The organism is Pseudoalteromonas sp. SCQQ13 (assembly GCF_015864415.1).
Lineage (GTDB): Bacteria > Pseudomonadota > Gammaproteobacteria > Enterobacterales > Alteromonadaceae > Pseudoalteromonas > Pseudoalteromonas nigrifaciens.
Window position 1 is genome coordinate 57,672 of the sequence record NZ_JADYXG010000007.1, and the last position, 57,671, is coordinate 115,342.

Here is a 57,671-nt window from a genome sequence, read left to right on the forward strand (position 1 = left end):
TGCGGCACTTCTCTAAAGTTGCAATCGGTAAGTGGGCAAATTTCGTCATAATCATAAAATACTACCCGCCCCCAGCGCGTAACACCAAAGTTTTTCATCAGCATATCCCCAGGGAAAATATTAGCACCGGCTAAGTCTTTAATTGCTCTGCCGTAATCTAGCATCACTTGTGCAAGTGCTTTGCTGTCGCAATCATTTATATATAAATTAAGCGGGGTCATTTTTCGCTCAACATAAACATGTTTTAAAATAAGCGCCTTGCCCGAAATAATTAAACTGGACCCAATGTGCTCTTTCATTTGTTGCAGCAACTGCTCGCTAAAGCGGCTCAAATCAAACGCTAAATACCTAAACTCATGCGTATCTACCAGTCGCCCTACTCTATCGGCTTGTTTTACAAAGTTGTATTTTTCTTTTACTTGCGCTTTAGTGGCGGTTTTTGGTGCGCTAAATTTATCTTTAATTACTTTATAAACATGGTCTGAGCCAGCAATAGTAAACACTAGCATTACCATACCCGGTGTACCTGGCGCAGCCACATACTTAAAGCTCGCGGGGCTATTTTTAGTGGTATCTACTTTATAACGATAAAACTCTGTTTTGGCATGTTTTATAAAGCCAATCGCATTAAATAGCTCAAAGCGCTGTTTATGCGGCATAAGTACACTTAAGTAATCTACATAACGCGCTGGTTGGTCGGTATCGACCATAAAATACGTGCGCGCAAATCCAAATAGTAAACTTAGTTGGTCGGCGCCCATCATTACCGCATCAATTTTAAGCCCCTTGGGGGTATTTAAAATGGCAATAGCAAAGGGCATATTATCGCCATTTTTAGCAATGCATCGGCCTATTAAGTAACAGGCTTTGTTTCTATAAAAATGTGAATATGCATATTCTATATAGCCGTCGTTTAAGTTTATTAACTCATAAACTTGTCGACATTGTTGCTTAGCACCTTGCGTTAAAGTAGCCTGCAGGGTGGCAACATCTTGGTTTAAATTACTAAATGGCACTCTAAAAACCTGATTAGTGATCAGCGTTTTTATTGCGCTATTAAAGCCATGCTGCAATGAAATACGTTTAACTAAGCTGTCGTATGGTCGAGGTTGAGTACGATATTTAGCTTTTAATACAAATAAATGCACAGTACGTATTTTTTTATCGTCCCAAATAGCACCAAAGGTAGAATTAAAAAAAGTATGCGCTATTGGCTCGTTTTCATGATTTTTTACCATGTTGCCATAAATATTTTTAGCTAATTGCCAGGTCTGTGGACAACTTAACTCCGCGTAGGCAATAACCTTTACCGCTTCACTTACACTTTTAACTTGGCGCTCATACACTTGTAAACGCTCGCGCATAGCACTTTGTACCTCGTGATATTGTCGCTGTTCAAAGCGGCTTTGTGCGCCTAAGGTTATATTTAAAAAGGTGGCAAACATAGCTTCAAACCCAGCAAAAACGGCGCGCGCTAACTTAGTCGCAATCACATCTTGCACTGTACTATTTTGCAGTTTATTCGTTATTGTATCTGGCATATTTACTAGGCTTATTACGGCTATTATTTTTTAGTTGTTTACACCTTAGCAAGCAGGCTTTAATTTAGATAATTAATACAGTAAATAAATAAGATTGATTAAATGAATATAAGAAATGTCGATCTCAACTTGCTTGTGTACCTAAACGTACTAATAGACGAAAAAAGTGTTTCTAAAGCGGCTAATAAACTCGCACTTACCCAACCTGCTATGAGTAATGCGTTAAAGCGGCTGCGTGACTTATTTGACGACCCGCTTTTGGTGCGGGCTTCAGGCTCTATGGCGCCCACAGCAAAAGCGCTGGCACTAAAGCCCGAAATAGAGTTATTACTTAAAATGGCTGAAGAAATTACTCAGCCCACTGAGCTATTCGATCCGACAAGTGCCAAAGTAACGTTTAGAATTATGGCAAACGATTATTTAGAGTCGACGTTAATCGCCCCTTTTATAACTGAGCAGTTGAGTAAAAACCCAGGAATAAACTTTGATATACTCAGCCCAAGTGATGTAAATCTGCAAGATATGGAAAAAGGCACCATAGATTTAGCAATTAACCGCTTTAATGGCCTACCACGCTCGTTTCACCAAGCTACGGTTTGGCGCGATAACTATTGTTGTTTAACGCACCCCAATAATCAATTTTTACAACAGTCGAGCCTAGAAGATTACTTAAAAAGCGAACATATTTGGGTAAACCGTGCAGGTTGGGGGCCTGAGCCCGCTGTTACTAATAAATCTGGTAAGCAAAAGTTAGGATGGGTAGACGAAGCACTGTGGCAATTAGAACAAACTCGAAAAATACGCGTTTTTACACGCCATTATATGATTGCCAGTTTACTGTGCCAGTCAGATAAGTTAATTGCAACATTACCACGTCGCCAAGCTAAGCTGTTAACTACGCATACTAACTTGGTCATCAGCCCAGTACCTTTTCAAATTGTACCTATTGAGGTAAAAATGATCTGGAGCCCATTGTTGCATCATGCATCGGCGCACCAATGGTTACGCAGAGAATTACTGGAATTTGCAAAAACAATTGCCGACAGGTAGTAATACTAGTGCAAAGGTATATAAAATTTACAACGAGTAACTTGCACAGTAGATGTTGCAAATTACTCGTTAAATTCGCCTAAATTTAGGCTTTAATGCGTATTAATAAGGCTTATAGCGCTGTACATGTTTCAATTGCATCACCCGTGCTACCATCTTGCATATGGCTAAACAGCGTGCCTTCAGAGCCAGTACCTGATGCTTTAGTCCAAAACTCGTACTTGTCATTCATATAGCGCGCACCACTAGCCGACACAGCAATCTTCATTTCGTATTCTGTACCTAAATAGTCAACTGTTGCAGTGTCTGTAGAGGGGTAAGTTACCGCCATTGTATTACCACTTTCACACTGATAGTTATGCACTATTACCGCTGTTTGTGCCGTGTTTTTTACGTCGGTGTGGCTGTTGTCTTGTGGCTCATTACCACAAGCCGAAAGCATTAATGTGGTGATAATAATAGCAGGAGCAAAAATTTTCATAGCAGTCTCTTTATTGTTAGTTAGTGGTTAAACCATTGCCTGTGTAACAAGGTTATTGTTAAATGTTATCTGTTAACTTACTAATAATAGATACTTATACCAGTGTGGTTAAGCCTCTGTATTTAGTTTGTAAAATTAACAACTGTGGCTACTGTAAGCTAATTAGGCTTAATGTAACCTTGCTAAACACACTAAAATTCGTCGTAATTTAACAGTATTGATATAATCAATATCAGTTATTGAAAACAACAATTTTATTAATACTAGAGTTAGCGCTAGAGTGAAGTTAAGCCAACTAACTAAGAGTAATAATTATGCAAACTTCATCAAGCTTCACCCAACAAGACGGATTGTTTATTAATAGCCATTTTCATCAATTTATTGAGCAGCAGTTAGCACCAAAAGCGGCGATGCTAAGCGATGATATTTATCAGGTACTTGCCACTTTAGTAGATGAATTTGGCTGTACTTGTCGTAAAACTAAACATAATGCGGATGATGTTTTAGATGTGCAAACATTGCTTAATGCTTATCAGCATAATAACCACCCTTATTGCAATGTAGACTCGCAAACAACAGAAGCTGTTCTGGATGAGCATTGCTGCCAAGTTCCGGCCATTATTGTAGTTGCGTTAATGGATACGCTTAGCGGCACATTTAATACCGACCAAGATGCACATGCTATTTATCATCGTGCTGCGCAGTTAACTAATCGTGCATGTACGCATCGCGTAAACCTTGTTAACGTATCTGCAGCCTAATAATGGTGTTGTTTAAAAGTGCTCGATGACCCTAAGTGCAAAGTCTGTACAGCTTAAGGGCATCGAGTTATGAGGCTCAGATAGCAAATCAAACGTAACCTCTCCCGCCGCTAACGTGCGCTCTAAGGCATTTTCTATTAAATTAGCCGCCTCATGCCACTGCATAAACTTAAGCATTAATACCGCACTTAAAATGCTGCTGCTCGGATTCGCTTTATTTTGCCCAGCAATACGCGCAAATGTACCGTGCGTGGGTTCAAAAAATGCTACCTCATTATTTAAATTAGCCGCCGGCATTATGCCTACTCCACCTACTTGTGCGCTAAGCATATCTGCTAAAAAGTCACCATTTTGATTAGTCGTTGCAACTACATCAAATTGCTCAGGGTGCATTAAACACTGCTGTAACATGTTATCGGCTATAACTTCTTTAATTATAAGTGGTGGCTGCCCTTGTCGTGGAATATGTAACCAACGGCCGTTTTCATCGTCAATGGCTTGGTATTCACGCTTTGCGAGTGCAAAGCCCCAGCGTTTAAATGCACCATCAGTAAATTTAAGCACATTGCCTTTGTGCACTAAAGTCAGCGATTCGCTGTTATTTTTTAGCGCGTAATTAATTGCGTAACGTACTAGGCGCTCTGAGCCTTCTTTAGAAATGTTTTTAATGCCAATTCCACATTCTTGGGTAAACCTTAAACGCGTAACCCCCATTTCTTCGCATAAAAAATCGAGTACTTTTTCGCTTTCAACACTACCAGCTTGCCACTCTATACCCGAGTAAACATCCTCACTGCTATCGCGCAACACAGTGATATTAGTTAAATAAGGATTTTTTAACGGCGATGGCAATGCACTAAAGCCTTTTATAGTGCGCATATTGACAAATAAATCCATTTCTTGTCTAAGTGCAACGTTAAGCGAGCGAAAACCACCACCCAAAGGAGTCGTTAATGGCCCCTTAATCGCTATTTTACATTCTCTTACTGCATTTATTGTTTCTTGTGGAAACCAATCACCATCATATAGTTTGGCTGCTTGCTCACCATTGTATACCTGCATCCAATGAATTTTTCGCTTTGCTTGGTAACAATGCGCTATCGCGCTATCAACCACTTTTCGCATTACAGGCATCACATCTTGGCCTACACCATCACCATCAATGTAAGCAATAATAGGTTGCAACGGAATTTGCCATTGGCCATTTTTTGCTATTTTTATGCTTTGCCCCTGTTCGGGCACATTAATATGTTGATACTGCAAAGCTAACATCCATCAAAAGTACATTACCCTCGATTAAAGCATGTTAAATTAAGCGTGTCTGCAGTTGCTTTTTATAGCGACTATTACAGTAATGAATAGTCAGAACTTGCCATTTTATAGCTGTTAATAAATGAGTTTTTGAATTGGCGCAGCTTATAATAATTAAAACTGTAAAAGTAATCTTAGTGGTTTTTATACGCACTTATTATTTGCAGCCGGGCATTTTTAATGCGCTTCGCTATTCGCTGTTTTTATAACTTTATAAAAATATTGGTAACCATATTCACTAAAATTTTGTGACTGCTGATTCATAAAGCCATGCAGGTATAGTGTTTTTAAACAGCGCACATTGTTTTTGGCCGATAAATTAGTTATTAATTCATCTACATTAAAGTGCGGTTCAAACCCAGGGAAAATGAATTCACATGGATGAATAGCATCTATATTTAAATAATTACGTATTTGCGTAGGATAAAAAGCAATTACTTTTTTAAGATGTGTAGTTGTAGTACTCGCTTGTGCCCGCCATGCAGCGCTAGCACCGGCACTAAATGCAATACAAATAGTGGGTTTGCTTAATTTATTAAAATATTCTTCGAGCTTGGCTGCATATTCGTCATGGCCACAGTGTTTAATAAATAACTTATAGTATTCCTCTTCATTTTCAAGGGCTTGATGAACTCCATTATAGGGATCAACTATTTGGTTTTCAGCATTAAAGTGCTTAGCTAATTGCTGTAAACAAGGTGTTTTACCGTAAATATCGCTGATAACTAGGTATTGCATCATTTCCCTTTTAAGTTATTGATAGTGGCTGTCATAAATAATATAACAAAAAGCTTGCATATAAAATACAACTGGGTTACCTTCCCTCTCTGGTTTAAATAAACCACCGCGGTTAACCATTTACCCTGATCCAGTAAGCCCCGCAAAACGTATATTCAAAAGCTAAGTTATTGTACGGCGAGAACCCCTTAAATAATACCGAGATGATTTTATTATCATCGCAAAAGTGTCATAAAGATCGTCAACACTGTAATGAAGCTAAACACAACATCGTTAATTTATTAACTGCATATAGCTATAAAAAATAGCGCAGAATAAATAACAAGAATAAAGTGAGTTTTATTATGTCTTATAAATATAACGGGTCTATGATCCAAATTGCACATCCAGTGCAGTCAATTTCAGTAAACAAACATCGTGTAATTTTTAGTGATACACAAGGTTTAAAAAATGCATTGTTTCAAAAAGCAAGCGATGCGCGTCAATTTGTTAAATGGCTAAAAGCCAGCTAACCTACACTGATTATAATTTGCCTACTTATTAGCGCAATAATCAAAATTAAATGCCAGCCTTGTTGCTGGCATTTTACTTTTTATCACTTTATTAGCTACACTTAAGGTTAATAGAATAATAGTAGGTAATTTTTGTAATGCTCCGCGCATTTTTAGTTGTTTTTATACTTAGCTTATTCAGCTCACCAGTTATTGCTAACACCATTAACTGGTTAACGCATGACTTTGCACCCTACTACATTTTAAATGGAGAAAACAAACACCAAGGTCGCGACGAAAGCATTATTTCTTTACTCGAAAAACAACTCCCCAATATTACTTTTAATAGAATACTCATTCCTTCGGGCAGAGTTATCCAAGAACTCTCCAATACCTCAGCCAATACGTGTGCTTTGTCACTGTATAAAAATAGTTTTAGAGAAGAGCGCATTTACTTTACTGATGAAAGCTCTACTACTGGCCTTTCTCCTGCAGTAGCTATGCATATTAAGCTCAGTAGAGCACTTAAGCTACCTGCTGATAAAGCGGTGTCGTTAGCCTCTTTAATTACGGCTGATAAGTTAACTTTAGGTATTTCTATGAGCCGCTCTTACGGTAACGAAATAGACACACTTATTAATACCACACCCGATATAAATTTAATTATTAGACCTACCCGAGATAGCTTAGCAAGCCTTACTTATATGCTTAATTTAAAACGCATTGATTTGTTATTAGGTTACCCAAGCGAGCACTACTATTTAGCTAAATCTATGAATTTTGATAAAAACCTAACACAGCGACCCCTTCTAGAGTCACCTGAGTTAAGTTATGGCTATATAGGTTGCACTAAAAACCAGCAAGGTGCCAAACACATTGCTTTGTTAAATGAACAACTAAAAATAATTAAACAAACCCAAGCTTATACGCAAATATTAATGCGCTGGTTACCTCCGCATTTAAAAATAAAGCTTAAAACACGCATAGCAGAAACAAAAAACGCCACATAATGTGGCGTTTTAATCGAAGTGCTTACTTCAGATATTACTGACGAATACCTTCAATAGATAAACCAATATCAACATGAGTTGATGCTGGGCCTAAATTGTAGTCAATGCCATAGTCAGCTAACTTAAGGCTAGTTTCGCCTTCAAAACCTACACGATGACCACCCCATGGATCTTTACCTTCGCCTACTTTATCTATTTCAAAGGTAATGGTTTTAGTAACGCCATGCAAAGTAAACTCACCCGTCACTTCACCAGAATCGTCGTCATCAAACTTTACGCTGGTACTTTTAAACGTTGCCGTTGGGTATTTACTAACATTTAAAAAATCTTTACCTCGTAAGTGCTTATCACGCTCTGCATGGTTAGAATCTAAACTCGTGGTATCAATGTTTACCGTGATCTGTGATGCGTTTGGTGTTTTTGCATCATAACTAAATGTACCGTCAAAGGTATTAAAGCGACCATGTAACCAACTATAGCCTAAATGCTTTATTTTAAAATTTACAAACGCGTGTGCGCCTTGTGTATCAATCACATAATCAGCAGCGTTTACAGCACTTGCCGATAGCAGCATAGCGCCTGATACCGCGGTACTTAATAGTAGTTTTTTCATTGTAATCATCCTTTTATTGGTAAATACCCGTTAACATTAATAGCTAATCTGAGTTCAGATTAGCTATTTATTTTTAGCGTTAATTGGTTTAATCATTCGAATTAATGTTTTATCTTTATCTATAAAATGGTGTTTTAATGCACCTAGTGCATGCAGTACAGCAAAACCAATTAAAGTGCAGGCTGCGTAATAATGCACTTCCCCAGCAATATCGGCTTGTCCGTCAAATGTAAAGTTTATTGCTGGCACATTGAATAACGTAAACACTTCGATAGCTCGCCCATCTGCGGTAGAAATTAAATAGCCTGCTACAACAATAACCGCCAAAATAATGTACATAATAATATGGGCAGTGTGCGCTATTTGGTTCATTGTTTTGTTAGTACCCAGTGGCTTAGGTTGAGTCGAAAAAGAGCGCCATAAAATTCTAAACAAAAACACCGCAGCTAAAGTCAAACCTATGCTTTTATGCAAGTCTAATGAGCCTTTATACCAACTATCGTAGTAGGTAAGTTCTACCATGTACAAGCCAAGGCCAAATAAACCAAAGATAGTTAATGCCATTAGCCAATGTAAAATAATCGCAATAAGCCCGTAAGATGCAGGCGAGTTTTTAAACATGTCTTTATTCCTTTATGTTATTACACCTACAATATCGCGCAAGAGCATAAATAGGAATAACATTTACAAACACTTTACGTGCATATACGCACAGAAGTATGTTTACGCAGCCAATTTTATTAACTAGTAGGTAATAAGTAGAGAATTATAAGACTTGCATGCGGAGCTTTTTAATAACTATTGTTAATTGTAATCGTTATTAAAAGAGGTTGTTTTTGAGTGCTTATTAATAACTATTGAGTCGATTTTTTACTGAGGCTCACATAAATAAGGCTATCTGATGTGACTTGCAGGCAGGTAATTAACCCTTCTTTTACCAGCTCAAGTATAGCGATAAAGCTAACCACTGCACCGCTTCGCCCTTCATTAACAGTAAAAAGTGCACTAAATGGTAAAGCCGATTGAGTATGTGATAACTGCTGCAATATTTGGCTCATGCGTTCACGGGTAGAAAGTACTTCGGCGCTAATTAAGTGATGTTCTAGTGTTTTAGCGCGCGCCATTATATCGCTCAGGGCAAAAAGTAAATCTTTAAGTTGCACTTCAGGAAGCTGCTCAGTGATATTTTCAGCCACCGGCATAGCAGCATGGGCTACAAAAATATCACGACCCACCCGCGGAATTTCGTCTAAGTTTTCGGCGGCTTTTTTAAATTGCTCGTATTCTTGCAAACGTTTAATAAGCTCTGCACGAGGATCTTCCTCTTCTTCTAGCTCTTTGTGTACGGGCAACAGTAAACGAGATTTTATTTGCGCCAATAAGGCTGCCATCACTAAATACTCGCCCGCAAGTTCGAGTTGAAACTCAGTCATCATTTCAACATAACTCATGTATTGCTCTGTAATACTAAAAATAGACAATTCGAGAACATCAAGCTTGTGTTTTTTTATTAAATACAGCAATAAATCGAGCGGGCCTTCAAACGTTTCTAAAATAATTTCCAGCGCATCTGGCGGAATATATAAATCAGACGGTTTATCGACCATGGCTTTACCATGTAAAAAAGCCAGTGGCAGCTTTTGCTGCACTGGCTTTTCAATGGGGGTGCTTATTGGTTTGGTGTTTTCTTCGTTCACTATTTTTTACTCAAACGGACTAGTATCACCACAGCCAACACGCAAAATTTGCACTTCATCTTCAGATAAATCAACCACTGTGGTTGCTTGCTCTGCTAAATAACCACCATGGATAATTAAATCTACGTGTTTATCTAATCGCTCAATAATTTCATCTGGATCTGACTCAGTGTATTCTTCACCTGGCAAAATAAGTGAACACGACATGAGTGGCTCGCCAAGTTCCTCTAGCAATGCACACGCAATAGGATGCGCTATAACGCGTATACCTATGGTTTTTTTCTTGTCGTTTAATAAACGTTTTGGTACTTCTTTAGTGCCTTTAAAAATAAAAGTATAAGGCCCGGGAGTATTGTTTTTTATTAATCTAAAGGTTTGATTATCTACGCGTGCATACGTAGAAAGCTCAGATAAATCGCGGCACACTAAGGTAAAGTTATGGTGTTTTTCTATGCCACGAATACGCTCAATACGCTCTTTTGCTTGTTTATTACCAATATTACACCCTATGGCGTACCCCGAATCTGTAGGGTAAACAACAACGCCGCCTTGCTTAATTATATCGGCAGCTTGTTGAATTAACCTTGATTGTGGATTCTCTGGATGAATATGAAATAGTTGACTCATGTTGCTGCTCCTTCTTGCTTTTCCCAAGCTTGCCAAACGCCGCGGCAATCCTTAGGTAAGTATAGATTTTTACCAAGCTCTAAGTAGCTTGTCGGAAAATGAAAATCAGACCCTTGTGAACACAACAAATCATACTCACGGCTCAACTCGCCTAAAAATTGACGATCACTTGGTGCTTGCTGAGGCTGAGCAACTTCCATTGCGTCTCCGCCAACAGATTTAAACTCAACCAATAATTTGCGTAGCCATTTATTAGACATTTGATAACTGCTAGGGTGAGCTAAAACCGCCACTCCACCAGCGGCATGAATCGCCTTAATAGCCGTTTGCATATCGCACCAACTACTTGGTACATAACCGGTTTTTCCGCGCCCTAAATATTTTTTAAATACCCCAGGAAAGTTTTTTGCAACACCGCGTGCTATTAAAGCGCGAGCAAAATGCGCGCGAGTAATTTGCGCATCTTTTGCAAGCTCTTTGGCTTGTTCGTAAATATCATCAAAGCCATTTTTAGCTAGGCGTGTACCTATTTCTAACGCGCGAGTTTCGCGTTTTTGCTGTTGCTCTAGCAATAAAGCCGTTAGGTCTGAATTTTCAGTATCAATATTTAACCCCACAATATGAATTTCAAAGCTTTCCCAGCGGGTTGATATTTCAACTCCGGTGATCAGCGATAATGGTAGGTTTTCGGTATCAATAATATGCTGAGCAGGCTTTATGGCCGCCACAGTATCGTGATCTGTAATAGCAAACACATCTATATTTTTATCAACAGCACGATGCAATAGCTCTGCAACGCTTAGCTGCCCATCGGAATGTGTTGTATGGCTATGTAAATCATATTTTATCAAAAGAAAACTACTTAAAATTAAGTGTGGAAAGTATCGGTAATTAGTATAACAAGTTTTTTAACTAAATTGTTTTTAAATAAACACTTGACATCAAAGCATATGATACGTTTTACTGTAGCCACTTAAAGACACTATAAGCATTAACAATAATGAACAATTCTACTTTAAACACTATTTGGTGGTGGCACTCGTAATTTCCGGGTGATGAATTGTCGTGTCTAACAAATATTCAAAACCCGCAACTGTGCGGGTTTTTTTATCACTAAATTTTATAATTATTATTTAAACGTATCTTTTTAACCAGTAACGACTGGAAAAAATAAAAAGCATTAGAGGCTAAAAAACATGAATAACAATCTTACTCTTACACATCGTTGGTGGCGCTTAATTTAGCGGGACGGTAATGATCTGTTTGTAATTTAGATATCGTTATTTAAACCCCGCATTGCACAGCATTGCGGGGTTTTATTTTTTTGAGGGAATGAGGTTTGATTTTTAGTCACATAACTACCACACCAGGTGAAGTAACCAGCATTACGCAAGTACGCGACTATATTAGTAGCCCGCTTGCACTATATAGCGCACTTGATAAGCCAAATTCGCTACTGCTTGAGTCGGCCGAAATTGAGTCTAAAGACAGTGTTAAAAGTTTAATTTTAGTTGATTGCGCACTGCGTATTGTATGCCAGGGTAAAACCGTAACGATTACAGCGCAATCAAATAATGGGCAACAGCTACTAAGCTATTTACAAGCCAATGTAAAAAGCTGCGAAGCCACTCTAAACGAGACAACATTAACGCTTGCGTACTTAAGCTCAAACAATGATATTGACGAAGCGAGTAAGTTGGTTGCCGATAATGCATTCAGTGCACTGCGCACCTGTATTAACAGTATTAAAAGCACCACCAACAATCCTTTTTCGGTTTTTTTAGGCGGTGTATTTGCCTACGATATGGTAGCCAATTTTGAACAGTTAAGTGATGTGCCAGACGGCGAAAACACCTGCCCCGATTACGTATTTTATTTAGCCGAAACACTAGTGGTAATTGATCATCAAAAACAAACCACAGAACTTATTGGTAATGTATTTAATGGCCCCGACGTACATGCAAACTGCTTTGAAGTAGGTAAAGAGTTAGAGCGCTTAAATACCTTATGCGATAACGCTGCACAATTTAGCGCCAAGATACAAAGCGGCGAATGCGATGTTGCTATTGATATAAGCGACGAAACTTACTGCGAACAAGTAATTAAGCTTAAAAAGAATATTGTAGATGGCGATATATTTCAGGTTGTGCCTTCGCGTACTTTCTCGCTGCCTTGCCCCGATCCACTTCATGCTTACAGCAAACTTAAACAGCAAAATCCCAGCCCGTATATGTTTTATATGCGCGACGAAGACTTTGCTTTATTTGGTGCATCACCCGAGTCAGCACTTAAATACACTGTGGCATCAAAACAGGTCGAAGTGTATCCAATTGCAGGTACTCGAGCGCGTGGCAAATTTGCGAATGGTCAAATAAATCTAGACTTAGATAGCCGCATCGAGCTTGAGCTGAGAAACGATCAAAAAGAGCGCGCTGAGCATTTAATGCTAGTTGATTTAGCCCGTAACGATGTTGCCCGTATTAGCGTAGCCGGTACGCGCTTTGCAAAAGAGCTATTAAAAGTAGACCGCTACTCTCAAGTAATGCATTTAGTGTCGCGCGTTGTCGGCACGCTAAAGCCAGAGCTTGATGCACTACACGCATACCAAGCATGTATGAACATGGGAACCTTAGTTGGTGCACCAAAAGTACGCGCTGCAGAACTTGTGCGCCAAACCGAAGGTAAACGCCGTGGTAGCTACGGTGGCGCTGTAGGTTATTTAACCGGTGATGGCGCTATGGATACCTGCATTGTTATTCGCTCAGCCTTTGTAAAAAATAATATTGCTTACGTGCAAGCCGGAGCCGGAGTGGTATTTGACTCAGATCCGCAGTCAGAAGCAAACGAAACCCGTGCTAAAGCACAAGCGGTTATTACCGCTATTAAATCTACTTTCGAGGCGGGTTAACATGAGCCAGCAACACCCAATTAAAATTTACTTTTTAGATAACTTTGACTCGTTTACCTATAACTTAGTTGACGAGCTAACTATGCTTGGCTGTGAACTGGTTGTTTACAGAAACAATATTAGCGCTGAGGTTATTTTTAATAAAATGCGCCAAGAACAAGGCCAAGTGCTATTAGTACTTTCCCCAGGCCCTGGCACACCAAGTAATGCAGGCTGCTTAATGGATTTAATAGCGCTTACCAAAGGTCACTTCCCTATGCTGGGTATTTGTTTAGGCCAGCAAGCTTTAACCCAAAGTTATGGCGGCGTAATTGGCCATGCTGGGGAAACCGTACACGGCAAATCGTCAATAATTGATTTAGGTGAACACCCAGTATTTAACGGTATGGGCAGCACTATGCCCGTAGCGCGTTATCACTCTTTAATGGCCACTAAAGTGCCTGATAATATTGCAGTAATTGCCCAATACCAAGATATTCCTATGGCTATTTATCATCATGATGACAATGTTTTAGGGTATCAGTTTCATCCTGAGTCTATTTTAACCCCAAACGGCGCGCAGCTATTACAGCAAAGCATTGCCTACTTAACCGCTAGCCAATAAAGGAGAACATAATGAGTATACAAACCAAGCAAAACATTAATGTTCTCAGTGCTAATATGCACAATGCGAGCATTCAAACTGCAATTGAGCAACTGATAAGCAACCAATCATTAAGCTACACGCAATCTAAAGCGCTGTTTGATGAAATAATGCAAGGTAACATGAGTGATATTGAGCTTAGCGCACTGCTTATAGCGTTAAAATCAAAAGGCGAAATCAGCGATGAAATAGCTGGCGCTGCGGCGTCTATGCGAGAAAATGCGCTTGCCTTTAATACTACCCGTAACCAACTTGCTGATTGCTGCGGCACCGGTGGCGATGGCTCTAATACAATTAATATTAGCACTACCGCTGCTATTGTTGCAGCCGCGGCAGGTATTAATATGGTAAAACACGGTAATCGCAGTGTCTCGAGTAACTCAGGCTCTGCCGATTTGCTCAAAGCATTGGGCATCAATATTGAAATGACGCCAGCACAAGCGGCAAATTGCTTAGAACAAACAGGCTTTACTTTTTTGTTTGCACCTCAGTACCACCCAGGCGTACGCCACGCAATGGGAGTACGTACTGCCCTTAAAACACGCACTATTTTTAATATTTTAGGGCCTTTGGTAAATCCAGCTGCGCCTGAAGTACAGTTACTCGGGGTATACAACCCCAATTTATGCCTACCTATGGCACAAACATTAAGAACCCTAGGCACCAAGCGCGCAATGATAGTACATGGCTCTGGCACCGACGAAATTGCTCTGCACGGCCCAACTACTGTGGTTGAGTTAAATAATGGCAACATTAGCGAGTATACGCTTAACCCAAGTGACTTTGACCTTGCAAACTATTCACTTGAACAACTAACCGGTGAAGGCCCACAATACAACGCTAATGTCTCTCTTGCTATTTTGCAAGGTAAGGGTGATGAAGCGCATAATGCCGCTATTATTGTTAATGTGGCCGCACTGTTATACCTAAGTGGTAAAGCGCAATCGCTAAAAGACGGCGCACAACAAGTACACACGTTATTAAGTTCAGGGCAAGCCATGAACACACTAAATGCAATTATTGAGGTAAGTAATGGCTAATGTATTAGACAAAATTGTTGCTGATAAAAAATTAGAACTAATTGAGCGCAAAGCCGCTCGCCCACTAGATAGCTTTAAGCACCTTGCGGTGCCTACAACTCGCAGCTTTTATAAAGCACTTGCAGCCCCTGGCATTCAGTTTATTTTAGAATGTAAAAAAGCATCGCCGTCTAAAGGGCTTATTAGAGAACCTTTTAATTTAACAGAAATAACCTCGGTTTATAAAAAGTATGCCAGCTGTATGAGCGTGCTAACCGACACCAAGTATTTTCAAGGCAGCTTTGATTACTTAGAGTTTGTACGTAGCCAAGTAGAGCAACCTCTTATTTGCAAAGATTTTTTTATAGACGAGTATCAAGTATATATGGCGCGTATTTATGGCGGCGACGCTATATTATTAATGCTCTCAGTACTTGACGATGAAAGCTATAAAGCATTGCATAGCGTTGCTGACTCGTTAAATATGTCGGTGCTAACTGAGGTAAGTAACGAAGCAGAAGTACACCGTGCGCTTGCCCTTGATGCTAAAATAATTGGCATTAACAACCGAGACTTACGCGATTTAAGTACAGATTTAGCCACCACCGAAAAGCTACGTAAACTTATTCCAGCTAATAAAGTCGTTATTTCGGAGTCGGGTATTTACACCCACCAAGACGTAAAACGATTAGCGCCACTTTGCGATGGCTTTTTAATTGGCAGCTCACTTATGAGCGAACGCGATTTAGAACAAGCCTGCAAAAGAGTTATATTAGGCGATAACAAAGTATGTGGCTTAACACGCAGCCAAGATGCGCTTGCAGCGTATGAAAATGGCGCCGTATATGGCGGGTTAATTTTTCATCCTAAGTCGCCTCGTTATGTCGACTTAGACTGCGCCATAGAGCTTAGCCAAAGTGCACCGCTTAACTTTGTTGGGGTATTTGTAGATGCGCCTATAGAGCAAGTAGCCCAGTACGCAAGTGTGTTAAAATTGGCGGCTGTGCAATTACACGGTCAAGAAAGTGACGATTACATTACCACCTTGCGTACACAACTACCTAGCGACTGCGAAATTTGGAAAGCACAGGCAATAAAAGATGCATTGCCGACTCCAGTACATGGTGTTGATCGCATTTTGTACGACACCCACAGCAACACCCAAGCTGGCGGTACAGGTAAAACATTTGATTGGTCGGTGCTACGTGATGCCACCACCCCCTTTATGCTTGCTGGAGGCTTAAATCCTGAGAACATTAAAGAGGCACTTTTTCAAGGCGCCTTAGGGCTAGACCTTAATTCTGGAGTGGAACAGTCTCCGGGTAAAAAGTGCCCTAACAAATTACAAAACGCATTTACAAGTATTAGAAATTATTGAGGTTAAAATGAAAAATCCAGCTTATTTTGGCGAGTTTGGCGGTATGTTTGTACCCGAGCTACTTGTCCCTGCGCTTAAGCAGTTAGAAAACGAATTTAACAAAGCACAAAAAGATCCACAGTTTCAGGCTGAGCTTTCAAAATTACTTAACGAGTATGCGGGTCGCCCTACGCCACTTACTTTAACGCGTAATTTAATTAAAAACCCAAAGGTTAAACTGTATTTAAAGCGTGAAGATTTACTGCACGGTGGCGCGCACAAAACTAACCAAGTACTTGGCCAAGCGTTATTAACTAAACGTATGGGTAAAACAGAGGTTATTGCCGAAACAGGTGCAGGCCAACATGGTGTTGCTACAGCACTTGCTTGTGCTCTGCTGGGTTTAAAATGCCGTATTTACATGGGTGCAAAAGACGTTGAACGTCAGCAACCAAACGTATTTAGAATGGAGCTAATGGGCGCGACTGTGATTCCGGTAACAGCGGGTTCAGGCACATTAAAAGATGCTGTAAACGAAGCACTACGTGACTGGTCAGCAAATTATCAAGATGCGCACTACCTACTTGGTACTGCAGCGGGCCCACACCCATTCCCAACTATTGTGCGTGAATACCAAAAAATTATTGGTGAAGAAGCAAAACAACAAGTGCTAAAAGCTGAAGGTCGCCTACCTGATGCCGTTATTGCCTGTGTTGGCGGCGGTTCTAATGCCATTGGTATGTTTAGTGATTTTATTAACGAGCCAAGTGTAAAGCTCATTGGTGTTGAGCCTGCTGGTAAAGGTTTAGATACACACGAGCACGGTGCTACTATTTGTAAAGGTACTAAAGGTATATTGCACGGTACTTACACCTATATTATGCAAAATGACGACGGCCAAATAGAAGAGTCGTATTCTGTATCTGCCGGCCTTGATTACCCAGCTGTTGGGCCGCAACATGCATTTTTACACGAAACAGGTCGTGCACAATATGTAGCCATTACCGACACCGAAGCACTAGACGCTTTTCAGTCGCTTGCCAAAAATGAAGGTATTATTCCGGCGCTCGAATCTAGCCACGCCCTCGCTTATGCACTTAAATATGCAGAAGCGCTAACTGATGAAAGCATTATAGTGGTTAATTTAAGTGGCCGAGGCGATAAAGACTTAGCCCACGTTCACAATGTATTGTCGCAAGGAGGTCAAATATGAGCCAAGTAAAAACAGATCGCTACGGTAAAATGTTTGCAGCCCTAAATGAGCAAAAACACGGGGCATTTGTACCCTTTGTAACTATTGGCGACCCCGGTAAAGAGCAAAGTATTGCTATTATTAAAAGTTTAATTGATGGCGGCGCTGATGCCCTAGAGTTAGGTATTCCGTTTTCAGATCCAATCGCAGATGGACCAGTCATTCAAAAAGCAAATATTCGCGCCCTTAATGTACACATTAACACCCAAGACTGCTTTGATATTATTAAACAAATACGCCAGTACAATGCAGATATTCCAATTGGTTTATTACTGTATTCAAACTTAGTTTTTAAGCGCGGTATAGACACCTTTTATAAAGATGCTAAAGCCGCCGGCGTAGACTCTATTTTAGTGGCCGATGTGCCACTGCATGAGTCAAAAACATTTAGAAAGGCAGCCATGGCAAACGGTGTAGACCCTATCTTTATTGCCACCCCTAATGCTGATGACGACACGCTTCGTGCATGCGCATCGTATGGCAGAGGTTACACCTATTTACTGTCGCGTGCGGGAGTTACCGGCACTGACGAAAAAGCGCAAATGCCAGCGGGCAACATTGTAACTAAATTAAAAGAATACCATAGCGCACCAGCACTATTAGGTTTTGGTATTTCAACGCCTGATGATGTAAAAGCCGCATTAAATGCCGGTGCTGCGGGGGCTATTTCGGGCTCGGCAGTGGTTAAAATTATCGAAGCAAACCTTGATGATTTACCCACCATGACCACACAATTAAAAGCCTTTGTAACTAAAATGAAAGCTGCTACAGCGCTTTAATAAACTACAACGGAAATTAAAAAAGGGCATTTTTAAAATGCCCTTTTTTGTTTTTATAAATAAAGTGTTTAACGGAGAATAAAATTAAAGAACATCTTTTAACGCTTTAGAAGCCTTAAACACCGCTTTATTAGCCCCTTCAATTTCAATACTGGCACCGGTTTGTGGATTACGCCCAGTGCGTGCTGGGTAATAGCTTAATGCAAAAGTACCAAAACCGTTTATTTGAACTTGATCCCCTTCTGCTAGCGACTTAGTAATTACTTTTTGTAAACTGGTAAGTGCTACTTGTGCGTCTTTTTTAGTTAACTCACTTTTTTGAGCCATAGCGGTAACTAGTTGTGCTTTATTCATTGAATGCTCCTAAATACACGCATAATGAAATTAATTAAGCGTGGGAATTTAACCATAATATAAAATAAAGTCAGGGAGGCTAAGGCTTACAAGGACGCAAGTCAACCCTACAGCGTTAATACAATTAATATTATGTACATTTATTTCAGACATAAAAAAGCCGCGAAATACGCGGCTTAATTAATATTAATCAGTTTTTAAAAACCAAATAATTTCAATCCAAAAAACTTAGTTGCAACTGTGTTTATAAATATAGTCGCTAAAATAATTGGAATAAACGTTGAAAGCGAAAAGTTAACATATTTTTCCATAAAGCTGCCTGCATAATTAGGCGAGCCTATGCTCAACTCTTTACTTAAATTTGCTTTTTTCCAGCGGTACATTACAAATAAACACACCATTAAACCGTTAAACGGTAAGATGGTGTCGTAAAATACATCGTAAACTACATCAAAAAAGCTTTTACTTTCACCGCCGTAACCAGTAAACGACGTTAAGCTATCTACCATACCAAACGACATAGTACATAAGATTGTAAGTACGCCTGTGGCTAAGGTTAAAATACCCAATGCTTTTTTACGGCTTATGCCTTTGCGATCGCTTAATGTTGCTGTAGGTACTTCTACAATAGAAACGAGTGATGTAATTGCAGCAAAAAATACTAATAAAAAGAATAAGAATGCCACTGCCGATGCACCAAAGTAACCAATATCATGTTGCAGTGCTAACAATATTTTAGGAAGGTATACAAATATCATCGATACTGATGAATCAGAAAGCGTTGCTGGGTCTGTATTTGGATCAAAGCTAAAAATAGCCGGTAACACCATTAAACCTGCAACAAACGCAACTAATGAGTCGGTAATCGCGACCATTTTTGCACTGCCTACAATGTCGTCCTTTTTAGATATATAAGACGCATACGTCATTAAAATACCCATACCAAGCGATAATGAGAAAAATGCTTGCGCTAACGCACCATTTAACACACTGGCATTCATTTTAGAAAAATCAGGAATAATATAATACTTAACACCTGCCATCGCGTTATCTAGCGTTAATACATAACCCACTAACACAATTAACATGACAAATAATGCCGGCATTAAAAATTTAGCCGCTTTTTCTATTCCTTGCTTTACACCACCTAACAAAATTAAGTTAACAACAAGTACCACAGCTGCCATATAAGCAAATACTGTGTAGCTATTAATAAACAACCCAAAGTGTCCAGGGTTTGCCAACGAATCTAAATTACCAAGTGCGGTTTGCGTTAAATAGCCAAAAATCCATACGGTAATAACCATATAAAAAACCGCTATCATAAAAGGAGTAAATACAGCTAAAAAACCAGCCAACTTCCATTTTGTGTCATTGTTACCCAATATTTTGTATGAGCCTAGGGGATCTTTTTGCGCTTTACGGCCCATGGCCATTTCAGCCATCATTACGGGTAAACAAATAAATGCGACAAACAAGGCATAGACGAGCAAAAATGCGCCACCACCGTTTTTTGTTGCAGAAACAGGAAAGCCCACTAAATTACCAATGCCCACAGCAGAGCCCGCCGCTGCTAATATAAAACCTAAGCGGGAGCTAAAGTGCTCTCTATTTTCACTCATGTATAAACCTTGTTATTATTTATCTTATCCATGGGACTCTAACAGTGTTACACAGCGTTTTTCAAGCAATTACACAGTAAAAAAATATTCTCACTGTAAACAAAGCTGTAAACACTTTTAATTCACCATTTTTCAACGCTATGCTAGTATACACTTAACTAAATTTAACAAATTTTATGAGATTCTTTATGTTGTACATGATTTATTCAATCGATGTTGAAAACAGCTTAGCACTGCGTAAAGAGGCCCGACCAGCGCACCTTGCACGCTTAAGTGAACTTGATTCGCAAAACCGTTTACTGACTGCAGGCCCGCTTCCGGCTATCGATAATGAAGACCCAAGTGATGCAGGTTTTACCGGTTCACTAGTAATTGCTCAGTTTGACTCTTTAGAGGCCGCCCGAGAATGGGCAGCAGCCGACCCTTATGTTGCGGCTGGCGTATATGAAAACTCAATTGTTAAACCATATAAAAAAGTATTCCCTGCTTAATAACACATGTACTTAACCTTGAATGATCTCACTATAAAATTCAGGGTTTGTTCACTCGTTAATTATTAAACTGTTGCCGTAAAATTCTTATTAAGTATTTAATTGAATTTTGGTAACTCAGTTTATTAAACTGAGTAGGTCTGATCTAGGAGTCCCGTCATGCGCGTATTATTAATCCTCAACTTTTTCGCTTGTATTTGTTTTGCTAATACGCTGCAAGCTAATACAATAACCAAGGTTAATAGCGTTGAGATAAGCAAAAAGAAAGCGGTAGTACTTGCAAAAGAAACCACTGACGGTACGACATTAAAAATTACCGAAAAAATAAATTTTTATACTGTACGAATTTTAAAATCTGACGGCCACGTCGTAGATTTAAAAATAAATAAAAAAACTGGCGAAGTGAAAAAGGATTGATTGATGCGAATTTTAGTTATAGAAGATGATTTACACTTAGCAGATAACCTGCGTAATGCTCTAGAAAAAGAACGTTACAGCGTAGATTTATGCCACGATGGTGAAGCGGGTCTTTTTCATATCACTGAGTACCCTTTAGACATGGCTGTGGTTGACTTAGGTTTACCTAAAATAGACGGGATTGAGCTTATTAATAAAGCCCGTGCCCAAGGCATTACCATTCCTATTTTAATACTAACAGCGCGCGATCGTTGGCAAGACAAAGTAGAAGGCTTAGATGCCGGTGCAGATGACTACCTAACAAAACCATTTCATGTTGAGGAGCTAATTGCCCGTTGTAATGCACTAATTCGCCGCAGCGCAGGTAAAGCAAACCCAGAAATGACAGCAGGACCAATTAAAATTCATACTCGCTCGCAGCAAGTGTGGGTTGACGATAAAGAGTTAAGCTTAACTGCATACGAATACAAAGTACTAGAATACCTCATGGTTAATCCGCAAAAGGTAATTTCTAAATCAGAGCTTACTGAGCATATTTACGACCAAGACTTTGACCTTGATTCGAACGTAATTGAAGTATTTGTACTGCGTTTACGTAAAAAATTAGATCCTGAAGGCGTACTAAATCCTGTAGAAACACTACGAGGACGCGGCTACAGGCTTAAAAGCCAGTGGTAGCACCGCAAATATCGTTAAAAATAAGGCAAGGATTTATCCTTGTCTTTGTTTTGTTAGTCGCCCTGCCTATTTTGTTTTACTCTATAGGCACCGCTTATTATGCCTCTTTGGTTGATGCAACAGAAAAAAACCTCGAAGCCCATCTGTACTCCCTAATTTCTGAAGTCGACTTTACAGAGCGCGGCATTATTATGCCCAGCACTATTTTAACCCCCGAGCTTAATAATTTAAATTCAGATACCTACGCAATGATATACCGCGATGATGTACCTATTTGGTATTCTGAGTCGGCGGTGAATGTTAATTTTACGCCAGAATATATTGAGCCCAAAGCCGGCGCCGCTGACTTTAGGCGTGTGGAGTATAATAACACCAGCTATTGGCAATTAAGCTTAACCGTTATTCTCAATAATATTGATCAGTCTGAGCAAGCACGCTTTATTTTACTCAAACGTAACGACGCGTTAGTAAAGCTTATGGATGGCTTTAAACAAACACTGGTTGACTGGATGTTTATAATGGGAATAGCAATTGCTGGGTTAATGGCAATTGGTTTTATTTGGAGTGCCCGCCCACTACAGCGCCTAGATAAAGAAATTAAAGCGATAGAGTCTGGTGATATACAAGAAATAAAAGGCTTGTACCCAGTAGAGTTACAAACAATAAAAGCTGATTTAAACTTATTACTTGAGTCGCAACAACGCCAAAAAGAGCGCTACAGAGCGTCATTAAGCGACTTAGCCCACGCACTTAAAACACCATTGGCAGTACTAAAGTCGAGTCCATTGGCAAATGATGCCGATGCACAAGAACAACTAGATCGCATCAATGTGATGATCGAGCATCAATTAAAGCGTGCTGCTACAGGTGCTTCCGACACTTGGAAAAAACAAACCGTTATTAAACCTGTTTTAGACTCTATTTTAAGCGCAATGGGTAAAGTATACCGCGATAAAGATATTATTTTTGACTGTAAAGTAGGTAAAAAAGATTACTTTTTAGGTGATAAAACCGACCTAATGGAATTACTTGGTAATTTAATTGATAACGCCTGTAAAGCATGTCGCTCGCAAGTAACCATTAAAGTAGCGCAAGGTAAAACCCTGTGTATTAGTATTAGCGACGACGGCCCAGGTGTACCACAAGACAAACGCGAATCTCTGCTTACCAGAGGCACACGCTTAGATACCTACGAAAGCGGCCATGGTGTAGGTATGGCAATCGTATCTGACTTAGTTAAGTCGTATCGTGGCTTACTCACAATTTCTAAGTCTGAGCAATTAGGCGGAGCCAAGTTTATGCTAGAGTTTAATTACCATGAAAAAAAGTAACCTTATAATTTATTTATTAAGCTTAACTTTATTATTTTTTAGCTCGGTAAGCTTTGCCCAGCAAACATGCAAATTACCTGCTCAAGCAACACCAGAGGTTACTAAGCGTTACATTCAGTGCCTAGATGATCAGTTAAATACAGCTAAACAACTACAAAATACTTGGATCCAAAAGCGCAAATTTGAGTTAAACAAATTAGAATTTGAAACTGGCAATACGCAAATTTTACAGCTGTTTATAAAAAGCATTGCCAGTAACGAAAATTATATTAAGCATAGTTGCCAGTGGCGCTACTCATTAAAGTTACCTAACGCTTTGAGCGCCGCAATAACCTATAAAACCTGCGAGCTATCACTAGTAGAGCAATTTACTTTAGACTTAAAGCGGCCTCTTTAATATTCAAAATAAGTGCTGCGCTATTGATATCGACATAAGTAGCGATACTAATAAATAGTCCAGCGCCTTACAATGCAAACCACAAAGGTATAAAAGCTTACTATGAGCAAATCCACTACAAATGAACCCGTTATTATTATTGGCGGCGGCTTAGCTGGGTTATATAGTGCATACCTGCTACAGCAACGCAATATTCCCTACCTATTATTAGAAGCAAAACCACAGTTAGGCGGGCGAATTGAAGCAGCACATGACACTCACAATAGTGCTATTAGCTTTGATTTAGGCCCTACTTGGATTTTTGATCATCAACCTAAAATTCAACAACTTATCTCGTTATTATGCTTACCTGTATTTGCACAATATACACAAGGCGATGTGTTATATCAGGCAGCGCAAACGCTAAAGCCACAACAAATAGCAGGTGCAGGCGAAATGCACCTACTAAGATTAACAGGCGGCATGTACAGCTTAATTAAAGCCTTGTATGAGCAGCTTAATCCGGCTTCAATCCTAACAGAGCATCACGTCGTTAAATTACATAAACAACAAAAGACCTGGCATATAACCGCTAACCACAATGGCAAAGTTAAGCAATTTAGCGCAAAGCAACTAATTGCAGCGCTCCCCCCACGTATGATAACCCAACACTTAACTCCTGATCTTTGGGCTGACCAAACACTTATAAATCGCTTAACTGCAGTGCCTACATGGATGGCAGGCCAAGCTAAATTTATAGCAACTTTTGAACATGCTTTTTGGCGTGATAAAAACTTATCTGGGCAATGCTTTAGCCGTGTTGGGCCATTAGTAGAAGTTCACGATGCAAGCGCCAGTCATAATGGCCACCCCGCCCTATTTGGCTTTATTGGTGTACCTTATTCAACGCGCAGTACAGTAAGCACTGAGCAATTAAAACAAGCGTGTATAAAGCAACTTGCTTATTTTTATGGCGATGAAGTATACGCGGCAACGGGGTATTTTATTAAAGACTGGGCAGCTGACCCCTATGTAGCAAATGAAAATGATAAAACAGGGCCTTCACAACACCCAGAGTTTAACTACTCGGGGCTAAGCTCACAGTTAGCTAACTTAAATATTCATTTTGTTGGCAGTGAATTTGCGCAGCAAGAGGCTGGATATTTAGAAGGTGCAATAAACGCAGCAGATACGGCTATTAATGCTTTAAAAGTTTAATAGCCGTAAAGTTATGCTTATAGCAAAGTAATATACTACTTTGCTATAAATTAGTTTTCAGTAAGCTCTTCGCCTGTACCTAGTAATGTTGCCACCCAGCGGCCTTCGTCACTTGCCTCAAGCCCTATTTTAACTATCATAGTTAAAGGTACCGACAGCAACATACCTACAGAGCCTAATAACCAGCCCCAAAATATCAAAGACAAAAACACCACTAAGGTAGAAAGCCCCAGCCCTTTACCTAAAAATTTAGGCTCTACTATATTACCCATCACAGTATTAATAACTAAATATCCGGCTCCCACTAAACCAGCAACTAAAGGGCCTTGCGTTATAAGTGCCAATAATACCGCAGGTACAGCAGCAATAATTGAACCGATATTTGGAATGTAATTAAACATAAAGGCTAATACACCCCACAATACAAAATAATCGACATCTAAAAACCACAGTAAAGAAGCAGCTAATATACCCGTTCCTAAGCTTACTAAGGTTTTAATGGCTAAATAAGAGTTAATTGAGTCTAAAAAGCGATTAATTTGTTTCATTTTTTTATCAGGATCGTTAAGCGCCGAATGTATTTTATGATTAAGCGACGGCCCTTCAAATAGCATAAAAACCACGGTTAAAATAATTAAAAACATATTCGCCATTACTCCACCTAAGCCGGTGAGCATATTGGTGGCGACATCAACCATTTTACCAGGATCAAACATAGATAATATTTGGTCTTTATTAATTAAAATATTGTACTGCGACGCTATATCAACCAGCCAAACAAACTCTTCTTTTAATTTAACTTTAAACTGCGGAAGTTGCTGCGAAAAATCGTTAACTGACTGCCCTACCAAGCCGCCAAGGCTGACTCCTAGCCCTACAATAATAAGCACCACAAAAATAACAGCAATGCCTTTAGGAATACGATAGCGAGCAAAAAATTTAATTAGCGGGCTGCAAATAATTGCAATAAATGCCGCTAAAATAAAGGGAATAATAATAGCGCTGGCCGACTTGATCCCTGCGAGCACAATAACTAGTGCAGCAAAAATAATTAAGCTTTTATTTACCCCTGTTAAACTTGCCAATATTATGATCCTTATTATTTTTTATTAGGCTTTAGTGTAAGGCAAAAGCTAATAAAATGAAATATTTACTAAGTGATCATAAAACTGCATTACACGTATAAATTTGCAAAACCAAGCACTAGCGAGTATAAATTTTAAACACTTGCTAGCAATTAAAAAATAAGGCTGTGTTATGCATATTTTTATTACTGGAGCTACTGGCTTAATTGGCCAACACCTTTGTCCTTTTTTAACCCATCATCATAGTGTTACTGTGCTAAGCCGTAACCCCACAAAAGCAAACGTACTTTTAGGGCATAAAATAAATGCAGTTACTAACATAGAAGCGGTTGATTTTAATAATGTTGATGTAGTAATTAACCTCGCAGGTGAGCCCATTGTAAATAAACGCTGGAGTGATAAGCAAAAATCGATTATTCGCGATAGCCGCATTGAGCTAACAAAACAAATATCTGCAGCAATCGCTGCATCCAATACCCCACCGCATACGTTTATATCAGGCAGCGCTGTTGGTTTTTATGGTCGCCAAGGCATTACCCCAATTGATGAAGAAAATAATAAACCCCACGATGAGTTTAGCCACCAGCTTTGTAAAGACTGGGAAAACGCAGCATTAGCAGCTCAATCAACTAGTACCCGCGTGTGTTTACTGCGCACAGGTATAGTATTAGCAAAAAAAGGCGGTGCTTTGAGCAAGATGCTACCGGCGTTTAAGCTCTGTTTAGGCGGCCCTATTGCCAATGGCGAGCAAGGTATGTCGTGGATCCATATTGACGATATGACGCAGTTAATATTATTTATTATAAAACATAAAAATATGACTGGGCCTATTAATGCAACGGCACCAAACCCTGTAAGTAGTAAAGTATTTAGCAAAAGTTTAGGTAAGGCGTTATCTCGACCAGCTCTAATTCCTATGCCAGAGCTTGTGTTAAAGCTGTTAATGGGCGAAATGGCTGATCTGCTCATTACCGGACAATATGTTTTCCCCCAAAAAGCATTAGAGCATAACTACCGATTTCATTTTTCTGATATTGATTCGGCATTAGAGAGTTTAGTATAAGCACAGTCATTCAGCATTTATAAATACAATGCTTTACAACGATTTTTAAAATTTTATAACAGTATATAATACACGGACGCAGCGAATTGCTCTGCCACTTTATATTTAAGAGTACTTACAACATGCTGCACTTACCAACTATAACTAGCCTATCTTTTATTTTCAACTTACTGATAGGTATACTGTTTACTTCTTTTTACCTGCACAAAAAAACAACTAGCTTTTTGTTATTTGGTGGTGCTTGTATCTCGTTTGCCACTGCTATTTTACTTGTGAGCTTTAAAGAAGAGCTAAACCTCCCATGGCTAACTCACTACCTTGCAAACCTATTTATTATACTGAGCCCACTATTACTTGTAATCGGCTTAAATAAGTTTAACAACAAAGCTGTAATAAACTTAACGCCTTTGGCTTACCTTTATGGCTTGTGCGCTTTATTACTCGTGTTTGTATACAATCATGTTTTAAGCCAAATATTAACAAGCTTTATTGTTGCCATTTTATTTTTATACGGCGCTTTTATTTTATTAAAAACACACTGCGTTGCTAAATTACAGCAACGATTACTTATAATAGGCTTAGTAACACATAGCTTAGTGATGTTAGGACAAGTTATTTTATTGTTGCTCCCCTTTATAACCTCAAATAATGATGACTTTAAGCCCCAGTTACACATACTATTAATAGCGCACCTTTTTATTACCACACTCTGTGCTTTAATTTTGCCTTTTATTATTTTTGCAAATTCAGAATCTAAGCTGATTAACTTGGCAAACAATGATTCGTTAACGCAATTATTAAATCGCCGCGGATTTTTCTCTACCTGTAAAAACATTAAAGCCAATACAGCCGATAAAAATCATACCCTTGCTTTAATTATGTTAGATATAGATTTTTTTAAACGTGTAAACGATAAATATGGCCATGATGTAGGCGACCAAGCATTAAAATGGATAGCGCAACATATCAGCCAATTATTTATGAATATTGGCATAACAGCGCGAATTGGGGGAGAAGAGTTTGCAGTATTGCTTAATGGTTATACGCTTGAGCAAGCAAATACCTTGGCAGAGCAATTAAGCTTTAATATTCGTCAGCAACCATTTTATTGTAATGATCAATCCATTCCTCTGTCTGTTAGTGCCGGTGTTACTAGTACCACTATTAACCAGCTAAATTTAAAAGAGCTATTATTACACGCCGACAAACACCTATACCTTGCAAAAGAAACAGGCCGCGACAAAGTAGTTAGCCAATACGATCACACCCTCTTCTCGCAAGCCAACACGTCCGCAATATAATACTTAACCAGAGTTAAGGTTACTAAATAACCTCAACTGCGGATAATAAACCTATCTCAAGCAGCTATTTTCAGCGCTAACTGCGTTGAATTCACTTGCAATAGACCAGCTATTGACGCGTAAATTCGCCTTGTTTTCACTGAAAATCTCTGGCTAGAGAAAATAAAGCTAAATATAACTATGATTCAATACGTTAGTAAATCTCTTAACCAGAGTTAAGGTTACTAAATAAAAAAGCGGCAAAAGCCGCTTTAAATAATTTTTTATAAAATTATATTTATTTAGTTATCCAAGGTGTTACTTTTATAACATCTGCTATATCAGCTAATTCTTTGGTATCGTCTTGCCAATTGTCTGCAACAGCGAAATAGCACACTGATTTTTTACACTCAATGCTTTCATCATCAAAATGCATTGGCTTTTTAAAGGTAACAACTACGCCTTTTTGTTCTGGTAATAAAAACCACATTAATTTGCTAACAAAAAATCCCGATAAATCAGCCAACAGTTCGTCAAGTTCAGTGTGTATAGTAAATAACGACTGTTTAGTAAAGCTTAAACCTTCAAGTTCATTCGCTTCTATTTGTAATTTTAACTGACAGTCATGTACCGGATTTTGCGGTTGCACCACAATAACCGCTTTATCTGTATCAAGTTGCTTATCAAAAGGCAGTAATAATTGCGCTTGTTCGGTGTAATTGAGCGGGTATTCGTTATTTTCGGTTAAAATTGTGCCACTTTTAATTGCACAGGCTTCGTTAGTGCCAATATCGCTAATATAAAAATTAACTCGCGCATATTGAAAATCACCTTTATTAACCACTTTTAAGCGATCGTAAAAGCCATCGTACGACATTACAAACTCTCTAGCAGAGGCATTTAATGCGGTAACACTCAGTAGTGTTAACGACAGTGCTGTCATTATATTTAATACACTTTTATTCATCAAAGTAGGCTCTATTTTGGTTAATCATAGTGTTTAGCTCTTCTATATACGCTTCACCACGCTCTGAATACGACATTAAACCCTGAGTTAATAATGTTGCTGCTATGGGTTGTTGTTCTAAGCGTAGGTTTTCGCGAATAGATCGCAGCTCTTTATAAGCATTATGGGTGTTTATATTTTTAAAGTAAGAACTAACCGCAGCACGCACCGACTTAAACGCAGCCACTTCATGTGCAGCACCGGTATCGCGTCTACCAGGGACCATACCGCAGCCTTTTGAATAACACCACTGGCCAAAAAAGTTCAGGCCAATACGTGCAAATCGCGATGTTCCCCACGCAGACTCATTAGCAGCTTGCATTAGGGCTAGTTCTTTAGGGATCACGTCTACACGGCGAAGTGCTTGTTTAAGCGTAAAGCTATCTATTGTTGTGGGTAGGTCGTACGACTTTAATATTTTAACAATATCATTGCTTTGTTTTTCATCTAACGGTAAGTCGTTTTCAAGCATCATTCGAGCAATTTCTAAATTAGCGCGTTGTTGTAAAATCTTTTTATTTTCGGCTTCTACATGCGGTTTAATAAAGTTAAAAAATGCCCGCTTTTTATCTTTTACATCCGCAAACTCAGAAAACTTTGGTAGCGTTACACTGTGCAGCGGTTTTTCTTTTTTCTTTTGCTTTTTAGATTGCTCTGAACTTGTTTGTTCATCTGAACCACTCTCGTCACTTTGTAAAAAAGGAAACGCCAGTGCCCAAATAAAAAGTGCGGCTAATATAAACTTTATAATGTTTTTTAACATGTACTCTCTCAATAAAACTTTAAATTATGTATGGGTAATGCACATACATACGAAGCGTTATTATACCTAAGCCACTTTATAAAGGCGAACTTTCACTAACTGCGCAAATACCGTACAACGTGTGCACTCGCAATTTATAGTTCATGGGTATATTCTAACGTTATTAACTAATTACGAGTCAGTAGTATGGACAAACAGTGGCAAAGCCGAATTATAGAACAATATAAACACCGCCCTAATGATAATCGCTCACCGTGGCAGGTTGATCGCTCACGTATTATTCATGCTGCTGCGTTTAGGCGTCTGCAAGCTAAAACCCAAATTATGGGTATTGGCTTAAACGACTTTTACCGCACTCGCCTTACTCACTCATTAGAAGTGTCGCAAATTGGCACCGGCATACTGCGCCATTTAAAAGTACAACACAGCGACTTTAGCCATTTTCCGTCAACCGGATTACTAGAAACCCTATGCTTAGCCCACGACATTGGCCACCCGCCGTTTGGTCATGGCGGCGAAATTGCACTTAATTATATGATGCGCGATCACGGTGGTTTTGAAGGCAACGCGCAAACGCTGCGTATTGTTGCCAAGCTTGAACCATACAGCGACGGCCATGGTATGAACCTTACCCGCCGCACCTTATTGGGCTTTATAAAATACCCTGCATTTATAAATAAGCTTTGGCACACTATCCCTAAAGCAAACCCTGAGCGTGCATTTATTAAAGCAGACGATTGGCGACCAGCTAAAGGCTTATATAACGACGATGCGGCTATATTCAATTGGATAGTAGAGCCCTTGAGTCAAAACGATAAAAGCTTGTTAAGTAACCACACGGCAATAGATAAGTACCGCGCTAAAACCAGCTATAAGTCGCTCGATAGCGCCATAATGGAGCACGCCGACGATATAGCCTATGCGGTACACGACCTAGAAGATGCCATAGCCACCAAAGTACTTACTCTTGATGATTGGCAAACCCATGCTTTACCACAACTGCAGGCGCTTAACTTTAGCTGGTTAAACGATATGCTTGAATCACTCACTTTTCGACTGTTTTCAAAGCATGATTTTGAGCGCAAAGATGCCATAGGCGAACTGGTTAATACCTTTATCATTCATATTCATTTAGATGTGCAAAACGAAGCGTTCGAATGCCCTATTTTAAAATACACAGCCAAGCTAGAAACTCAGTACGAGAGTGTACTGCAAATACTTAAACACTTTGTGTTTCAGCGCTTAATTCGCAACCCTAAAATGCAACAAATTGAGTTTAAAGGGCAAAACCTACTGATTGAATTATTTACCGCTTTTGCCAGCGATCCGCTGCGGTTATTACCCGAAACCACGCAAGCCCAGTACATAGAGGCGCAAAAACAAAACCAAGGTATGCGTATTATTTGCGATTACCTCAGTGGTATGAGTGATGAATACGCCTATAAAACCTATCAACGGCTGTTTTCACCCGTTCAATAATGAGTGGCTTATAAACGATTAATAAAAAACCGAGTAAGTTAATTTACTCGGTTTTTTTGTGGTTACTTCACTTTTAAAAGGTCGTAATTAAAGTGACTTAACTCCCATGTTATAAAGCGTAAAGCCATACATATCCGCGTACAAATCAATAATTTTACTCGTTGGTGTGCCTGCACCATGTCCGGCGTTTGTTTCAATACGAATAAGCGTAGGGTTTGCACCGGCTTGTTTAGCTTGTAACTGCGCAGCAAATTTAAATGAGTGCGAAGGCACTACTCTATCGTCATGATCCCCTGTTGTTATCATAGTTGCAGGGTATTCTATGCCCGCTTTTACATTATGCAGCGGTGAGTAGTTTTTTATGTAAGTAAACATTTCTTTGCTTTGCTCACTGGTTCCATAATCGTACGCCCAGCCTGCGCCTGCAGTAAATGTATGGTAACGCAGCATATCGAGTACGCCTACAGCCGGCAGCGCCACTTGAAATAAATCAGGTCGCTGGGTCATAACTGCGCCTACCAATAAGCCACCATTTGAGCCACCACGCAGAGCTAAACGCTGTTTAGATGTGTACTTTTTGCTTTGTAAATACTCAGCTGCGGCAATAAAATCATCAAATACATTTTGTTTTTGTAATTTAGTGCCTGCATTGTGCCACTCTTTCCCATACTCACCACCACCGCGAATATTGGCCACCGCATACACGCCGCCTTGTTCAAGCCACGCGGCAGTAGTTGGGCTAAAGCTTGGCGTTAAGCTAATATTAAACCCGCCATAACCGTATAAAATAGTTGGGTTTGAACCATCTAACTTTATACCGTTTTTGTAGGTAATTATCATAGGTACTTTAGTGCCGTCTTTTGAGTTATAAAACACTTGCTCAGAGGTGTAATCGTCACTATTAAAATCAACGCCAGATTTACGATAAACACCCGACTCCCCTGTAGTTACATCAAACGTATAGGTCGTTCCTGGGGTTTTGTAATTGGTAAAAGAGTAATACAGCGTTGTTTGCTCTTTTTTGCCACTAAAGCCACCCGCTGTGCCCACACCCGGCAAGGTAATATCGCGAATTAGCTCTCCCTTTTTGTTGTACTGTTTCACTTTTGAAATAGCATCAACCATGTAATTTGCAAAAAAGGTATCACCGCCTTTAGTAAGCTTTAATACATTTTCGGTTTCGGGAATAAAGTCCTGCCAGTTTTGCGGACCAGGATCAGCTGCATCTACCGTTACTACTTTTTGATTTGGGGCATTTAAGTTAGTCACTAAAAACAGCTTACTGCCTTCGTTATCAATAACCGATGTATCTGAGTCTGTGTTTCCTACAATAGTCACAAACTCGCTATTTTTTTGAGTTAAGTCTTTAATAAATAGCTTATTACCCGAAGTAGAAGTACTAGCCGAAATAAGTAAATAACGGCCATCATGCGTTACATCTGCTCCTACATAACGATGTTTTTGCTCATCGGTTGCGCCAAATACCAGTTTATCGGTTGCTTGATCAGATCCTAAGGTGTGATAGTACACTTTATGCTGATCGGTTTTAGCCGACAACTCACTGCCTTCAGGTTTATCGTAGCTAGAATAGTAAAAACCCTCGTTGCCTAACCAGTCTATGCCACTAAATTTCACATCAACTAAAGCCTGCTCCACTTGCTCTTTAGTTTGCGTGTCTATAATAATAATTTTGCGCCAATCACTGCCGCCTTCCGATATTTGATACGCGAGTAATGAGCCATCTTTTGAAAACGACAACCCCGACATAGACGTAGTGCCATCGTCGCTAAACGTGTTTGGATCTAAAAACACCTCAACGTCACCACCCTCTTTACTGCGATATAAAACATACTGGTTTTGCAGGCCATCGTTTTTATAAAAGTAGGTGTAATCGCCCTCGGTAAAGGGAGCGCCTATTTTTTCGTAGTTCATTAACTTTTCAAGACGTTGCCTTAACTTATCGCGATAAGGAATTTGCTCTAAATACGAAAAGGTTACCTTGTTTTGTGCTTTAACCCAGCTGGCAGTCTCTGCGCTCATATCATCTTCTAACCAGCGATATGGGTCGGCCAGTGTTTCGCCAAAGTAGCTATCTACTACCACACCCTTTTTAGTTACTGGGTAGCTCACTGAATTTGCTTGGCTCATAGGTGCTTTAACTTCTTTATTAGTTGCGGTATTTGTTGGCTCTGAACAGCCACTAAGTGCTACAAGAACAGCACATGCTAGGGTTTGTTTAAACATTTATCGTTCCATTATTATTGATTTTTAATAGTAGGCCTAAGTTATTAACTTTAAGCAAGTTTGTCTACCTAGATACGTTCAATACCACTTGTCGCTGTAAACAAGTGTAAATTTAGGCTTTAATAAGATTACACAGCATTAATAAATAAGAGCAGTACATGCCCAGCCCTAAATTTAATAGCTTTAAAGCATTTTACCCCTACTACTTAACAGAGCATCGCAATATTACGTGCCGACGCTTGCACTTTATTGGCAGCACTTTAGTACTTTTTGTTATTGGCGTAGCGGTGCTTAAATCGCAATACCCTTTATTGTGGTTGTTACCTGTAATTGGCTATGGTTTTGCCTGGGTTGGGCATTTCTTTTTTGAAAAAAACAGACCCGCTACCTTCAAGCACCCTTTTTACAGTTTGTGGGGCGACTGGGTTATGTTTAAAGATATGCTCATTGGAAAAATAAAGTGGTGAGTTATATCTAGTAAACAATGTAGTGAGTTATAGCTAATAAAATAAATTTCTATTATTAACCCCTCACTTTAAAGTAAACATTATGTTTATTGAATGTTATTCAATTGACTGCCTTTGCTGCTTGGGTATATGTTAAAAGCTGTAATTTTAATTAGCTCAATTGTTACTGCAAATTTAACTGAACTAATTTACTGCGTTTTTGAATGAGGGAATCAACATGAATAATAAATTATTATTAAAACTGCAAAAATCAACGCCACTCACTGTGTGCGCGCTAAGCGTATCGGCGGCATTACTGGGCTCTATGTACGCATCTGCTGCTGAGCAAGACACCCAAGCCGAGGCAAATATTGAACAAATTAGTGTTATTGGCTCGCGCCGACTAGGCCGAACTGTAGAGGACAGCCCAGTTCCAATTGATATTATTGGTGCCGATTCGCTTAAAAACTCAGGCCAAACCGAAACCAACGCCCTGCTTAGTAGCTTACTGCCTAGCTTTAACTTTCCGCAAGCATCACTTACCGATGGTAGTGACCATGTACGCCCAGCTCAACTGCGTGGTTTAGCACCCGATCATACCTTAGTGCTTGTTAATGGTAAGCGCCGTCATAGTAATGCGCTACTTAATTTAAATGGCTCAACGGGTCGAGGCTCATCATCGGTTGATTTAAATGCTATTCCGGCCAATGCTATTGCCCGAATTGAGGTACTGCGTGATGGCGCTGCTGCACAATATGGATCCGACGCAATAGCCGGTGTTATTAATATTGTACTTAAAAGTGCCAGTAGTGGCGGTTCTGTATCGGCTATATATGGCGCAAACATGACCGAAATGGATGGCGTGCCTGAACTTAAATCGGTATCAGAAGATGCCAATGGTAATTTAGCCTTCAACGAAGGGAGCGACCGTTCATTAACCGATGGTCAAACGTTAACACTGCAAGGCAATATGGGATTTGAGCTAGGCGATAACGGTTTTTTAAATATATCTACCGAATATCGCGATCGTCATTCAACCAATCGCTCTGACTACGACCAACGTGAAAACTACGCTCGTTTAGATGATGGCTCCGTAAATGGCGCACTCGATCCACGCGAGTTAACCTGGGATCGCTACAATCATAATTTTGGTAATGGTAATGTAGAAGACTTTTCTGTTTTTTATAACGCAGGATATGAGCTAACAAATAACGCTGAACTGTATTCTTTTGGCTCTTATAGTAAACGTGAAGGCGAAGGTGGAGGTTTTTACCGCCGCGCGCAAGATGATCGTAACGTCACCGAAATTTACCCCGACGGCTTTTTACCGGTTATCACCTCTGATATAAATGACTTTTCTCTCGCATTGGGTGTTAAAGGCTTTGTGAGTGAGTGGAATTACGATGTATCTGCCGTATACGGGCTAGATGACTTTGAATTTGGTGTAATAGATAGCGTAAATACCTCGTATGGGCCAAGCAGCCAAACACGTTTTGATGCCGGTACACTTACCTACGACCAACTTACGCTTAATGTTGATTTTAGCCGCGAGGTTGATGTCGACTTTTTAGCCAGCGGCTTAAACATTGCTGTAGGTGCTGAGTACCGCCGCGAAGGCTACGAAATTCAAGCAGGCGAAGAAGCCTCTTATGCCCAAGGCACATTTGGCCCTGGTGGTGCAGTAACCGATCCAGTGAACGGCCCATTTGGTTCAGCAGGCTCGCAAGTGTTCCCTGGTTTTACCCCTGAATCGGCAAGCGATAACAGCCGCCATAATGTAAGCTTATACGTAGATTTAGAAGCCTACATTACCGACAACTGGAACTTAACCGTTGCAGCGCGTTACGAAGATTACTCTGACTTTGGTGATACCTTAAACGGTAAAATTGCCACACGTTATACACTAACCGAAGATTTAGCGCTGCGCGCCTCAGTATCAACCGGTTTTAGAGCGCCTTCGCTACAGCAACAACATTTTACTTCAGTTGCTACTGTATTTGTTGATGGTGAACCCACACAAACCGGTACTTTTGCACCCAGCAGTAACGTTGCAAAAGCACTCGGATCACCTGGCCTAGATGCCGAAGAAGCCACCAACTATGGAATAGGCTTTACTTGGTCAACCGACTTTAATTTCAGCTTATCGGTAGATTACTATCAAATACTTATTGATGACCGTATTGTACTGTCGAATAACTTATCTGGCGCTGCTATTGCCGATTTACTCGAAGGTACAGGGGCTAATCAAGGACGATTTTTCTTAAACGCTATTGATAGTAAAACTCGCGGTGTTGATGTGGTTGCATCATATAACCTAATTACAGATAACTACGGCGATGTAGCATTTAATTTAGGCTTTAACTATGGCAAAAACCAAGTAACAGACATTATTGCCCCACCTGCAGAGCTGCAAGGCGCTGGGTTTGATCAAGACAACTTATTTTCTGGTAACGAACTACGTCGCTTTGAAGTAAGTACCCCGCGTAATAAATATAACTTAAGCGCGGTTTGGACTATGGATGATTGGCGCGCCACCTTACGAAATACTCGCTACGGCGAAACCCAAGATCCATCGGATATTGCACAGCGTAACGAAGTTTTAAAACCTAAATGGATCACCGATTTAGATGTAGCCTACGCAGTAACTGACAATGTATCGGTAAGCTTAGGTGCTAATAATATTTTTGATGTATACCCAGATCCAACCCGCGACCTAGTTGATGACGTAACTACATTCTCACGTTTATTTTCGTACTCAAGCTTTTCGCCATTTGGTTTTAATGGCCGCTACGTTTACGGCAAAATAGAAATGAGATTTTAATCCGCTAAGGTTTAAAGCTATTTAACCTAAGCGCTAATTAAATAGCAAAAATACAAAAGCCACCTAATTAAAGTTAATTAGGTGGCTTTTTAGTGGGTTAAATTAAAAACTAAATTTTAGTTAACCAACCGTGTGTATCTGCAGTTTTACCCCATTGAATATCGTTCAATGCTTGGCGCAGGCGCGCCGTAGTTGGGCCAGCTTCGCCGTTACCAACTTGGTATTCTTTATCATTATGAATAAACGTGCCCACTGGTGTTAATACTGCCGCAGTACCCGAAAGTGCTGCTTCAGTGCCCGGTTTAGCTGCGCGCTCTAAAAGCTCAGTAACACTAAAGTTACGCTCGCTTACCGTCATACCTAAGTCTTTAGCTATGGTTAAAATACTATTACGGGTAACACCATGTAAAAATGTGCTATCGAGCGCTTTAGTAATAATTTCGTTGCCATCAATTAAAATAAAGTTAGCTGCACCGGTTTCTTGTACGTCGCCACCTGGACAAAATAAAATTTGATCAGCCTGATGCTTAGTACGTGCTGCTGAAATTGGTCCTAGTGCACTGGCGTAGTTGCCACCACTTTTTATCATGCCCATGTGCGGCGCACAGCGCATACCATCTTCTTCAAGTAATACGCGCAGTGCCGTTGCACCGCCACTAAAGTAATCACCTACTGGCGATAACAAGGTATATAGCAATGAGCTCATTGAAGGCGCAGCGGCTTTACCAATTGCGGCCTCAGTACCAATATGCGTTGGGCGAATATACATAGAGCCCGGTGGTAAAGGCGTTTCATCTGCATATTGGCGCACAATATCAATAATCATGGTTTTTAGCATCTCGCCATCAACACTTGGTAAACTAAGCAATTCAGAACTCTGCTGCATGCGCGCAATGTTTGCATCCATTCTAAAAATATAGACTGAGCCATCTTCATGGCGAAAGGCTTTTAAGCCTTCAAAACATGTGCTTGAATAATGTAAAACGTGAGCGCCAGGATGCAGTTCAAGCTTATCAGAAGGGACAATTGAGCTTTCGCTCCATTTATTATCAGAAAAACGAGCTTGAATCATCTGCGGCATAAACACAGTACCAAATGCGGCCATTTTAATCTCTCTTGTGTGGTCTATTTTTCTCCATTGTATGACAACCAACTACTACTTAACCATAGCAAAACAGCCTGTTTTTAAATTAATTAGAAGAGTTTTTTGCATGTAGTGGTGGTTATTTAATCAAAAAAGCCATTTACAACACTTTAATGCAATAATCAGCTAACGCCTTTACGCTAACCGATTATTTAATGCAGGCATTACCGTTACAGCTACTTTATTAATCATTATTTAAAAGAATACCGAAATATACGCTTTAACACCGAGGCATATTGACTAAAAAACCCTCCCGTATTGTAGGCAATGCCTTGTTTTTGCAATACTGCTTGTACTTGCGGTGCCACTTCTTGATAACGCGACGAAGGCATATCTGGAAATAAGTGATGCTCAATTTGAAAACTCAAATGCCCGGTTAATACATGAAACCAACGCGGCCCTTTAATATTTGACGAGCCCAATACTTGGCGGTAATACCACTGCCCTTGGCTTTCGTTTACACAGTCTTGTTCTTTAAAGGTTTCGGTTTGCTCAGTAAAGTGACCACAAAATATAATGGTCGACGTCCATAAGTTACGAATTAAATTTGCTACTAAGTTACCCGCTAATACCCACAAAAATAATGGCCCAGCAAGTAACGGAAATATCACATAATCTTTAATTAATTGGCGCGCGCCTTTACTAAAAAAGCGCTGTTTTAAGGTGCTATGCAATACGGCACCATCGCGGTGTGGCTTCTTTTTACCTATAAACACGCGCTCGCCTGCCAGTTCGTGATACGACACTCCCCATTGAAACAACACACTTAAATTTAAATAGGTTATAAATTGCCACGTGTTTTTTAAACGCCATTTAAAATCGTCACTTAACCTTAATAAGCCATAACCAAAATCGCGGTCTTTACCTATAATATTGGTGTATGTGTGGTGCTCAAAGTTATGCACTCGGTGCCAACTTTGTCCATCGCAGGCTATGTCCCATTCATAGTTTTGTGAATTAAGTTGCTTGTCGTTCATCCAATCGTACTGGCCATGCATTACATTGTGGCCAATTTCCATATTATCTAAAATTTTAGCAAGGGCGAGTAACAGCACACCCACAACCCACAGTAATGGCACAATAAAACCAAGCATAAGTAAAATACGCCCGCTCCATTCGCATACTCGCTGTTTACGTACAACAGCGCGAATATAATCAGCATCTTGCTGGCCTACTTTGCCAAGGGTATCCATTTTTATGGCATTTAATTCTTTTTCTAATTGCTCAAAGTTAATGGTTTTCATAATTGTAGCTCCAAATCACTTACCGCTTGGCTTACGCAAAGTTGAATTAACTGCTCGCCGCTATCACTTAATTCACCGGTTTTTAAATTGCGTACCACGCCTGACTTTTTAATACATTGGCACTGATGGCAAATACCAATGCCGCAACCGCGTTTAACGGGTAGCTTTTTTTCTTCAAACTGAGTCAGCAAAACATCGTTGCCCAACACCACATGCGCGCCACTGTTAATTTTCACATTAAATTGGCTATCGCCTTTTAAGCTTGGCAACGCTAAACCAAATGCCTCTTGGTAGTAATTTAAATCATGCTTTTTAGCAAAGTCACTCACCGTTTGCATAAAGGCTGCAGGGCCACAGCAATAAATATCGGGGTTTTCCCATGGTTTAATATTGCAGGTTATATCGCTTGATTGCTCGCGCGTTAATAATAAAAACGAAAAATGCGCAAACTGCGCCGCCAGTTCACTCAGCTCATCAACACATTGATGCTCAGTTACTTTTGCGTAATACACTAACAACACCTTTTGCGTGGTTTGGCTTAGGTAATCATCAAGCATAGCCAGCATGGGGGTAATGCCCGACCCACCAGCAATAAAAGTGGCCGGTGTATGTGTGTTTTTAAATACAAAGTCGCCGTTTGGCGCAGAAATACTGCACCACAAACCCGCTTTTAAGGTGTTATTTAGTAAACTTGTAAAACGCCCTTGTGGATTTGTTTTGATTAGTAAACGCACTAACCCTGTATTTTTAAATTGCTGAGCGCTTGAAGCCACAGTAAAAACACGCGTTAATAATCGCCCGTTAATTTCAAGGGTTAAACTTATATGCTGCCCAGCAGTATGCTTAGGCCATTGCTTACTTGGTTTAAGTTGCACACTTAAAAAATTGCCATTAAGGGTAACTGCGGCAACTACTTGCGCTCTATATTGCCCTGCGCGCCATGCGGGTTTAAACATCTGCATAATTGGCTCTATATAACTGGCAAAACTTTGATGGTGTAAAAACCATTTTGAAAATTGATCTAATATTTGCGTGATCATAAGCACTTAATTCTCTATTGCGATTCAAAACACTTTAGGCTTACACGTGTGCGCCCAAACTTTCAGCGCACAAGTGTACGCTCAATATTTGTGATTTCAACCCTGTTAGAGTAATTATTCAATATTTAGCTGCAGGACTAATTTATACTTTAATAATCGATTTTCCACGCGGCATCGTATGTATACTCAATCAAGCAAATACATTAAAAGTAATTAAGAGAGTAAGCATGTTTTCGATATTTAAATCAGATCCAAGCAAAAAACTACGCAAAGAGTACGACGCAAAATTAGAGCAAGGCATGCAGGCACAGCGTAAAGGCGATATTAAAAGCTACGCTATGTTAAGCGCCGAGGCCGAAAAAATTTGGAGTGAAATAGAAAAAATAAACGCTAAAAAGTAATATACTTCTTAGCGTTGAAGAAAGATTATTACAAATCGTTTTTAGGCTGTTTTAGCTGCTTGTCGTGTACTTTAGAAAGTACTAACAGCGAGCAAATAGCACCTAATAGTGCTAATCCCATATCTGATTGGGTATCCCAAATATAACCTTGGGTGCCTAAAAACGCTTCGGCATTTTCGCCGCTCAACAATGCCACCCACCACTCTAGTAGCTCATAAAAAGCACTAAAGGCTAAGCATATCGAAATAATAAACGTAATGAGCCACCCTTTGCCATTAACTGCATTTTTACGCAGTAAAATTTCGCGTGCTAATAATGCAGGTACAAAGCCCTGAAAAAAATGCCCTACTTTGTCGTAGTTATTTCGCCCACTGCCAAATAAATTATCGAATAGCGGTACTTCAGCATAGGTGTAATGGCCGCCTACCATCAACACAATACAATGCGCTAAAATAAACCAATATAAAATAGGGGTTAACTTAAATTGTTTATAGGTGCCAAGCATAATTACCACACCAATAATGGCTGGTAGCACTTCTAAAAACCAAGTAAATTGATCTTTTGGGTTTATGCCCGACCAGATCAGCACGCTAAAAAATAATCCGAGCCATATATACTTTATTATCATTTTTATACTCAACTATAGCTTTCTTGAATTTTGGTATTATTTAAAGTTAACTTTAGCTGTTAAACGGTTAAATAAACGCGGAAAAAAGCGTTTAATGGTAGGAGCCCAACCACTTAAGCCTTGGCCAACAATCACTTCATCTTTTTTGCTATTAATAGCGTTAATCATTTTTGATGCGGCTACTTTAACATCCATGCCATTTTCTATAGCTTGCTCAGATTTATTTTGTGCAACACCTTGCGGGTTTAATGAGTTGTGCGCAATCGCGGTTTTTATAAAACCTGGGCAAATTGTTAAACAATGAATGTTATGCTCTTTTACTTCTGCGCGCAGGCAATCCATAAACCCCACCACAGCAAATTTAGTGCCTGAGTAACCGGTTCTTAGTTTAGAGCCTACCTTTCCTGCCACACTACTTATAGCTACAACCGAGCCACTTTTTCTTGCAACCATAGAGGGCAGTACCGCTTTAGTTAATGCCACTAAACCAAAATAGTTAACCTCCATTAATTGGCGGTACACTTTAAAGTCGTTTTCTAAAAATAAGCTACGCTGCGATATGCCACCGTTATTAATTAAAATATCGATTGCGGGCAACTCATTTATTGCCGCGGTAACTTTACTTAATACTTCTTCGGGCTTTGCTAAATCGAGTGGCAATATTAAATGCCCTTCTCCTTTTAGTTCAGCCTTAAGCGCTGTCAGTTTTTCAACATTACGCGCCGATAAAATAACGCTAGCACCTAGCTCTGCAAACTGTATTGCCAGCTCCTTACCTATGCCCGATGACGCACCGGTGATCCACACTGTTTTATTATTATAATTCATACTTTGTTACCGTATTTTTATGCTTTAGTTACAGCAGGTTAGTTATTGTTTTTATGGCTTAGTTGGGCCGGCAATATCGGTTACTTGCTGCTCTAGCTTTTTATAGCAGCCCAACATAAATAATAGCTCTGCAGTTACATACAAAGGGCCAATAATAAGCCCCGATATATCATCTATAAACGCGGGTTTTTTACCTTCAAAATAATGGCCAGCAAACTGTAAAATCCAACCAAACACAAACAGCCCTACACTAATCGTTAACCAAGGCGTAAATGCCATGGCTACAATAGGTTGCGCACCCACAAGTAATATAGTTAATAGCACAGCCATAATAAGACCCAACGACACACTCAACATTAAATAATACACAACTGATACAAATACAATAAGTTGTCCGCCATCTATAACAAGGCCTCCCAACGGGATCTGAATGCGCGCCAATAAGCACAATACGGCAAATACAATGAGCGGAATGCCTAACAGGTGGGTGAGTACATTGCGTTTTGAGCGGTGATAAAGCCCGTAGTTACCTAGTTGCTGCTGCAGGGTTTTCATTAGTAATCCTTGTTTATTTTTGTTATAAGTTTTTACCTTAGCAAAAGTAAGCACAATAACAATGTAAACTATTCAATATTATGTAAATTAAATAAGTGCAAAAATTATTTTTCCCGGCTCATGCTGAGGTTTCATATCCATTCGATCGCGCCCTTGTTGGTATTCTTGCTCAAGCATTTTTTCAAGTTCGTTAATTTTATCTGCAATTACATCAAGATCAGCGCCTTGCGCTTGTAACTCTTTAGTCAGCTCCTCTATTGCCGCTTTTAGCTCGTCTATTTTGTCTTTATTTACACCTAAACGCTGATAAACAAGCGCTTCTTGAGCTTTTTCTAAAAATGATTGCTCTTTAGGGGCTGAGTTTATGCCTTTAACATCACCTGCTTTTTCATCAATGGGGGGATTGATTGCCGCAACTTCGCTTGGGCTTGCCGCTTTAGTTACACTAGAGGAGTTATAGTTACTGTATTGATTTTTAAACGTTATTGTTGTCATTAGCTCAAATCCATTGTTGCGTTACAAGCTATGCAGCAATTTTAGTTCCAACTAAGTAAAAAAGCCCTAACAAAATCTAAACTTAAACCTTACTTAGCTTTATTTAAAATAAAAGCAAAATAATAAATAGTTAGAGCTAAGTATTATGGGTGTTTTTATAACCATGTATTGATAGCAATATAACTATTATAAGTAGTTATATTGCAACATAACGACTGCTTATTTAATTTAAGTTTTAGGTTCTAAATGTAATCTATGGAGTTCATTACGCACCCATTTTGTATCGAGGTAATGCTCTAAATTAGCTTGGGCAAACTTTAAAAAGCTGCGCGCTGCGTGCGAAATGTGTCTGTCGGTACGCATTACAAAGTACCATTGGCTGGCTATATCGGTGTCGATCACATGCAGTTTTGTATAGCTATTATCACCTTTTGGTAAAACATGATGCGACAGCAAGCTAATACCCATACCCGACGACACTGCAACCCGTATGGCTTCGTTACTCGCCATTTTAACGCCGTCGCTAAGTACTAAGCCCCTACTTTGTAGCTCACTTTCAAATAGCATACGTGTGGCAGAACCATTTTCACGCAGTAAAAATCGATATGGCATTAAGTCCGCCAACGTTACGTTTTTTTTATTCAATAGAGGATGATTATTAGGCACTATAAATTCTAATGGATTATGTAAAAACCGAGCAGCTTGGGCTTGCTCTAACGATGGTGGGTGGCTAAAAACGTAAATGTCGTCTTCTCCACGCTCAAAGCGAGCTAATACCTCTTCGCGATTGCCAATTTCAAGCGGTAACTCTACATGCGGATGCAAATTACTATAAGGGCCGAGTAATTTAGGTAAAATATATTGCGCCGTATTTACCATGGCAATTTTACATCGGCCTCGCTCGCCTCCACGTAATTCGGCTAAAAAATCTTGGTAATCTTCAAAATGAGCAAACACCTGCTTGCAGGTTCTAAATAGCTCAAGGCCAGCCTCGGTTACCTGTAACTTTTGCTGTTGCATAGTTATTAGTGGCTCTCCTATTTCTTCTTGTAAGCGCTTTATTTGAAGTGAAACAGTAGGTTGCGTTAAATAAAGCTGCCTTGCTGTTTCACTTAACGAGCGGGTTTTTACTACACTCATAAATACTTCTAGTAATCTAAACGATATATGCCTTAAATCCATACCCACCTCATAGATAGTTATCTATATATAACTACTGTTCATTTTATTATTTACTATACAAAGTTTTCTCTACAATAGCGCCACTTAATTTTATAGCTAGGAAACACCGTGCCCGATATTGTTGTTATGTTTTTTATATTAGGTTTAATCGCCGGACTTATACACTCTGATCTTGCTATACCCAAAGCCACTTACGAAACCCTAAGCTTACTGCTAATGCTTACTATTGGTTTAAAAGGCGGTATGGTTTTACACGGTAATTTAAATTGGCAGCTACTCCCTGAAATGGGGGCCATTATGCTGCTTGGGGGGCTTATTCCTTTAATGCTGTACCCTATTTTAAAGTACGTTATTACACTTTCTCATGCTAATAGTGCCAGTATTGCGGCGCATTATGGCTCTGTTAGTGCGGGTACATTTGCTGTTGCGCTTGCCTACGCAGAGTCGTCTAGTTTGGTTGTAGGCGCTGAAGTAACTTTGTATTTAGTGATGCTAGAGCTGCCGGCCATTATTGTTGGCCTGCTAATATATAGAAAATTTAATAAAGAAAGTGCGCCAGCTAAAAAGCTGTCTTTAAAAGCGGTTTGGCACGAAGCGCTAACCAATAAAAGCGTTATTTTACTCGTTGGCGGTGTAATTATTGGCATAATGTATGGCACGCAACAAGGTAGCCAAGTTACCAGCTTATTAACTAACGGCTTTAAGGTTGTACTGGCATTATTTTTACTTGAAATGGGTTTAACCGCAGCGCAAACTTTGCGCCCTGTGCCTTGGCATCATTGGAAGTTAGCTTTATTTGCTATTATTACCCCTTTATTTTTGGGCACGCTTGGCGTAGCAGTCGGTACACTTTTACACCTGGAAATGGGTTCAATTGTAGTTTTAGGGAGCCTAGTTGCCAGTGCCTCATACATTGCAGCGCCTGCAGCCATAAAAGCCGCTATTCCAGAAGCGAATATTGGCCTTGCTATGCTGTGCTCTTTAGGTATTACCTTTCCGTTTAATGTTTTAATAGGTATTGGTTTGTATCATCAATTAGCGCTGCTAATGCAGTAATCAAACGTTTAGTTTTAACTCAGCTGCATAAATTAAAACCGCTCGTTTACAACACATAAAAGTAATCGTTTTAAAGGCTGTTACTTTTATTTGTTGTGCCGCAACTGTTTATAACTTAAAAACACTTACTAATGGTTTGCTCAATAGCTTAAACTTATTGCTCTTATCGCATTAAACCAAGCAAATAAAATAACAAAAACCATACAATTTTAATACGTTTAAAACACAAACACGTCGCAATTGTGCGCTTATTTTACGTAATTGTGCACTTAAAAATTTATTTTCATTGATTAATAAAAAATCACTTTACTTCCTTTCAAAAGAGTCCTACATTCGCCGCAAAATCAACCAACATTAAATAATCGCCCTAAAACATAGTCGGTAAACAGCGTTTATTTATGACCTTAAAATCGGATAATTCTAATGATAGAATTCGTTGCTACTAGCAAGTCAAATAACCCGTTAGCACCTGTTATCGGTTTGTCTTTTTTTGCTATAGCTTCTGGCTTTTTAATGAGCCTGATCCCGCTATCGCTATCGGCATTTAAACTCGATGTAGATCTTGCCCCATGGCTAGCGAGTGTATTTTATTTTGGCTTACTTATTGGCGCTACATGCATTGAACGCATAGTAGTAAAAATAGGCCACAGGTTTGCTTTTATTTTATTTCTTAGTTTATTAATTTTAAGTGTTCTTGCTCAGCTAGTTATGCCTAAAGCTGGGGTTTGGTTAATGGCGCGTTTTGTTGCCGGTATGGCCGTTGCAGGTGTATTTGTGGTGGTTGAATCGTGGTTATTAATGACCAACACGCCTAAAGCTCGTGCTAAACGTTTAGGCCTTTACATGACCTCGCTTTATGGCGGCAGCGCAGTAGGCCAACTTGCTATAGCACCGCTAGGCACGGTAGGCGCTGTGCCCTACTTATTTGTAGTTGGTTTATTATTGCTAGCAATTTTAGCACCGCTATTAATTACATCAGGCCAACCAGATAGCCAAGAGCTACAAAAACTGCCATTAAAAGAAATTAAAACCCTTAGCCGTCCAGCAATATTAGGTTGCTTAGCGTCGGGGCTATTACTGGGGCCAATTTACGGATTAATGCCTGTATATATCGCAGCACAAAGCGAGCAAGCTCAATACACAGGTTTGCTAATGGCAATTATTATTCTTGGCGGCATGTTAGTACAGCCACTTGTAAGTTACTTATCTACTCGTATGGGTAAAAACTTACTCATGGCAATGTTTTGCTTTTTAGGTGCAGCAAGTGTGTTAGGTATATTGCAAGCAACCAGCTTTAGCGGCTTAGTTGTTAGCTATTTAGTGTTAGGGGCAGCAAGCTTTGCACTTTATCCTATTGCCATTACGCTCGCCTGCGACTCTTTGCCTATGGCTAAAATTGTATCAGCAACCGAAATCATGCTTTTAAGCTACAGCCTAGGCTCTGTGCTAGGCCCAATGCTTGCAGCTAACTTCTCTGATGCAAGCGATGGTATTTTACTTTATTTAGGTGGCTGCTTAGCCACCACCTGTATTTACATGCTAATTAAAAGCATGAAAGACATTCCAACAGGCAGTACACCCGTTGCAGGCTAAGCTAGCAACCACATAAATTAGTAATACAAAAATGCCGCTCAGTAAAATGAGCGGCATTTTTTGTTGTTCACAATTAATAATAATACTTTATAAAGGCATCGCCCTTTTTAATCTTTGCTATTTAATGCTTCTTATAAAGATAGCTCTTGTTTAGCGCGCGTTAAGTTATGTGATACAAGTGCGTTTTTATTAAGCTGCACTGCCTCGTATAAATCAGCGATTGCAGCAGTCTCGTTATTTGCTTTTAAACGTGCAACACCACGGTTACTTAACGCGTACGATGTAAGCTGGCGTAGTTTAAATTTAGAGCCTTGTGCATTATTTAATAGTGCAATTGCTTGTGTACACACGGCTTCAGCTTCAGCGTAATTTTTTGACTTAACGTTAAGCGCACAGCTGTTAAACGATTGCTCCAACTGCTGTGGTGCAGTTGCGGTTTCAATAACCATTAATTTGTAATCACTTTGCTCAGCCATTGCAGCAGCTGAACATGTAAGTAGTGAGCTAAGAGCGATAGTTTTGATAAGTGTTAATTTCATGGTCATAGTCCTATTAGTTAAGTCGTGCTTGTTGCCGACAACTGAACTTTAGAGAATTAACACAAAATCGACAAACGATTAAAATAAACTCGATAGGTGAATAAAACTAACCTATAGACTTTAGTCTAGTGATGATTCATTAATTTACTCTCATATAATTTATCTAGTTGTCGTAGCCCCTCTACTTACTTTTTGCTTCACTTATGCTTAAAAAGCAAGCACATCATTTTTCACCCAAAACTATAAACTCCCCCGCCCATATGCCATAATCTAAATAATTCATAATTTTAGTAACTTGGCGCTATTTTTGGCGCTTTAAAGTTAACTACTCAAGGTTTTACGCATGGCATATCAAGAGCAAAATCAAGCAACAATCTATTGGCACGACTACGAGACTTGGGGGGCTAGTCCGCAAAAGGATAAGCCGAGCCAGTTTGCGGGTGTTCGTACTGATCTTGATTTGAATATTATTGGTGAGCCGCTTATTGAATACTGTAAACCGCAGGCGGATTACTTGCCGCATCCTGAGGCGTGTTTAATTACCGGTATTACGCCACAAGTGGCGATGAAAAAAGGCTTGGTTGAGGCTGAATTTATAGCAAAAATTCATGCACAATTTAGTGTGCCAAATACCTGTGTTGCCGGTTATAACAGTATTCGCTTTGATGACGAAGTAAGCCGTTATAGCTTTTATCGTAACTTTTACGACCCGTACGAGCGCGAATATAAAAACAACAATAGCCGCTGGGACATTATTGATTTAGTGCGTGCTTGTTATGCACTGCGCCCAGAGGGCATTGAATGGCCGTTAAAAGAAGACGGTAGCCCAAGCTTTAAGTTAGAGCATTTAACCGTTGCCAACGGTATTGAACACGCTGCGGCGCACGATGCACTAAGCGATGTAACCGCTACTATTGCACTGGCTAAACTAATAAAAGACAAGCAGCCAAAGCTGTATAACTTCTTTTTTAGTTTACGTGGTAAAAAAGCCTTGGCTGAGTTGGTTGATGTATTTAACATGACCCCGCTTGTACATACCAGCTCACGCATTCCAGCAACGCAAGGCTGTACTAGCTGGGTTGCACCTATGAGCTTTCATCCGGTAAATAAAAATGCCGTAATTTGTTTTGATTTAACCCAAAGCCCACAAGTACTTATTGATTTAAGTGTTGAGCAATTACGTAAACGTTTATATACCAAGCGTATTGATTTAGCTGAAGACGAATTACCCGTAGGGTTAAAACTAGTGCATTTAAACAAGTGCCCTATTTTAGCACCTGCTAAAACGTTATTACCTGAAAATGCAGCGCGTTTAGGCATTGACCGCGAGCAATGTTTAAAAAACTTGGCGGTGTTAAAAGCCAATAGCGAGTTGCGCGATAAAGTAACTGAGGTGTTTAACGAACAAGGCGATTACAGCGCCACAACTAACGTTGACTATTTACTTTACGATGGGTTTACTAGCCATGCTGATAAAGCTAAATTTGCGATTATTCGCGATGCAAAACCCGAAGACTTAGCCGATTTAAAACTCGATTTTGAAAATAAAAAGTTTAATACTTTATTGTTTAGATACCGCGCTCGTAACTGGCCGCAAACGCTTAACCAGCAAGAGCTGGATCAATGGCGTCAGTATTGTCAAAACAAGTTAATGCACGGGGAAGATCAACCCTCAATTAACGCTCAAGACTTTATGATCACACTTGAAAATTTAGCCCATGAGCACGACGACAGTGAAAAAAACCTAACCATTTTAAAAGCCTTATATAACTACGCACAAAGCATGTAGCTTGCTTTAAGTTTATTGGTACAAGGCATACAAAAACGCGACGCTTTATAACTAAAGCGTCGCGTTTTTTGTTTTAAGTAAATGAGAAGACATAAAACCAACAATGATCTTTTTAGATCTATCACTTCCTCTAAAAGCGCAGCGCCTCTTAACCTCTTGGTGAATAAATCACTTTACGGGCTTTGCACGCAAGCTTGGCGTCTACAACGACATACTCAAGGTAAACGTTATTTTTTATGCTGTGCTTCAATGCGTGCAAGTAAGCTTGATGTATCGTAGCGGCCACCGCCTAATGCTTGCACGTCGGCGTAGTACCCATCTACTGTGGCTGTCATTGCTAGCGTTGCGCCGTTATTTTTAGCCTCATTAAGCGCTATGCCTAAGTCTTTACGCATCCAATCAACTGCAAAACCAAAGTCGTATTCCCCTGCCCACATGGTTTTGTAACGGTTTTCCATTTGCCACGAACCGGCTGCGCCTTTAGAAATAGTTTCTATTACTTTTTCACCATCAAGCCCTGCTTGCTTTGCAAAATGTAAGCCTTCGGCTAAGCCCTGTACTGCACCCGCAATACAAATTTGATTAACCATTTTACATAATTGCCCTGAGCCTACGCCACCTAACAATTGGCTAAAACGACTAAATGCCGTCATAACAGGCTGCACTTTGGCAAATACAGCTTCGCTGCCACCAGCCATTACTGTAAGCACGCCATTTTCGGCGCCAGCTTGGCCACCCGATACTGGCGCGTCAATAAAGTCGACTTTTAATAACGCTGCTTTTGCTGCCACTTCGCGTGCCACAGTTGCTGAAGTAGTAGTATGATCGACCAAAATACTGCCCGCTTTAATACCGGCTAACACCCCATTTTCGCCATATACTACCGAGCGTAAATCGTCGTCGTTACCCACACACATAAATACAATGTCGGCATCGTTTACAGCTTCGCGTGGAGAGGCTGCAAAGCTGCCGCTAAATTCGTTAGCCCACTTTTGAGCTTTAGCTTGAGTACGGTTATAAACGCACACACTGTGCCCTGCTTTTGCTAAATGCCCCGCCATTGGGTAACCCATTACGCCTAAACCTATAAATGCTACTTTCATTGACATAAAAATGACCTATTAAACTGATAACTTAAAAACCATGCCTGATTATGTCAATCGGTTGATAAAAAAGCGAATGAAGTCTTTATAAAGTTTATTTAATAGGAAATTAAGTAGGTGATCTATGGATAGTATTTATCAATTTAATGCAGAATGCTGTAACAAGGCGCTTTTTTCTTTTAAGCAGTTAAAAGGCAAAACGCTACTTATTGTAAATATTGCCAGTGAATGTCATTTTTCGGCGCAGTTAACCGCTTTAGAAAAACTGTATCAGCAGTATAAAAACAGTGGATTTACCATTTTAGCGTTTCCGTGCAATCAATTTGGCCAAAAGGAGCCGCTTGATAATTTAGCCATTAACAGCTTTTATCAAGCGCAATTTAATACCACATTTGAAATATTTGCCAAAGTAATGGTAAACGGCCCAGAAGCTCACCCCTTGTTTAATTACTTAAAGCTGCACACCAGAGGTATTTCGCAAGGACGAGTAATAAAGTGGAACTTCACTAAATTTTTAATTAATTCGCAAGGCCAACTTGTTTCTCGTTATGCGCCGCGCACCAAGCCAGAAACGTTAAAGCAGGCAATTGAAAATCAGTTATTGCTAACAGCTAGATAACAAAGCAAAACGAGAGCAAAAGCTCCCGTTTTTTTATAACGTGCAGTAATGCTTAACTACTAAATGCCACATTGGCAAATACCAAGGTCATTAATATTGGACAAACAAAACGTATGTACTGAGCAAACCAGTAATGCGCGCCGCTAGTTGCTTGGTGTAATTTGTTACCGCGCTGCCATAACCAGCCCACTGTAACAAAGTAAAACAGCCCCATTAACGGTAATTGGTACTGGGTAAATACCATAATAACCAAGCCAAATAACCAATCAAAATTAAGTATTATTAAGCTGGCAAACACTAGCACTACGCCACTAACCAGCCACGTAGCTTTAGTGCGATCAACGCCGTGGTTTTCGACTAAAAACGCCACCGGAATTTCGGTGGTTGATATAGTAGAAGTAACCGATGCTATCGACATTAATACAAAAAACAATAAACCAACCAATAAGCCAATATCGCCCATGGTGCTGAATAACGCTGGTAAAATGGCAAAAATAAGCTGCCCTTCGCCAATTAATTTACCGTTACTAAACACTTCTACGCCGTTGTGCTGCGCCACATAAATAGCAGGCACAATAAGTAAACCAGCTAAAAAGGCCACACTGGTATCGAGTAGTGCTACGCTGGCAGTCAGTTTTGGTAAGTTAGCACCGGGTTTTAAATACGAGCCGTAAATCATCATACAGCCCACACCTAGCGATAAGGAGAAAAAGGCTTGCCCCATAGCTGCAATAATTAAGTTAGGGTCGAGTATTTGGCTAAAATCAGGTATTAAATACGCTGCAAAGCCATCACTTGCACCATCTAGCGTTGCAATATAAATAATTAAACCAATTAGCAATACTAGTAGCACCGGCATTAAACGCCGTGACCAGGTTTCAATACCCGATTTAACCCCTTTTAAAATAATACTCGCGGTTAAAATAAGCATAAGTGGGGTAAACACAAAATTACGCAGCGCAGAGTCGCTGTGTAAAAATTCGCTAGCGCCGCTAAAGCCTAAAAATGTAGTTACGGGTTCAATAGCATACGACAGCATCCACCCCGCCACTATTGAATAAAAGCTAAGCATTACAATAGCGCCGCCAAGGCCAATATAACCTGCAGCCGCGCCTACTTTAGGGGCTTTATTTTGCCATGCTTGCCTAAGTGCTTTTACCGGATTAGCTTGGGCGTAATACCCTAAATACAGCTCGGTATATAAAGCCGGCAAAGCAAGTAAAAATATAACAATAAAGTAAACCAGTAAAAAAGCACCGCCACCATGATTAGCAGCCTGCGTAGGAAAACCCCATATATTACCTAAACCTACCGCTGCGCCAGCGGCGGCCAATACAAAACCAAGTCGACTTTGAAAACCATCACGCACTTGTGTCATACACCTACAAATCTGTTATTATTTTAGCTGTTGTGAATTAAACCATATTTCATCGCGCCTTAGTAATAAAAATGTACCTAGCGCGCACAACAACTAACAACCGCTCACTATATGTTCAGCTTATGCATACAAGCAGGTAATCGGTATTAAATTTATTATTATTTTGAGCGTTTATGAGTTCACTTTACTTTAAAAACACCCTGCAAATTAATCAGCCTTTTAGTAACAATAAAAGTCCTATTTTATTGTTTGACGCTAAAACGCTCGATATAAGCCAATATAATTTGCCTGATTATTTAAGCCCTTTTGAGCTGCAAATAATAAACCGCCGTAAAAGTGTCTCGGCCAAGCAAGAATATTTAGCCACGCGATTATTACTTAAGTATTTAGTTATAACCTCGCACCCTAATATGGCGGGCATTAAGCCGTGTAATATAAGTTCAGAGTTTAACCTACAAACAAGTAAATTAGCGCTACACATTAATAACAGCCACACCGTTATTAATACCTGTATATCGCATTCTAATGGTTTTGTTGGCGCTGCACTTAACCCTACAAAAGCCCAGTTTGGTTTCGATATTGAAAAAATAAGCACAAAGCGCCCATTTGAAAAGCTCGCAAAGCATTTTTATCATACCGATGAAATTGCGCTGATCACCAAGCCTGCCAATGCAGAGGATCAAGCTAAACACTTTTTTAGAATTTGGACCTTAAAAGAAGCGCTCGCTAAAGCCACCAGCCGCCCTATTGCCAAGTTGCTAAGCCCTAATGTGTTTACTGAGTTAACTTGCGCGCAGCTTAATGCCAGCAGTGCTGTGGTGGGTAAGTTTGATATAAGTGTAGTGAGTGAAAAAAGCACTGACTGGCAGTGCTCTCTTATTAATTTAGCTGTATTAGGCCGCGCAATCGCTCTCTAATAGTCGGCTATGAATAGCTTGCACTACGTTGTCGGATTCGCCTTGCTCGACCAAAAAGCACAAGTTATGCTTACTTGCACCGTGGCAAATTAGCCGTATATTAAAGTCACTTAATACCTGCATTAAGTTCATTTCATGCTGGCGTAACTGTATTTCTGAGCCAATAAGCGCCACTAAAGTTAAGTTATTTTCTACCGATACATGGCAAAACTCAGCAAGTTTATCTAAACACCCCTGATCAAGCTCTGGGCGCGATGCATTAGGCGCGTTATCAAGCGTTATTGCTACGCTAATTTCAGAGGTGGTCACTAAATCTACCGAAATATTAAACTCACTTAAAATAGTAAATACTCGTGCTAAAAAGCCACTAGCTAATAGCATTTCTGGGCTTTTAAGAGTAAGTAATATTTGGTTTTTGCGTTGTGTTACTGCGCGGATTCCTGGCAGTTGCGACTTTTCACGCTCAATCCAAGTACCACCACGCTCAGGTTCACGGCTCGACCCTACAAACACATTAATATGGCTGCGGCTGGCGGGTAAAATAGTTGCCGGATGCAATACTTTTGCACCAAAGGTAGCCATTTCGGCGGCTTCGTCAAAGCTGAGGCGTGCAATTGGCGTGGCTTTTACACATAAACGCGGGTCGGTACTAAAAATACCCACTACATCAGTCCAAATATGTACACTTTTGGCATGAATAGCCTCGGCCAATAATGCCGCGCTGTAGTCTGATCCACCGCGCCCTAAAGTGGTCGTTTGGCCGTGCTCGTCGCTGCCAATAAAGCCCTGTGTAACAATTACTTGATCGTCTAACAGCGGAATAAGTAATGCGCTTGCTGCTTGTGCAGTAGCTGCAACATTAGGAGTTGCTTTACCAAATTGACTGTCGGTTTTAAGCACTTGGCGCACGTCAAAGCGTATTGCATTTAAACCTTTTGAGCGCAGCACTTGGGTAAATAAATAAGTTGATAATCGCTCGCCAAAACTTAATAGCTCGTCATGTAGCGCTTTTGTTTGTAACGTTTGGCTGGCTAGTTTTTCAAATGCCGCTAACGTCTGGGCAAAGCCCTGCTCTAAATCGGTATCTAAACTCAATTCAGCTAAAATAGCCTGCTGAATCGCTAGCACACCGTTAATATGCGCTTGGCGCTCATCTTCGCTAAGGCTGCTATTGCACAGCTCAACTAAATGATTAGTGACTCCTGCGCTGGCGCTTAGTGCAACAATACGCACGCTTTTATCTGCTACTATTATTTTACTACTGTGATCCATAGCTGCAAAGTTAGCTACGCTGGTGCCGCCAAATTTAGCAACGGTATAATTTGATTTGTTGCCTAATAATACATGTGGCACTGATTGGGTTGTCATTTCGTCTCCTTTCACGGCATCCAAACCGTAATAAAACAAGAAGAACTTGGCAGCAAATATAAGGTAAGAAAATTCACTGCCAGAAGCTCTCCACCTATATTGGTGACAGTTTTGAGGATTCAGCCCCATAAACCGAAAAATAACGACGACGACGTGTTATTTTTCTCGGCGAGTACTTCCCTCTTTAATGCTCAACGGCGTTCGTCACCTCACATTAAATACCTAAGTATCGCACCTCTTCTGAATGTTGTATTAATGGCTATTTCAGCAATCACTAATAAAACAAAACCCCAGCAATATATTGAAAAGCTCAATACTTTACTGGGGCTTTGAAAGTTATCGTTTAGACATCTAGCTGTCAAGCACTTTAATAACTAATATTAAACAAAACCAGCCATTAAGTATGAGCCGGTATAGCCTACGGTGTAACAAATTAATAAATAAAACGACAAACGTAAGTAGTTCATAAAGGTCAGTTCTTTAACTTTACTCATGGCAATAATACCCGCCGCTGAGCCTATAATTAACATAGAGCCCCCTACGCCTGTGGCATAGGTAAACGACAGCCAATGCTGTTGTGTCATTACTATATCTGCTTTTAATAACGCGGCTGTAAGTGGTACGTTATCAACGCCTGCCGACAATATACCCATTAAATAGTTTGCGTATTCAGGTGCCATTATTGTGTACAGGTCGCTAAAGTGGCTTAACATACCAACTTCTTTTAGCGCTCCTACCAGTAATAATACACCTACAAAAAACAACAAGGTGTCGTATTCTATTTCACGAATGAAATCTATCATGTCTTTGTTTATGTCTTTTTTGCGCATTAAAAATTGCGCTACTAAAAACATCATAGACAAACCAAACAAAAAGGTAAGCAATGGCGGTACACTGTATAAAACACTCAGTGTTAAGGTAGCAATAACCGTAGATAAGAAGATAACTGCAATTGTAATATCGGTTTTTTCAATGCGTTTTTGCTTGGTTTTAGTAAAGTCGAGCTGGCCATTTAAGCCAATTGACAACAGTGCGGCTAACAGCATCACACTTACAAATGCTGGCCCAATTAACAATAACAAATTGCTAATAGTTACTTTGCCATCTAAAAATATCATTAACGTGGTTACATCGCCGGTAATTAACGACACACCACCGGAGTTAACCGCAAAGATAATCAGCGTGGCGTATCTAATTAGCTTTTTGGCTTCAAGTTTTAATGATAAAACCACCGCTAAAGATATAAGCGTAGCGGTTACGTTATCGGAAATAGAAGAGAATATAAATGCAAAAACACCAACCAAAAACATTAACTTACGTTCGCTAATTCGTTTTGGCATAATCCGGTTAACAATATTTTCGATAAACCCTTTTGAGTTTAAATAGGCAACAAAGGTCATTGCCGCCATTAAAAACAACCATAAGGAGGCAATTTCTAAAATATTATGATTAAGGAGTGATTGAATCGTATCAGGGCTTTGCCCATTAATAGGGAAGATAAAAGAGATAATCCAGCAGAGCGTACCAAAAAAAAGTGTCGTTTTAGCTTTGTTTACGTGGATTATATCCTCAATAACGATCAGCAAAAATGCAATCGCTATTAAAGTCAGGATAATAGAGGAAACCATGATAATTGAACAACCTTTGGAATAATGTAAAAATTGAACCTATGAAGAAAATAGAGCCGCACATTTCGTGTGCCTATTTTCGGTGCGGATGTTATCACTATGACCTGGTAAAAACTATTATTAAATCGTTGTAAAAACGAATACCATATAGCTATCAGCGCTATTAAAATTACGAATAACTAGCTTATTTAGCTACTTATTTAACAACATACTAGGATGTATAAACGCCTTATGATCCCAGCTAAAAAGCTATTAAATACCCTTAGCGAACATTGGGGGGTGCTAGAGCTATTATTTAAACGTTTTAAAATGGCCGACTTTAGTATTAAAGATTTGCAAAATGCCATTAAACAAAAACAACCTACATGGCATAACGAGCGTATTTATAAAGAAACTAATCGCTTGTTAAATCAAGATATTATAATTCCTTTAGCGAAATCTTCGCAGCTTGAAATAAACCGTGCCATTGCCGACTTTGCTACATTTTTACTGCAAGAAGAACATTTAGGTTTAGCACAAGAAATTAGCGTATTAGTAGAGGATTTAGCCCGCCTTGGCGATCGCTTAGCTAACGCGGGCGAAGTGGAAGACTTTGACGACTTACGCCGTTTTAGCCGTATTATGGATGATCGGGTGCGCAAAATAATGAAACTGTACGCACACAACGAAAACGCCATTTTAAATATTGTTGAGCAAGCTAAATCTAATAACGCGGTGCAATCGCTGCAAAAGCGTTATAAAGCGGTAATAGAAGCGTTTGACGAATACATAGAGCCAATGCTAGAAATGGTTGATATTCGAGGCGATTTTCATGCCTGCTTTAACCTTATAGAGCAGCAAATTAGTACGCAAATAGAGCATATTGAGCAATCGGGTAAAGCATATACCGACAAACGCATGCTAGAGCAATTACGTACCCGTATTCTCGAAATGCATTTAATCGGCCGCGAAAGCCTGCGTAAAAGTGCCGACATGCTAATGCCGCTGCGTGAAGAACTACGCCGTAATAACTTAATTACCCGCCAAGCTGCAAAAGTGCTTGGGCTAGTGCGTAAAAATGGCGTAGACAATATGCTAACTGCGGTGCAACCGCATTTTGTGAGCGACGCACAGCGTTACTCGCTGGGGCAACAACGCCATATAATTGCCTATATGGCAAGTTTGGTTGAGTTTGAGCATCAAGAATATCAATTGCCTGATCAGCAAGATGTA

General features: G+C 39.8%; 56 protein-coding genes and 1 riboswitch (2 of these 57 cut by a window edge). Of the genes, 28 read left to right on the forward strand and 28 right to left on the reverse strand.

The genetic code is table 11. The features are described 5' to 3' along the window. Positions 1–1,541, reverse strand: partial view of a bifunctional isocitrate dehydrogenase kinase/phosphatase gene (aceK, locus tag I6F41_RS07420; protein WP_011327988.1) — the 5' portion only. It extends 238 nt beyond the left edge of the window; the window shows 1,541 of its 1,779 coding nt (coding positions 1–1,541); its start codon is at positions 1,539–1,541; the stop codon falls past the left edge of the window. A gap of 102 nt (positions 1,542–1,643) precedes the next feature. Between aceK and I6F41_RS07425 the strand changes: the two genes are divergently transcribed. Continuing rightward, the gene (locus tag I6F41_RS07425; protein ID WP_011327987.1) at positions 1,644–2,591 is read left to right on the forward strand and encodes a LysR family transcriptional regulator; all 948 of its coding nucleotides are present in this window, start codon (positions 1,644–1,646) and stop codon (positions 2,589–2,591) included. A 112-nt stretch (positions 2,592–2,703) separates the two neighbouring features. Here the strand turns inward: I6F41_RS07425 and I6F41_RS07430 are convergent, their stop codons facing one another. Beyond that, positions 2,704–3,072, reverse strand: coding sequence for an MliC family protein (locus tag I6F41_RS07430; RefSeq protein WP_011327986.1), 369 nt, complete (start codon positions 3,070–3,072; stop codon positions 2,704–2,706). Between the two features lie 314 nt (positions 3,073–3,386). Here I6F41_RS07430 and I6F41_RS07435 point away from each other — a divergent pair, with 314 nt between their 5' ends. Next, on the forward strand, positions 3,387–3,833 hold the full coding sequence (locus I6F41_RS07435; protein WP_197108044.1) for a hypothetical protein: 447 nt from the start codon (positions 3,387–3,389) through the stop codon (positions 3,831–3,833). A gap of 12 nt (positions 3,834–3,845) precedes the next feature. Here I6F41_RS07435 and icd read toward each other — a convergent pair whose 3' ends face one another. Both icd and I6F41_RS07445 read right to left on the reverse strand, forming a co-directional pair. Beyond that, on the reverse strand, positions 3,846–5,096 hold the full coding sequence (gene icd / locus I6F41_RS07440; protein ID WP_041454683.1) for an NADP-dependent isocitrate dehydrogenase: 1,251 nt from the start codon (positions 5,094–5,096) through the stop codon (positions 3,846–3,848). A 225-nt stretch (positions 5,097–5,321) separates the two neighbouring features. After that, a complete protein-coding gene (locus tag I6F41_RS07445) occupies positions 5,322–5,885 on the reverse strand; it encodes a hypothetical protein (protein WP_231613459.1) in 564 nt (187 codons plus the stop codon). 341 nt (positions 5,886–6,226) lie between these two features. Between I6F41_RS07445 and I6F41_RS07450 the strand changes: the two genes are divergently transcribed. Together I6F41_RS07450 and I6F41_RS07455 are read left to right on the forward strand one after the other, a co-directional pair. Further along, a complete protein-coding gene (locus I6F41_RS07450) occupies positions 6,227–6,394 on the forward strand; it encodes a hypothetical protein (RefSeq protein WP_007375427.1) in 168 nt (55 codons plus the stop codon). 137 nt (positions 6,395–6,531) lie between these two features. Beyond that, positions 6,532–7,383 carry a transporter substrate-binding domain-containing protein gene (locus I6F41_RS07455; RefSeq protein WP_011327981.1) on the forward strand — a complete coding sequence of 284 codons (852 nt, stop codon included), beginning with the start codon at positions 6,532–6,534 and terminating at the stop codon, positions 7,381–7,383. Positions 7,384–7,417: 34 nt separating this feature from the next. Here I6F41_RS07455 and I6F41_RS07460 read toward each other — a convergent pair whose 3' ends face one another. The 5 genes from I6F41_RS07460 to rnm form a co-directional block, all read right to left on the reverse strand. Then, the gene (locus I6F41_RS07460) at positions 7,418–7,996 is read right to left on the reverse strand and encodes a YceI family protein (protein WP_011327980.1); all 579 of its coding nucleotides are present in this window, start codon (positions 7,994–7,996) and stop codon (positions 7,418–7,420) included. Between the two features lie 63 nt (positions 7,997–8,059). Then, positions 8,060–8,617: a cytochrome b gene (locus I6F41_RS07465; RefSeq protein ID WP_197108046.1), complete on the reverse strand. Its 558-nt coding sequence runs from the start codon at positions 8,615–8,617 to the stop codon at positions 8,060–8,062. Between the two features lie 233 nt (positions 8,618–8,850). Then, on the reverse strand, positions 8,851–9,603 hold the full coding sequence (locus I6F41_RS07470) for a segregation and condensation protein A (protein ID WP_089368950.1): 753 nt from the start codon (positions 9,601–9,603) through the stop codon (positions 8,851–8,853). A gap of 96 nt (positions 9,604–9,699) precedes the next feature. Continuing rightward, positions 9,700–10,320, reverse strand: a complete 621-nt coding sequence (locus I6F41_RS07475) for an L-threonylcarbamoyladenylate synthase (protein ID WP_011327977.1) — start codon at positions 10,318–10,320, stop codon at positions 9,700–9,702. Then, complete coding sequence (gene rnm, locus I6F41_RS07480) at positions 10,317–11,171, reverse strand: RNase RNM (protein ID WP_182683269.1); 855 nt, start codon at positions 11,169–11,171, stop codon at positions 10,317–10,319. Before rnm ends, I6F41_RS07475 begins: the two co-directional genes overlap by 4 nt. Before the next feature lie 488 nt (positions 11,172–11,659). Here rnm and I6F41_RS07485 point away from each other — a divergent pair, with 488 nt between their 5' ends. Genes I6F41_RS07485 through trpA form a run of 6 tightly spaced genes read left to right on the forward strand, consistent with a single transcriptional unit; the run spans position 11,660 to position 18,278 of the window. After that, positions 11,660–13,228, forward strand: a complete 1,569-nt coding sequence (locus I6F41_RS07485) for an anthranilate synthase component 1 (RefSeq protein WP_182677079.1) — start codon at positions 11,660–11,662, stop codon at positions 13,226–13,228. Between the two features lies 1 nt (position 13,229). Next, positions 13,230–13,832: an aminodeoxychorismate/anthranilate synthase component II gene (locus I6F41_RS07490; RefSeq protein WP_041454404.1), complete on the forward strand. Its 603-nt coding sequence runs from the start codon at positions 13,230–13,232 to the stop codon at positions 13,830–13,832. Positions 13,833–13,843: 11 nt separating this feature from the next. Beyond that, on the forward strand, positions 13,844–14,911 hold the full coding sequence (gene trpD / locus I6F41_RS07495; protein WP_089368172.1) for an anthranilate phosphoribosyltransferase: 1,068 nt from the start codon (positions 13,844–13,846) through the stop codon (positions 14,909–14,911). Next, positions 14,904–16,268 carry a bifunctional indole-3-glycerol-phosphate synthase TrpC/phosphoribosylanthranilate isomerase TrpF gene (gene trpCF / locus I6F41_RS07500; RefSeq protein ID WP_197108048.1) on the forward strand — a complete coding sequence of 455 codons (1,365 nt, stop codon included), beginning with the start codon at positions 14,904–14,906 and terminating at the stop codon, positions 16,266–16,268. The genes trpD and trpCF overlap by 8 nt, the downstream gene beginning before the upstream one ends. A gap of 7 nt (positions 16,269–16,275) precedes the next feature. Then, on the forward strand, positions 16,276–17,460 hold the full coding sequence (gene trpB, locus I6F41_RS07505; RefSeq protein WP_011327971.1) for a tryptophan synthase subunit beta: 1,185 nt from the start codon (positions 16,276–16,278) through the stop codon (positions 17,458–17,460). Then, positions 17,457–18,278: a tryptophan synthase subunit alpha gene (trpA, locus tag I6F41_RS07510; RefSeq protein WP_089368170.1), complete on the forward strand. Its 822-nt coding sequence runs from the start codon at positions 17,457–17,459 to the stop codon at positions 18,276–18,278. The genes trpB and trpA overlap by 4 nt, the downstream gene beginning before the upstream one ends. Positions 18,279–18,362: 84 nt before the next feature. Here trpA and I6F41_RS07515 read toward each other — a convergent pair whose 3' ends face one another. Both I6F41_RS07515 and I6F41_RS07520 read right to left on the reverse strand, forming a co-directional pair. Continuing rightward, a complete protein-coding gene (locus I6F41_RS07515; RefSeq protein ID WP_197108050.1) occupies positions 18,363–18,632 on the reverse strand; it encodes an HU family DNA-binding protein in 270 nt (89 codons plus the stop codon). Between the two features lie 197 nt (positions 18,633–18,829). After that, entirely contained in the window at positions 18,830–20,254 is a 1,425-nt protein-coding gene (locus I6F41_RS07520; protein ID WP_197108051.1) for a sodium-dependent transporter, read from the reverse strand. A gap of 188 nt (positions 20,255–20,442) precedes the next feature. On the opposite strand from I6F41_RS07520, the gene I6F41_RS07525 reads away from it, so the two are divergent. From I6F41_RS07525 to I6F41_RS07550, 6 genes are all read left to right on the forward strand, one after another. After that, a complete protein-coding gene (locus tag I6F41_RS07525) occupies positions 20,443–20,745 on the forward strand; it encodes a YciI family protein (RefSeq protein ID WP_058373227.1) in 303 nt (100 codons plus the stop codon). Between the two features lie 159 nt (positions 20,746–20,904). Then, positions 20,905–21,162, forward strand: coding sequence for a PepSY domain-containing protein (locus tag I6F41_RS07530; protein WP_011327966.1), 258 nt, complete (start codon positions 20,905–20,907; stop codon positions 21,160–21,162). A 3-nt stretch (positions 21,163–21,165) separates the two neighbouring features. Next, the gene (locus I6F41_RS07535) at positions 21,166–21,840 is read left to right on the forward strand and encodes a response regulator transcription factor (protein WP_007375447.1); all 675 of its coding nucleotides are present in this window, start codon (positions 21,166–21,168) and stop codon (positions 21,838–21,840) included. Continuing rightward, positions 21,834–23,171, forward strand: coding sequence for an ATP-binding protein (locus I6F41_RS07540; RefSeq protein ID WP_011327965.1), 1,338 nt, complete (start codon positions 21,834–21,836; stop codon positions 23,169–23,171). The genes I6F41_RS07535 and I6F41_RS07540 overlap by 7 nt, the downstream gene beginning before the upstream one ends. Further along, entirely contained in the window at positions 23,158–23,568 is a 411-nt protein-coding gene (locus I6F41_RS07545; protein ID WP_086995569.1) for a hypothetical protein, read from the forward strand. The genes I6F41_RS07540 and I6F41_RS07545 overlap by 14 nt, the downstream gene beginning before the upstream one ends. Before the next feature lie 102 nt (positions 23,569–23,670). Then, positions 23,671–24,765: a flavin monoamine oxidase family protein gene (locus I6F41_RS07550; RefSeq protein ID WP_197108053.1), complete on the forward strand. Its 1,095-nt coding sequence runs from the start codon at positions 23,671–23,673 to the stop codon at positions 24,763–24,765. Positions 24,766–24,815: 50 nt separating this feature from the next. Here the strand turns inward: I6F41_RS07550 and I6F41_RS07555 are convergent, their stop codons facing one another. Next, positions 24,816–25,850: an AI-2E family transporter gene (locus I6F41_RS07555; protein WP_041454403.1), complete on the reverse strand. Its 1,035-nt coding sequence runs from the start codon at positions 25,848–25,850 to the stop codon at positions 24,816–24,818. A gap of 172 nt (positions 25,851–26,022) precedes the next feature. Here I6F41_RS07555 and I6F41_RS07560 point away from each other — a divergent pair, with 172 nt between their 5' ends. Further along, the gene (locus I6F41_RS07560; RefSeq protein WP_197108055.1) at positions 26,023–26,913 is read left to right on the forward strand and encodes a TIGR01777 family oxidoreductase; all 891 of its coding nucleotides are present in this window, start codon (positions 26,023–26,025) and stop codon (positions 26,911–26,913) included. Between the two features lie 122 nt (positions 26,914–27,035). Beyond that, positions 27,036–28,214 (forward strand): GGDEF domain-containing protein, encoded by a 1,179-nt coding sequence (locus I6F41_RS07565; RefSeq protein WP_197108057.1) that lies wholly within the window; start codon positions 27,036–27,038, stop codon positions 28,212–28,214. Between the two features lie 277 nt (positions 28,215–28,491). Here the strand turns inward: I6F41_RS07565 and I6F41_RS07570 are convergent, their stop codons facing one another. Both I6F41_RS07570 and I6F41_RS07575 read right to left on the reverse strand, forming a co-directional pair. After that, positions 28,492–29,160 (reverse strand): DUF2987 domain-containing protein, encoded by a 669-nt coding sequence (locus tag I6F41_RS07570; RefSeq protein ID WP_041454402.1) that lies wholly within the window; start codon positions 29,158–29,160, stop codon positions 28,492–28,494. Then, the gene (locus I6F41_RS07575; protein WP_089368164.1) at positions 29,153–29,962 is read right to left on the reverse strand and encodes a glucosaminidase domain-containing protein; all 810 of its coding nucleotides are present in this window, start codon (positions 29,960–29,962) and stop codon (positions 29,153–29,155) included. Before I6F41_RS07575 ends, I6F41_RS07570 begins: the two co-directional genes overlap by 8 nt. A gap of 186 nt (positions 29,963–30,148) precedes the next feature. Between I6F41_RS07575 and I6F41_RS07580 the strand changes: the two genes are divergently transcribed. Next, complete coding sequence (locus I6F41_RS07580; RefSeq protein ID WP_197108059.1) at positions 30,149–31,441, forward strand: anti-phage deoxyguanosine triphosphatase; 1,293 nt, start codon at positions 30,149–30,151, stop codon at positions 31,439–31,441. Positions 31,442–31,528: 87 nt separating this feature from the next. Here the strand turns inward: I6F41_RS07580 and I6F41_RS07585 are convergent, their stop codons facing one another. Beyond that, a complete protein-coding gene (locus I6F41_RS07585) occupies positions 31,529–33,685 on the reverse strand; it encodes a prolyl oligopeptidase family serine peptidase (RefSeq protein WP_197108060.1) in 2,157 nt (718 codons plus the stop codon). A gap of 158 nt (positions 33,686–33,843) precedes the next feature. Here I6F41_RS07585 and I6F41_RS07590 point away from each other — a divergent pair, with 158 nt between their 5' ends. Both I6F41_RS07590 and I6F41_RS07595 read left to right on the forward strand, forming a co-directional pair. Further along, entirely contained in the window at positions 33,844–34,152 is a 309-nt protein-coding gene (locus tag I6F41_RS07590; protein ID WP_011327955.1) for a DUF962 domain-containing protein, read from the forward strand. Positions 34,153–34,369: 217 nt separating this feature from the next. Beyond that, positions 34,370–36,952: a TonB-dependent receptor plug domain-containing protein gene (locus I6F41_RS07595; protein ID WP_011327954.1), complete on the forward strand. Its 2,583-nt coding sequence runs from the start codon at positions 34,370–34,372 to the stop codon at positions 36,950–36,952. A gap of 109 nt (positions 36,953–37,061) precedes the next feature. Here the strand turns inward: I6F41_RS07595 and I6F41_RS07600 are convergent, their stop codons facing one another. The 3 genes from I6F41_RS07600 to I6F41_RS07610 form a co-directional block, all read right to left on the reverse strand. Then, positions 37,062–38,063 (reverse strand): branched-chain amino acid aminotransferase, encoded by a 1,002-nt coding sequence (locus I6F41_RS07600; RefSeq protein ID WP_254910712.1) that lies wholly within the window; start codon positions 38,061–38,063, stop codon positions 37,062–37,064. A gap of 224 nt (positions 38,064–38,287) precedes the next feature. Further along, the gene (locus I6F41_RS07605) at positions 38,288–39,340 is read right to left on the reverse strand and encodes a fatty acid desaturase family protein (RefSeq protein ID WP_182677056.1); all 1,053 of its coding nucleotides are present in this window, start codon (positions 39,338–39,340) and stop codon (positions 38,288–38,290) included. Beyond that, entirely contained in the window at positions 39,337–40,380 is a 1,044-nt protein-coding gene (locus I6F41_RS07610) for a flavin reductase family protein (RefSeq protein WP_197108061.1), read from the reverse strand. Before I6F41_RS07610 ends, I6F41_RS07605 begins: the two co-directional genes overlap by 4 nt. A 227-nt stretch (positions 40,381–40,607) precedes the next feature. Here I6F41_RS07610 and I6F41_RS07615 point away from each other — a divergent pair, with 227 nt between their 5' ends. Continuing rightward, positions 40,608–40,781 (forward strand): DUF6435 family protein, encoded by a 174-nt coding sequence (locus I6F41_RS07615; RefSeq protein WP_182683256.1) that lies wholly within the window; start codon positions 40,608–40,610, stop codon positions 40,779–40,781. A 28-nt stretch (positions 40,782–40,809) separates the two neighbouring features. Here the strand turns inward: I6F41_RS07615 and I6F41_RS07620 are convergent, their stop codons facing one another. From I6F41_RS07620 to I6F41_RS07640, 5 genes are all read right to left on the reverse strand, one after another. Next, entirely contained in the window at positions 40,810–41,403 is a 594-nt protein-coding gene (locus I6F41_RS07620; RefSeq protein WP_182683338.1) for a DUF2238 domain-containing protein, read from the reverse strand. 42 nt (positions 41,404–41,445) lie between these two features. Continuing rightward, positions 41,446–42,237 (reverse strand): SDR family oxidoreductase, encoded by a 792-nt coding sequence (locus I6F41_RS07625; protein ID WP_089368159.1) that lies wholly within the window; start codon positions 42,235–42,237, stop codon positions 41,446–41,448. Positions 42,238–42,288: 51 nt separating this feature from the next. Then, the gene (locus I6F41_RS07630; RefSeq protein WP_182683255.1) at positions 42,289–42,792 is read right to left on the reverse strand and encodes an Mpo1 family 2-hydroxy fatty acid dioxygenase; all 504 of its coding nucleotides are present in this window, start codon (positions 42,790–42,792) and stop codon (positions 42,289–42,291) included. Between the two features lie 87 nt (positions 42,793–42,879). Beyond that, positions 42,880–43,287: a hypothetical protein gene (locus I6F41_RS07635; RefSeq protein ID WP_086994199.1), complete on the reverse strand. Its 408-nt coding sequence runs from the start codon at positions 43,285–43,287 to the stop codon at positions 42,880–42,882. Positions 43,288–43,515: 228 nt separating this feature from the next. After that, complete coding sequence (locus tag I6F41_RS07640; protein WP_089368156.1) at positions 43,516–44,469, reverse strand: LysR substrate-binding domain-containing protein; 954 nt, start codon at positions 44,467–44,469, stop codon at positions 43,516–43,518. Between the two features lie 108 nt (positions 44,470–44,577). On the opposite strand from I6F41_RS07640, the gene I6F41_RS07645 reads away from it, so the two are divergent. Together I6F41_RS07645 and I6F41_RS07650 are read left to right on the forward strand one after the other, a co-directional pair. Continuing rightward, positions 44,578–45,525 carry a sodium-dependent bicarbonate transport family permease gene (locus I6F41_RS07645; protein ID WP_011327943.1) on the forward strand — a complete coding sequence of 316 codons (948 nt, stop codon included), beginning with the start codon at positions 44,578–44,580 and terminating at the stop codon, positions 45,523–45,525. Between the two features lie 423 nt (positions 45,526–45,948). Then, complete coding sequence (locus I6F41_RS07650) at positions 45,949–47,118, forward strand: MFS transporter (protein ID WP_011327942.1); 1,170 nt, start codon at positions 45,949–45,951, stop codon at positions 47,116–47,118. 131 nt (positions 47,119–47,249) lie between these two features. Here I6F41_RS07650 and I6F41_RS07655 read toward each other — a convergent pair whose 3' ends face one another. Next, positions 47,250–47,657 carry a hypothetical protein gene (locus tag I6F41_RS07655; protein ID WP_011327941.1) on the reverse strand — a complete coding sequence of 136 codons (408 nt, stop codon included), beginning with the start codon at positions 47,655–47,657 and terminating at the stop codon, positions 47,250–47,252. 343 nt (positions 47,658–48,000) lie between these two features. Here I6F41_RS07655 and sbcB point away from each other — a divergent pair, with 343 nt between their 5' ends. After that, the gene (gene sbcB, locus I6F41_RS07660) at positions 48,001–49,446 is read left to right on the forward strand and encodes an exodeoxyribonuclease I (protein WP_011327938.1); all 1,446 of its coding nucleotides are present in this window, start codon (positions 48,001–48,003) and stop codon (positions 49,444–49,446) included. Positions 49,447–49,673: 227 nt separating this feature from the next. On the opposite strand, the gene I6F41_RS07665 is transcribed toward sbcB, so the two are convergent. Further along, complete coding sequence (locus I6F41_RS07665) at positions 49,674–50,555, reverse strand: NAD(P)-dependent oxidoreductase (RefSeq protein WP_182683253.1); 882 nt, start codon at positions 50,553–50,555, stop codon at positions 49,674–49,676. Positions 50,556–50,673: 118 nt separating this feature from the next. Here I6F41_RS07665 and I6F41_RS07670 point away from each other — a divergent pair, with 118 nt between their 5' ends. After that, the gene (locus I6F41_RS07670; protein WP_089368115.1) at positions 50,674–51,168 is read left to right on the forward strand and encodes a glutathione peroxidase; all 495 of its coding nucleotides are present in this window, start codon (positions 50,674–50,676) and stop codon (positions 51,166–51,168) included. A gap of 52 nt (positions 51,169–51,220) precedes the next feature. Here I6F41_RS07670 and I6F41_RS07675 read toward each other — a convergent pair whose 3' ends face one another. Further along, complete coding sequence (locus I6F41_RS07675) at positions 51,221–52,546, reverse strand: sodium-dependent transporter (RefSeq protein WP_011327935.1); 1,326 nt, start codon at positions 52,544–52,546, stop codon at positions 51,221–51,223. Between the two features lie 173 nt (positions 52,547–52,719). Between I6F41_RS07675 and I6F41_RS07680 the strand changes: the two genes are divergently transcribed. Further along, positions 52,720–53,463, forward strand: coding sequence for a 4'-phosphopantetheinyl transferase family protein (locus I6F41_RS07680; protein WP_182683252.1), 744 nt, complete (start codon positions 52,720–52,722; stop codon positions 53,461–53,463). Here I6F41_RS07680 and lysC read toward each other — a convergent pair. Further along, positions 53,440–54,831, reverse strand: a complete 1,392-nt coding sequence (lysC, locus tag I6F41_RS07685; RefSeq protein WP_182683251.1) for a lysine-sensitive aspartokinase 3 — start codon at positions 54,829–54,831, stop codon at positions 53,440–53,442. The two genes, I6F41_RS07680 and lysC, sit on opposite strands and share 24 nt — an antisense overlap. 75 nt (positions 54,832–54,906) lie before the next feature. Next, positions 54,907–55,079: riboswitch (Lysine riboswitch) on the reverse strand. A gap of 132 nt (positions 55,080–55,211) precedes the next feature. After that, the gene (gene nhaD / locus I6F41_RS07690) at positions 55,212–56,459 is read right to left on the reverse strand and encodes a sodium:proton antiporter NhaD (RefSeq protein ID WP_089368114.1); all 1,248 of its coding nucleotides are present in this window, start codon (positions 56,457–56,459) and stop codon (positions 55,212–55,214) included. Positions 56,460–56,690: 231 nt separating this feature from the next. On the opposite strand from nhaD, the gene I6F41_RS07695 reads away from it, so the two are divergent. After that, on the forward strand, positions 56,691–57,671 hold the 5' portion of the coding sequence (locus I6F41_RS07695; RefSeq protein WP_182677127.1) for a hypothetical protein. Its footprint extends 291 nt past the window's final position; only the first 981 of its 1,272 coding nucleotides appear in the window; its start codon is at positions 56,691–56,693; its stop codon lies off the right edge, out of view.

Bases quoted from the DNA above. Each gene is read 5' to 3' on its own strand.
- I6F41_RS07520 (WP_197108051.1), bottom strand. From the start codon at position 20,254: ATGAGTGAAAATAGAGAGCACTTTAGCTCCCGCTTAGGTTTTATATTA.
- I6F41_RS07490 (WP_041454404.1), top strand. From the start codon at position 13,230: ATGAGCCAGCAACACCCAATTAAAATTTACTTTTTAGATAACTTTGAC.
- I6F41_RS07545 (WP_086995569.1), top strand. From the start codon at position 23,158: ATGAAAAAAAGTAACCTTATAATTTATTTATTAAGCTTAACTTTATTA.
- I6F41_RS07445 (WP_231613459.1), bottom strand. From the start codon at position 5,885: ATGATGCAATACCTAGTTATCAGCGATATTTACGGTAAAACACCTTGT.
- I6F41_RS07535 (WP_007375447.1), top strand. From the start codon at position 21,166: ATGCGAATTTTAGTTATAGAAGATGATTTACACTTAGCAGATAACCTG.
- I6F41_RS07575 (WP_089368164.1), bottom strand. From the start codon at position 29,962: ATGTTAAAAAACATTATAAAGTTTATATTAGCCGCACTTTTTATTTGG.
- I6F41_RS07560 (WP_197108055.1), top strand. From the start codon at position 26,023: ATGCATATTTTTATTACTGGAGCTACTGGCTTAATTGGCCAACACCTT.
- I6F41_RS07615 (WP_182683256.1), top strand. From the start codon at position 40,608: ATGTTTTCGATATTTAAATCAGATCCAAGCAAAAAACTACGCAAAGAG.
- I6F41_RS07585 (WP_197108060.1), bottom strand. From the start codon at position 33,685: ATGTTTAAACAAACCCTAGCATGTGCTGTTCTTGTAGCACTTAGTGGC.
- I6F41_RS07665 (WP_182683253.1), bottom strand. From the start codon at position 50,555: ATGTCAATGAAAGTAGCATTTATAGGTTTAGGCGTAATGGGTTACCCA.
- trpD (WP_089368172.1), top strand. From the start codon at position 13,844: ATGAGTATACAAACCAAGCAAAACATTAATGTTCTCAGTGCTAATATG.
- I6F41_RS07425 (WP_011327987.1), top strand. From the start codon at position 1,644: ATGAATATAAGAAATGTCGATCTCAACTTGCTTGTGTACCTAAACGTA.
- I6F41_RS07605 (WP_182677056.1), bottom strand. From the start codon at position 39,340: ATGAAAACCATTAACTTTGAGCAATTAGAAAAAGAATTAAATGCCATA.
- I6F41_RS07570 (WP_041454402.1), bottom strand. From the start codon at position 29,160: ATGAATAAAAGTGTATTAAATATAATGACAGCACTGTCGTTAACACTA.
- trpB (WP_011327971.1), top strand. From the start codon at position 16,276: ATGAAAAATCCAGCTTATTTTGGCGAGTTTGGCGGTATGTTTGTACCC.
- I6F41_RS07465 (WP_197108046.1), bottom strand. From the start codon at position 8,617: ATGTTTAAAAACTCGCCTGCATCTTACGGGCTTATTGCGATTATTTTA.
- I6F41_RS07655 (WP_011327941.1), bottom strand. From the start codon at position 47,657: ATGAAATTAACACTTATCAAAACTATCGCTCTTAGCTCACTACTTACA.
- I6F41_RS07430 (WP_011327986.1), bottom strand. From the start codon at position 3,072: ATGAAAATTTTTGCTCCTGCTATTATTATCACCACATTAATGCTTTCG.
- nhaD (WP_089368114.1), bottom strand. From the start codon at position 56,459: ATGGTTTCCTCTATTATCCTGACTTTAATAGCGATTGCATTTTTGCTG.
- trpA (WP_089368170.1), top strand. From the start codon at position 17,457: ATGAGCCAAGTAAAAACAGATCGCTACGGTAAAATGTTTGCAGCCCTA.
- I6F41_RS07435 (WP_197108044.1), top strand. From the start codon at position 3,387: ATGCAAACTTCATCAAGCTTCACCCAACAAGACGGATTGTTTATTAAT.
- I6F41_RS07470 (WP_089368950.1), bottom strand. From the start codon at position 9,603: ATGGTCGATAAACCGTCTGATTTATATATTCCGCCAGATGCGCTGGAA.
- I6F41_RS07595 (WP_011327954.1), top strand. From the start codon at position 34,370: ATGAATAATAAATTATTATTAAAACTGCAAAAATCAACGCCACTCACT.
- I6F41_RS07670 (WP_089368115.1), top strand. From the start codon at position 50,674: ATGGATAGTATTTATCAATTTAATGCAGAATGCTGTAACAAGGCGCTT.
- lysC (WP_182683251.1), bottom strand. From the start codon at position 54,831: ATGACAACCCAATCAGTGCCACATGTATTATTAGGCAACAAATCAAAT.
- I6F41_RS07630 (WP_182683255.1), bottom strand. From the start codon at position 42,792: ATGAAAACCCTGCAGCAGCAACTAGGTAACTACGGGCTTTATCACCGC.
- I6F41_RS07675 (WP_011327935.1), bottom strand. From the start codon at position 52,546: ATGACACAAGTGCGTGATGGTTTTCAAAGTCGACTTGGTTTTGTATTG.
- I6F41_RS07515 (WP_197108050.1), bottom strand. From the start codon at position 18,632: ATGAATAAAGCACAACTAGTTACCGCTATGGCTCAAAAAAGTGAGTTA.
- I6F41_RS07590 (WP_011327955.1), top strand. From the start codon at position 33,844: ATGCCCAGCCCTAAATTTAATAGCTTTAAAGCATTTTACCCCTACTAC.
- I6F41_RS07635 (WP_086994199.1), bottom strand. From the start codon at position 43,287: ATGACAACAATAACGTTTAAAAATCAATACAGTAACTATAACTCCTCT.
- I6F41_RS07610 (WP_197108061.1), bottom strand. From the start codon at position 40,380: ATGATCACGCAAATATTAGATCAATTTTCAAAATGGTTTTTACACCAT.
- I6F41_RS07650 (WP_011327942.1), top strand. From the start codon at position 45,949: ATGATAGAATTCGTTGCTACTAGCAAGTCAAATAACCCGTTAGCACCT.
- I6F41_RS07475 (WP_011327977.1), bottom strand. From the start codon at position 10,320: ATGAGTCAACTATTTCATATTCATCCAGAGAATCCACAATCAAGGTTA.
- sbcB (WP_011327938.1), top strand. From the start codon at position 48,001: ATGGCATATCAAGAGCAAAATCAAGCAACAATCTATTGGCACGACTAC.
- I6F41_RS07530 (WP_011327966.1), top strand. From the start codon at position 20,905: ATGCGCGTATTATTAATCCTCAACTTTTTCGCTTGTATTTGTTTTGCT.
- I6F41_RS07460 (WP_011327980.1), bottom strand. From the start codon at position 7,996: ATGAAAAAACTACTATTAAGTACCGCGGTATCAGGCGCTATGCTGCTA.
- I6F41_RS07525 (WP_058373227.1), top strand. From the start codon at position 20,443: ATGTTGTACATGATTTATTCAATCGATGTTGAAAACAGCTTAGCACTG.
- I6F41_RS07550 (WP_197108053.1), top strand. From the start codon at position 23,671: ATGAGCAAATCCACTACAAATGAACCCGTTATTATTATTGGCGGCGGC.
- I6F41_RS07625 (WP_089368159.1), bottom strand. From the start codon at position 42,237: ATGAATTATAATAATAAAACAGTGTGGATCACCGGTGCGTCATCGGGC.
- I6F41_RS07450 (WP_007375427.1), top strand. From the start codon at position 6,227: ATGTCTTATAAATATAACGGGTCTATGATCCAAATTGCACATCCAGTG.
- I6F41_RS07455 (WP_011327981.1), top strand. From the start codon at position 6,532: ATGCTCCGCGCATTTTTAGTTGTTTTTATACTTAGCTTATTCAGCTCA.
- I6F41_RS07640 (WP_089368156.1), bottom strand. From the start codon at position 44,469: ATGGATTTAAGGCATATATCGTTTAGATTACTAGAAGTATTTATGAGT.
- I6F41_RS07580 (WP_197108059.1), top strand. From the start codon at position 30,149: ATGGACAAACAGTGGCAAAGCCGAATTATAGAACAATATAAACACCGC.
- I6F41_RS07565 (WP_197108057.1), top strand. From the start codon at position 27,036: ATGCTGCACTTACCAACTATAACTAGCCTATCTTTTATTTTCAACTTA.
- I6F41_RS07680 (WP_182683252.1), top strand. From the start codon at position 52,720: ATGAGTTCACTTTACTTTAAAAACACCCTGCAAATTAATCAGCCTTTT.
- trpCF (WP_197108048.1), top strand. From the start codon at position 14,904: ATGGCTAATGTATTAGACAAAATTGTTGCTGATAAAAAATTAGAACTA.